General features: G+C 43.9%; 55 protein-coding genes and 8 tRNA genes. 33 read left to right on the top strand and 30 right to left on the bottom strand.

Annotated features, from left to right (window positions below; genetic code table 11):
• Positions 1 to 248 precede the first annotated feature (248 nt).
• Positions 249 to 1559, top strand: a complete 1311-nt coding sequence (gene hmgA, locus V7R39_RS04375) for a homogentisate 1,2-dioxygenase (RefSeq protein WP_334028545.1) — start codon at positions 249 to 251, stop codon at positions 1557 to 1559.
• Positions 1560 to 1861: 302 nt separating this feature from the next.
• Entirely contained in the window at positions 1862 to 2935 is a 1074-nt protein-coding gene (hppD, locus tag V7R39_RS04370; RefSeq protein ID WP_334028543.1) for a 4-hydroxyphenylpyruvate dioxygenase, read from the top strand.
• Between the two features lie 152 nt (positions 2936 to 3087).
• Here hppD and V7R39_RS04365 read toward each other — a convergent pair whose 3' ends face one another.
• Entirely contained in the window at positions 3088 to 3447 is a 360-nt protein-coding gene (locus V7R39_RS04365; RefSeq protein WP_334028541.1) for a VOC family protein, read from the bottom strand.
• Positions 3448 to 3931: 484 nt separating this feature from the next.
• On the opposite strand from V7R39_RS04365, the gene V7R39_RS04360 reads away from it, so the two are divergent.
• The 6 genes from V7R39_RS04360 to V7R39_RS04335 all read left to right on the top strand — a co-directional run bounded on the left by V7R39_RS04360 (position 3932) and on the right by V7R39_RS04335 (position 7494).
• Positions 3932 to 4321, top strand: coding sequence for an ACT domain-containing protein (locus V7R39_RS04360; protein ID WP_163105540.1), 390 nt, complete (start codon positions 3932 to 3934; stop codon positions 4319 to 4321).
• A 2-nt stretch (positions 4322 to 4323) separates the two neighbouring features.
• Positions 4324 to 4827, top strand: coding sequence for a PTS sugar transporter subunit IIA (locus tag V7R39_RS04355; RefSeq protein WP_334028539.1), 504 nt, complete (start codon positions 4324 to 4326; stop codon positions 4825 to 4827).
• A gap of 84 nt (positions 4828 to 4911) precedes the next feature.
• Positions 4912 to 5259, top strand: coding sequence for an ArsC family reductase (locus tag V7R39_RS04350; RefSeq protein ID WP_334028538.1), 348 nt, complete (start codon positions 4912 to 4914; stop codon positions 5257 to 5259).
• The gene (gene dapE / locus V7R39_RS04345; RefSeq protein WP_334028536.1) at positions 5253 to 6389 is read left to right on the top strand and encodes a succinyl-diaminopimelate desuccinylase; all 1137 of its coding nucleotides are present in this window, start codon (positions 5253 to 5255) and stop codon (positions 6387 to 6389) included. Before V7R39_RS04350 ends, dapE begins: the two co-directional genes overlap by 7 nt.
• Positions 6389 to 7072 (top strand): M15 family metallopeptidase, encoded by a 684-nt coding sequence (locus tag V7R39_RS04340; protein WP_334028534.1) that lies wholly within the window; start codon positions 6389 to 6391, stop codon positions 7070 to 7072. Before dapE ends, V7R39_RS04340 begins: the two co-directional genes overlap by 1 nt.
• A gap of 215 nt (positions 7073 to 7287) precedes the next feature.
• The gene (locus tag V7R39_RS04335; protein ID WP_334028532.1) at positions 7288 to 7494 is read left to right on the top strand and encodes a DUF2897 family protein; all 207 of its coding nucleotides are present in this window, start codon (positions 7288 to 7290) and stop codon (positions 7492 to 7494) included.
• A 55-nt stretch (positions 7495 to 7549) separates the two neighbouring features.
• Here V7R39_RS04335 and V7R39_RS04330 read toward each other — a convergent pair whose 3' ends face one another.
• From V7R39_RS04330 to V7R39_RS17790, 9 genes are all read right to left on the bottom strand, one after another.
• Positions 7550 to 7876 carry a heavy metal-binding domain-containing protein gene (locus V7R39_RS04330; RefSeq protein ID WP_032095025.1) on the bottom strand — a complete coding sequence of 109 codons (327 nt, stop codon included), beginning with the start codon at positions 7874 to 7876 and terminating at the stop codon, positions 7550 to 7552.
• Between the two features lie 52 nt (positions 7877 to 7928).
• A complete protein-coding gene (locus V7R39_RS04325; protein WP_334028530.1) occupies positions 7929 to 8333 on the bottom strand; it encodes an HIT family protein in 405 nt (134 codons plus the stop codon).
• Between the two features lie 10 nt (positions 8334 to 8343).
• The gene (gene astE / locus V7R39_RS04320) at positions 8344 to 9384 is read right to left on the bottom strand and encodes a succinylglutamate desuccinylase (protein WP_334028528.1); all 1041 of its coding nucleotides are present in this window, start codon (positions 9382 to 9384) and stop codon (positions 8344 to 8346) included.
• Positions 9385 to 9615: 231 nt separating this feature from the next.
• Positions 9616 to 10068 (bottom strand): NfeD family protein, encoded by a 453-nt coding sequence (locus V7R39_RS04315; protein WP_334028526.1) that lies wholly within the window; start codon positions 10066 to 10068, stop codon positions 9616 to 9618.
• A 1-nt stretch (position 10069) separates the two neighbouring features.
• Positions 10070 to 11011, bottom strand: a complete 942-nt coding sequence (locus tag V7R39_RS04310; protein WP_334028524.1) for a slipin family protein — start codon at positions 11009 to 11011, stop codon at positions 10070 to 10072.
• A gap of 286 nt (positions 11012 to 11297) precedes the next feature.
• Positions 11298 to 12635 (bottom strand): putative bifunctional diguanylate cyclase/phosphodiesterase, encoded by a 1338-nt coding sequence (locus V7R39_RS04305; RefSeq protein ID WP_334028522.1) that lies wholly within the window; start codon positions 12633 to 12635, stop codon positions 11298 to 11300.
• A 296-nt stretch (positions 12636 to 12931) separates the two neighbouring features.
• Positions 12932 to 15409 carry a glycogen/starch/alpha-glucan phosphorylase gene (locus V7R39_RS04300; RefSeq protein WP_334028520.1) on the bottom strand — a complete coding sequence of 826 codons (2478 nt, stop codon included), beginning with the start codon at positions 15407 to 15409 and terminating at the stop codon, positions 12932 to 12934.
• Between the two features lie 221 nt (positions 15410 to 15630).
• A complete protein-coding gene (gene pgm, locus V7R39_RS04295; protein ID WP_334028518.1) occupies positions 15631 to 17283 on the bottom strand; it encodes a phosphoglucomutase (alpha-D-glucose-1,6-bisphosphate-dependent) in 1653 nt (550 codons plus the stop codon).
• Between the two features lie 28 nt (positions 17284 to 17311).
• Positions 17312 to 18196, bottom strand: a complete 885-nt coding sequence (locus V7R39_RS17790; protein WP_438823510.1) for a SeqA protein — start codon at positions 18194 to 18196, stop codon at positions 17312 to 17314.
• A gap of 284 nt (positions 18197 to 18480) precedes the next feature.
• Here V7R39_RS17790 and V7R39_RS04280 point away from each other — a divergent pair, with 284 nt between their 5' ends.
• Genes V7R39_RS04280 through V7R39_RS04270 form a run of 3 tightly spaced genes read left to right on the top strand, consistent with a single transcriptional unit; the run spans position 18481 to position 22751 of the window.
• A complete protein-coding gene (locus tag V7R39_RS04280; protein ID WP_334028515.1) occupies positions 18481 to 19425 on the top strand; it encodes an AAA family ATPase in 945 nt (314 codons plus the stop codon).
• A 15-nt stretch (positions 19426 to 19440) separates the two neighbouring features.
• The gene (locus V7R39_RS04275; RefSeq protein WP_334028513.1) at positions 19441 to 20640 is read left to right on the top strand and encodes a DUF58 domain-containing protein; all 1200 of its coding nucleotides are present in this window, start codon (positions 19441 to 19443) and stop codon (positions 20638 to 20640) included.
• Complete coding sequence (locus V7R39_RS04270; RefSeq protein ID WP_334028511.1) at positions 20637 to 22751, top strand: transglutaminase family protein; 2115 nt, start codon at positions 20637 to 20639, stop codon at positions 22749 to 22751. The genes V7R39_RS04275 and V7R39_RS04270 overlap by 4 nt, the downstream gene beginning before the upstream one ends.
• Positions 22752 to 22877: 126 nt before the next feature.
• Here the strand turns inward: V7R39_RS04270 and fusA are convergent, their stop codons facing one another.
• The 5 genes from fusA to V7R39_RS04245 all read right to left on the bottom strand — a co-directional run bounded on the left by fusA (position 22878) and on the right by V7R39_RS04245 (position 28390).
• Positions 22878 to 24962, bottom strand: a complete 2085-nt coding sequence (fusA, locus tag V7R39_RS04265; RefSeq protein ID WP_163105555.1) for an elongation factor G — start codon at positions 24960 to 24962, stop codon at positions 22878 to 22880.
• Positions 24963 to 25143: 181 nt separating this feature from the next.
• Positions 25144 to 26241: a 23S rRNA (cytidine(2498)-2'-O)-methyltransferase RlmM gene (rlmM, locus tag V7R39_RS04260; protein WP_334028507.1), complete on the bottom strand. Its 1098-nt coding sequence runs from the start codon at positions 26239 to 26241 to the stop codon at positions 25144 to 25146.
• A 128-nt stretch (positions 26242 to 26369) separates the two neighbouring features.
• Positions 26370 to 26795 (bottom strand): DUF423 domain-containing protein, encoded by a 426-nt coding sequence (locus V7R39_RS04255; protein ID WP_334028505.1) that lies wholly within the window; start codon positions 26793 to 26795, stop codon positions 26370 to 26372.
• Positions 26788 to 27498: an alpha/beta family hydrolase gene (locus V7R39_RS04250; protein WP_334028503.1), complete on the bottom strand. Its 711-nt coding sequence runs from the start codon at positions 27496 to 27498 to the stop codon at positions 26788 to 26790. The genes V7R39_RS04255 and V7R39_RS04250 overlap by 8 nt, the downstream gene beginning before the upstream one ends.
• Positions 27491 to 28390: a transcriptional regulator GcvA gene (locus V7R39_RS04245; RefSeq protein ID WP_032095012.1), complete on the bottom strand. Its 900-nt coding sequence runs from the start codon at positions 28388 to 28390 to the stop codon at positions 27491 to 27493. The genes V7R39_RS04250 and V7R39_RS04245 overlap by 8 nt, the downstream gene beginning before the upstream one ends.
• 217 nt (positions 28391 to 28607) lie before the next feature.
• Here V7R39_RS04245 and V7R39_RS04240 point away from each other — a divergent pair, with 217 nt between their 5' ends.
• Positions 28608 to 28916, top strand: a complete 309-nt coding sequence (locus V7R39_RS04240; RefSeq protein ID WP_334028500.1) for a hypothetical protein — start codon at positions 28608 to 28610, stop codon at positions 28914 to 28916.
• Positions 28917 to 28995: 79 nt separating this feature from the next.
• On the opposite strand, the gene kdsA is transcribed toward V7R39_RS04240, so the two are convergent.
• The 6 genes from kdsA to hemA all read right to left on the bottom strand — a co-directional run bounded on the left by kdsA (position 28996) and on the right by hemA (position 35143).
• Entirely contained in the window at positions 28996 to 29850 is an 855-nt protein-coding gene (gene kdsA / locus V7R39_RS04235; protein WP_334028497.1) for a 3-deoxy-8-phosphooctulonate synthase, read from the bottom strand.
• 21 nt (positions 29851 to 29871) lie between these two features.
• On the bottom strand, positions 29872 to 30243 hold the full coding sequence (locus tag V7R39_RS04230) for a SirB2 family protein (protein ID WP_032095010.1): 372 nt from the start codon (positions 30241 to 30243) through the stop codon (positions 29872 to 29874).
• A 14-nt stretch (positions 30244 to 30257) separates the two neighbouring features.
• Entirely contained in the window at positions 30258 to 31826 is a 1569-nt protein-coding gene (locus tag V7R39_RS04225; protein ID WP_334028492.1) for a DUF3369 domain-containing protein, read from the bottom strand.
• A gap of 88 nt (positions 31827 to 31914) precedes the next feature.
• Positions 31915 to 32766, bottom strand: a complete 852-nt coding sequence (gene prmC / locus V7R39_RS04220) for a peptide chain release factor N(5)-glutamine methyltransferase (RefSeq protein ID WP_334028490.1) — start codon at positions 32764 to 32766, stop codon at positions 31915 to 31917.
• Position 32767: 1 nt separating this feature from the next.
• Positions 32768 to 33853 carry a peptide chain release factor 1 gene (gene prfA, locus V7R39_RS04215; RefSeq protein ID WP_287008451.1) on the bottom strand — a complete coding sequence of 362 codons (1086 nt, stop codon included), beginning with the start codon at positions 33851 to 33853 and terminating at the stop codon, positions 32768 to 32770.
• A gap of 15 nt (positions 33854 to 33868) precedes the next feature.
• Positions 33869 to 35143 carry a glutamyl-tRNA reductase gene (gene hemA / locus V7R39_RS04210; protein WP_287008450.1) on the bottom strand — a complete coding sequence of 425 codons (1275 nt, stop codon included), beginning with the start codon at positions 35141 to 35143 and terminating at the stop codon, positions 33869 to 33871.
• Positions 35144 to 35273: 130 nt separating this feature from the next.
• Between hemA and lolB the strand changes: the two genes are divergently transcribed.
• The 4 genes from lolB to V7R39_RS04190 all read left to right on the top strand — a co-directional run bounded on the left by lolB (position 35274) and on the right by V7R39_RS04190 (position 37985).
• Positions 35274 to 35933: a lipoprotein insertase outer membrane protein LolB gene (gene lolB / locus V7R39_RS04205; RefSeq protein WP_334028484.1), complete on the top strand. Its 660-nt coding sequence runs from the start codon at positions 35274 to 35276 to the stop codon at positions 35931 to 35933.
• A 14-nt stretch (positions 35934 to 35947) separates the two neighbouring features.
• Positions 35948 to 36889, top strand: coding sequence for a 4-(cytidine 5'-diphospho)-2-C-methyl-D-erythritol kinase (gene ispE / locus V7R39_RS04200; RefSeq protein WP_334028483.1), 942 nt, complete (start codon positions 35948 to 35950; stop codon positions 36887 to 36889).
• Between the two features lie 38 nt (positions 36890 to 36927).
• A tRNA-Gln gene (locus V7R39_RS04195) sits at positions 36928 to 37003 on the top strand.
• 43 nt (positions 37004 to 37046) lie between these two features.
• The gene (locus tag V7R39_RS04190) at positions 37047 to 37985 is read left to right on the top strand and encodes a ribose-phosphate pyrophosphokinase (protein ID WP_334029115.1); all 939 of its coding nucleotides are present in this window, start codon (positions 37047 to 37049) and stop codon (positions 37983 to 37985) included.
• Here V7R39_RS04190 and V7R39_RS17785 read toward each other — a convergent pair.
• Positions 37982 to 38374 carry a SulP family inorganic anion transporter gene (locus V7R39_RS17785; RefSeq protein ID WP_438823509.1) on the bottom strand — a complete coding sequence of 131 codons (393 nt, stop codon included), beginning with the start codon at positions 38372 to 38374 and terminating at the stop codon, positions 37982 to 37984. The genes V7R39_RS04190 and V7R39_RS17785 overlap by 4 nt on opposite strands.
• A gap of 187 nt (positions 38375 to 38561) precedes the next feature.
• On the opposite strand from V7R39_RS17785, the gene V7R39_RS04180 reads away from it, so the two are divergent.
• A complete protein-coding gene (locus V7R39_RS04180; RefSeq protein ID WP_334028481.1) occupies positions 38562 to 40238 on the top strand; it encodes a BamA/TamA family outer membrane protein in 1677 nt (558 codons plus the stop codon).
• Between the two features lie 16 nt (positions 40239 to 40254).
• Here V7R39_RS04180 and V7R39_RS04175 read toward each other — a convergent pair whose 3' ends face one another.
• From V7R39_RS04175 to V7R39_RS04160, 4 genes are all read right to left on the bottom strand, one after another.
• Positions 40255 to 40935 (bottom strand): hypothetical protein, encoded by a 681-nt coding sequence (locus V7R39_RS04175; RefSeq protein ID WP_334028479.1) that lies wholly within the window; start codon positions 40933 to 40935, stop codon positions 40255 to 40257.
• A gap of 395 nt (positions 40936 to 41330) precedes the next feature.
• Positions 41331 to 42485 (bottom strand): Na/Pi symporter, encoded by a 1155-nt coding sequence (locus tag V7R39_RS04170; protein ID WP_334028477.1) that lies wholly within the window; start codon positions 42483 to 42485, stop codon positions 41331 to 41333.
• A gap of 249 nt (positions 42486 to 42734) precedes the next feature.
• Positions 42735 to 43781 (bottom strand): NAD(P)-dependent alcohol dehydrogenase, encoded by a 1047-nt coding sequence (locus V7R39_RS04165; RefSeq protein WP_334028475.1) that lies wholly within the window; start codon positions 43779 to 43781, stop codon positions 42735 to 42737.
• A 41-nt stretch (positions 43782 to 43822) separates the two neighbouring features.
• Entirely contained in the window at positions 43823 to 44968 is a 1146-nt protein-coding gene (locus V7R39_RS04160) for a GGDEF domain-containing protein (RefSeq protein WP_334028473.1), read from the bottom strand.
• Positions 44969 to 45407: 439 nt separating this feature from the next.
• On the opposite strand from V7R39_RS04160, the gene V7R39_RS04155 reads away from it, so the two are divergent.
• The 14 genes from V7R39_RS04155 to V7R39_RS04090 all read left to right on the top strand — a co-directional run bounded on the left by V7R39_RS04155 (position 45408) and on the right by V7R39_RS04090 (position 53491).
• Positions 45408 to 45902, top strand: a complete 495-nt coding sequence (locus V7R39_RS04155) for a ribose-phosphate pyrophosphokinase (RefSeq protein ID WP_334028471.1) — start codon at positions 45408 to 45410, stop codon at positions 45900 to 45902.
• Between the two features lie 120 nt (positions 45903 to 46022).
• Complete coding sequence (gene ahr / locus V7R39_RS04150) at positions 46023 to 47024, top strand: NADPH-dependent aldehyde reductase Ahr (protein ID WP_334028469.1); 1002 nt, start codon at positions 46023 to 46025, stop codon at positions 47022 to 47024.
• Positions 47025 to 47415: 391 nt separating this feature from the next.
• The gene (locus V7R39_RS04145) at positions 47416 to 48048 is read left to right on the top strand and encodes a 50S ribosomal protein L25/general stress protein Ctc (protein ID WP_163105573.1); all 633 of its coding nucleotides are present in this window, start codon (positions 47416 to 47418) and stop codon (positions 48046 to 48048) included.
• A gap of 5 nt (positions 48049 to 48053) precedes the next feature.
• Positions 48054 to 48635, top strand: a complete 582-nt coding sequence (gene pth / locus V7R39_RS04140) for an aminoacyl-tRNA hydrolase (RefSeq protein WP_334028467.1) — start codon at positions 48054 to 48056, stop codon at positions 48633 to 48635.
• Positions 48636 to 48676: 41 nt separating this feature from the next.
• Entirely contained in the window at positions 48677 to 49768 is a 1092-nt protein-coding gene (ychF, locus tag V7R39_RS04135; RefSeq protein WP_287008443.1) for a redox-regulated ATPase YchF, read from the top strand.
• Between the two features lie 316 nt (positions 49769 to 50084).
• Positions 50085 to 50921, top strand: coding sequence for a peptidylprolyl isomerase (locus V7R39_RS04130; RefSeq protein WP_334028464.1), 837 nt, complete (start codon positions 50085 to 50087; stop codon positions 50919 to 50921).
• Positions 50922 to 51144: 223 nt separating this feature from the next.
• Positions 51145 to 51221 (top strand) — tRNA-Met (locus tag V7R39_RS04125).
• Between the two features lie 34 nt (positions 51222 to 51255).
• Positions 51256 to 51340 (top strand) — tRNA-Leu (locus V7R39_RS04120).
• A gap of 4 nt (positions 51341 to 51344) precedes the next feature.
• Positions 51345 to 51420, top strand: a tRNA-Gln gene (locus V7R39_RS04115).
• 23 nt (positions 51421 to 51443) lie between these two features.
• Positions 51444 to 51528: transfer RNA gene (locus V7R39_RS04110), tRNA-Leu, on the top strand.
• Between the two features lie 2 nt (positions 51529 to 51530).
• A tRNA-Gln gene (locus V7R39_RS04105) sits at positions 51531 to 51606 on the top strand.
• Between the two features lie 52 nt (positions 51607 to 51658).
• Positions 51659 to 51735: transfer RNA gene (locus V7R39_RS04100), tRNA-Met, on the top strand.
• 16 nt (positions 51736 to 51751) lie between these two features.
• Positions 51752 to 51827 (top strand) — tRNA-Gln (locus V7R39_RS04095).
• Between the two features lie 257 nt (positions 51828 to 52084).
• Positions 52085 to 53491: an alanine/glycine:cation symporter family protein gene (locus V7R39_RS04090; protein WP_163105577.1), complete on the top strand. Its 1407-nt coding sequence runs from the start codon at positions 52085 to 52087 to the stop codon at positions 53489 to 53491.
• Positions 53492 to 53599: 108 nt separating this feature from the next.
• On the opposite strand, the gene V7R39_RS04085 is transcribed toward V7R39_RS04090, so the two are convergent.
• Together V7R39_RS04085 and V7R39_RS04080 are read right to left on the bottom strand one after the other, a co-directional pair.
• Entirely contained in the window at positions 53600 to 54256 is a 657-nt protein-coding gene (locus tag V7R39_RS04085) for a cupin domain-containing protein (protein ID WP_334028460.1), read from the bottom strand.
• Positions 54257 to 54318: 62 nt separating this feature from the next.
• Complete coding sequence (locus V7R39_RS04080) at positions 54319 to 54942, bottom strand: flavin reductase family protein (RefSeq protein ID WP_334028458.1); 624 nt, start codon at positions 54940 to 54942, stop codon at positions 54319 to 54321.
• A 194-nt stretch (positions 54943 to 55136) separates the two neighbouring features.
• Between V7R39_RS04080 and V7R39_RS04075 the strand changes: the two genes are divergently transcribed.
• Positions 55137 to 55268: a hypothetical protein gene (locus tag V7R39_RS04075; protein WP_334028456.1), complete on the top strand. Its 132-nt coding sequence runs from the start codon at positions 55137 to 55139 to the stop codon at positions 55266 to 55268.
• A 640-nt stretch (positions 55269 to 55908) separates the two neighbouring features.
• Positions 55909 to 56088 carry a hypothetical protein gene (locus tag V7R39_RS04070; protein ID WP_334028454.1) on the top strand — a complete coding sequence of 60 codons (180 nt, stop codon included), beginning with the start codon at positions 55909 to 55911 and terminating at the stop codon, positions 56086 to 56088.
• On the opposite strand, the gene V7R39_RS04065 is transcribed toward V7R39_RS04070, so the two are convergent.
• On the bottom strand, positions 56085 to 56849 hold the full coding sequence (locus tag V7R39_RS04065; RefSeq protein WP_334028452.1) for a peptidase: 765 nt from the start codon (positions 56847 to 56849) through the stop codon (positions 56085 to 56087). The genes V7R39_RS04070 and V7R39_RS04065 overlap by 4 nt on opposite strands.
• 268 nt (positions 56850 to 57117) lie before the next feature.
• Positions 57118 to 57669 carry a carboxymuconolactone decarboxylase family protein gene (locus V7R39_RS04060; protein ID WP_334028450.1) on the bottom strand — a complete coding sequence of 184 codons (552 nt, stop codon included), beginning with the start codon at positions 57667 to 57669 and terminating at the stop codon, positions 57118 to 57120.
• Positions 57670 to 57671: the final 2 nt, after the last annotated feature.

The raw sequence follows: 57671 nt of genomic DNA, 5'->3' as shown, positions 1-57671 counted from the left end.
CTAAGCTGTATGAATAAATAGCAAATCAAACATGTAAACTAATCGGCACAATTTGCGGTTAAGTTCAGGCGCTAATCTGCATTCACATTTGATTTACATAGTTGTACGTTCTAGCCTAAACAAATTAGTTTCATTTGTAACTACTTTCGTCGACAGTTTTTTTAGTAAGCATTAAGCGCAATAAATTAATGACAAAGCCTTTTTTGAAAGCGCTTTTGATAAGAGATAAAGGGCAAGGATTAATATTGATGCAAGAATTAATACAAAATCTGGAATACATGAGTGGGTTTAATAACGAGCACGAAACCGAAGCGCTCGCTGGTGCGCTGCCAAAAGGTCAATTTAGCCCGCAAAAGGTTAATTATAATCTGTATACAGAGCAATTTAGCAGTACGGCTTTTACAGCGCCACGCCACTCAAATAGACGTAGTTGGACCTACAGAATTCGCCCCTCTATTGCGATGGGCGACTTCCTGCCCTACTCCCAGTCATTAATTAAAACCGGGCCCGAAACAGACATTCCCTGTCCGCCAAACGTATTGCGATGGGATCCACTTCCGCTACCAGAAACACAGACCGATTTTATCGACGGGCTTATTACCGTAGGCACTAATGGAGATGCAAAGGTGCAAACCGGCATGGGTATCCACTGCTATTGTGCCAACGCATCTATGGGTAATCGCGTCTTCTACTCTTCAGACGGCGAAATGTTGTTTGTTCCTCAACAGGGCACCCTGTATGTAAAGACTGAGTTTGGTCGATTAACGGCGGCTCCAGGAGAGATAATGGTTATCCCTCGCGGCGTACGTTTTTCGGTGGACGTTGCCGAAAACGACCCGGTTCGAGGCTACATTTGCGAAAACTACGGGCACCCGTTTGTATTGCCTGAGCGTGGACCGGTGGGCGCAAATGGATATTCAAATCAACGAGACTTCTTATATCCAACCGCTTGGTTTGAAGATAAAGACACACCGCATACTGTGATCAACAAGTTTTGCGGTAACTTATTTGCTGCCGAGCTCGACCACTCTCCCTTTGATGTGGTCGCTTGGGTTGGCAACTCTTCCCCCTATAAGTACGACCTTGCTAATTTCAACGTGATGAACACGGTAAGTTTCGATCATCCAGACCCGTCTATTTTTACCGTGCTTACCTCACCCTCTGAATTAGAGGGCACGGCAAATGTAGATTTCGTTATCTTTCCACCGCGCTGGATGGTAGCAGAGCACACGTTCAGACCCCCTTATTACCACAGAAATGTGATGAGTGAATTTATGGGGTTAATTGAGGGAACCTACGACGCCAAAGAACATGGTTTTGTGCCTGGAGGTATGAGCCTTCACAACTGTATGACGCCACATGGTCCTGAGGCAGAAGTCTTCGAAAAAGCCTCTAATGCCGAGTTGTCACCCCAACAATATAAAGACACCTTGGCATTTATGTTCGAATCTCGATTCCCCATAGCGCCTTCTGCTTATGCGATGCAAACTCCTCTACGTCAAAAAGACTACATAGGGTGTTGGAAAGGGCTAAAGAAATACTTTGATGGCACACGCTAGATGTGAGTGGGTAAGAGTGTGGTGTGATTTTTCTGCGGTGTTCATCTTCTGAATATACAGTGCTGTATCAGAAAATGAACACCACCCGCCTGTACCTAAAGTTTAATTTATAATTAAAAATCAATATCTTGATAGGTTCCAGCTAGTTGCCACACCTCTTTTCCAACTTAGTGAAAACTTATCGTTACAACCTTGCTTTCCAATAAGAATCGGTGTCTGTCGCCCCTCTATTGCTTGTCTTTTAACGTCGCGCTTACAATCGAGTCACAATTACAGTAACACTTTGCTAAAGGAAAACACCCATGGCAGATTTATTTGAAAACCCAGTTGGTTTAGACGGGTTCGAATTTTTAGAATTTACTGCACCAGAGAAAGGTGTTCTAGAGCCGATGTTCGAAGCAATGGGCTTTACCCTTGTCGCTCGTCACAAGTCGAAAGACGTAGAGTTATGGCGTCAGGGTGACATTAACCTTTTAAGTAACTACGAAAAAGATTGCCACGCAGCTTACTACGCTGAAGAGCATGGCCCGTCTGCATGCGGTATGGCCTTTAGAGTGAAAGACTCACAAGTAGCATACAACGAAGTGCTAGAGCGCGGTGCGCAGCCTATGGACACTTACACAGGTCCAATGGAGCTTAAGTTACCAGCCATTAAAGGTATTGGCGGCGCGATGCTGTATTTAATAGACCGCTATGAAGGCGAGAACACGATTTACGACATTGACTTCAATTGGATTGAAGGCGTAGATCGCCACCCAGTAGGTTGCGGTTTTCATACGCTAGATCACCTTACTCATAACGTGTATCGCGGTCGCATGGACTTTTGGGCAAACTTCTACGAGAAGTTATTTAACTTCCGTGAAATCCGTTATTTTGACATTAAAGGCGAATACACAGGGTTGTTATCTAAAGCCATGACGGCTCCAGACGGCAAAATTCGTATTCCGTTAAATGAAGAAGCGGTTGGCGGCGGTGGTCAAATTGAAGAATTCTTGATGAAGTACAACGGCGAAGGCATTCAGCATATCGCTTTTGCATGTGATGATCTTGAAGTGTGCCTTGATAGGCTAAAAGCACGAGGCATGAAATTTATGACGCCTCCACCAAACACCTATTATGAAATGTTAGAAGAGCGATTACCCGGCCATGGTGAGAACGTAGAAGAACTGCAAAAACGCGGGATCTTACTCGACGGCACCACAAAAGACGGCGAACCTCGCCTGCTGCTACAAATATTTTCTGAGACCGTATTTGGACCAGTGTTCTTTGAGTTTATTCAACGAAAAGAAGACGATGGCTTTGGCGAAGGTAACTTTAAAGCACTCTTTGAGTCTATTGAACGTGACCAAGTCAGCCGTGGTGCGCTTAGTAAATAAGAGCGGTTAAACAGCAAGAAAGAAGTGTAAAAGAACAACAATAAATAAGTGGGCGAGCGACACATATACAAATAAAGGCTCAATGCTCACATTAAAAAGCATGTGTTAAACACATGCCTTAGGTGACTTTTAAAGCGGCGACTGAAGAAATTTCATTCGCCGTTTTTTTCATAAAGTGCACAAGCCGCACCTGAAGGGTCTAGAATTGTGCAAAAACGATCCTCTCCGTGATGCTTTATCTCTCCTACTTGCTTGCCACCTTTTGTTTCAACGTTAGCTAAAGAATGTGTTATATCATCCACCGTGAAGTAGTTTATCCAGCCTCCTGGTAAGTCGCTATTCACCCCTTTCTTGTGGCAAATTCCGCCAATGGGCGTACCGTCAGAACTCATCATAACGTAGTCATTGTACCCGCCCATATCAATAGTCTCTTTTTTCCATCCCATTACTGATTCGTAAAAACTCACTAAATTCTCTGCGTGCTCCGTTGTAATATCACACCAACTAGACATAGATGTTCCTTATATATTAACGCCGCTTTTTTAGGGCACTGTTTTTGAGGACAGGGTTTTGAGGACAGGGTTTTTAAAAACAGAACCCTAGCGACGAGGTCTAAATACTTATCAATAAGTGTAGCTTAGTCATGCCGTTTTTAGCGCGTGTTTTCAACAATGATCATTAATGATGTACCTGATGAAAACCACACAAAATCATAAGAAAGAGAGACAATGTCAAGCTAAGAAATTGCAAAATATATAAACATTTTTGATTTTGCTTGTAGACATAGCCTGTGGAAAATGCTTATGAAACCTATAATGTTATCCACTGCACATTGTTTGTACAGTTTATTTTGTTATTTACAATCAATAAGTTAAGGCAAGACCCCAAACTACTCAACAAACTTATCCACAGATTAAGTGGATAACACGTGACACTTAATCACAGTTAATGGTTTAATGTGGATATGTTGGAAGCATTCACGTTTTTTGATTATTCATGCCTAAACAAACACTTTTAGTACACGATTCCTTATTCACTATTCACAGCTTAGATCCCGACACGAGCATTCCGTCTTCCGTGCTAAATAGCCCACTATTCTTTCTTGGAAAGACCGAAGATGAACTGTCTATTGTTGTTCCTGAATCGGTGGAAGTTGACTCCGTCGATAGCGATGAAAATTGGCGTGCACTAGAATTACTCGGCCCACTTCACCTTTCAATGGTAGGTATTATGGCTGAGTTGGGACACGTGTTGGCGGCTGTAAAAGTCGCTATTTTTGTTGTTTCTACCTTCGACACCGACTTCTTTTTAGTAAAAGACAACAAACTCAATGATGCGGTAAAAGCATTAAAGAAAGCAGGCTATACCGTAAACGGAATTCAATAACCGTGAAGAAAGGTCAGCTACTTTCTTCTCCCCCCGACACGTTTAGAAAAGCGTTCGACATTCCTTCTCCAGTGAGCGGGCAAGTACAACCACTCACCTCTATTGATGGTACGCTTTATACGCAGGGTTATTTTGGGCCCGGCGCCATAATCAATGCGCCATCATCCATTATAAAAGCGCCATTTGATGGCGTATGCTCTCGTGTTACTCCCCTAGACTACGCCATTGAAATTAAATCGAGCGTAGGGTTGAAGTGCCTGATAAAGTTCGGGGAAAGCACCCAGCATCTTCACGGCGCTCAATTTAACTGTCACGTAAAGCGCGGTTCAACATTTAAAGCAGGTGCGGTATTATTTACCGTAAATACGGGCTGGCTTAAGCAGCAGGGCGTTAGCAATGTTTGTATTATGACGTTGCTCAACGCGAATGCGTTGCTAGGTGTTATGCCCACCACAAGAAAATATGTAGAAGCTGTTGAAGACCCATTACTCACCTTATTTGTGTGATGAATTATTTTACTTTGCTCTTATCAATGAGCTTAGTGACGGTGACGGTTCATCCATTATATTCAGAAGTACGGAATTAATATTATGAGCACAGTTATGTATGGTATTCCTAACTGCGACACCATTAAAAAAGCGAAAAAATGGTTAGCTGAAAAGGACATCGACTTTACTTTTCACGATTACCGAAAAGGCGGTGTTGATGCAGAGTTCTTGGCTCTTGCTGAGTCCCACCTGGGTTGGGAAGCGATGGTCAACAAACGCGGCACAACTTACAGACAGCTAGGTGAGGCAGAAAAAGCGACTATCGACAAAGATAAGGCGCTGGCGCTTCTAGAACTTCATCCCGCAATGATTAAGCGCCCTATTTTAGTCACGAACAATACGTTTCACATTGGGTTTAAACCTGCTCAGTACGAGGAAATATTTTGCTAAACGACTCCGTTATTGATATTGCGAAAAACCTGATTAATCGTCGCTCGGTAACACCAGACGACGCTGGCTGTCAGGACGCAATGAAGGCATTCCTTGGCGAACTTGGTTTTGATAATGAAACTATGGTGTTCGACGATACCACTAATTTGTGGTCGAGACGCAACACAAAGGGGCCGCTATTTTGCTTCGCAGGACATACCGATGTTGTGCCAAGCGGTCCTGAAAGCGCCTGGAAAACATCGCCTTTTGTTGCCACTGAAATAGATGGCTATCTTCACGGGCGCGGCGCGGCAGATATGAAGGGAAGCCTTGCAGCCATGCTTGTTGCCACTCGGGAATTCGTTAATAAATACCCTGATCATAAGGGAAGTATTGCGTTTTTAATTACCAGTGATGAAGAAGGCCCTTTTATCAACGGTACAACCCGCGTGATTGATACCCTTGAAGCCCGCAATGAAAAAATTGACTGGTGTTTAGTCGGCGAGCCATCCTCTACGGATCATGTGGGTGATATCGTGAAAAACGGACGCCGTGGTTCTCTCACTGGCGATCTTATCGTAAAAGGTATTCAAGGCCACGTAGCCTACCCCCACCTTGCGAAAAACCCAGTGCATCTTGCAGCGGCGGCGCTTGATGAACTGGCTAAGTCCCATTGGGATAACGGCAATGCATTTTTTCCGCCCACTAGCTTTCAAATCTCAAATATCCACGGCGGTACAGGCGCCGGTAATGTGATACCCGGTGAGCTTCACGTTTGCTTTAACTTCCGTTTTTCTACAGAAGTGACAAACGACATACTCATTGAGCGTACGAAAGCCATATTGGACCACCACGAGTTAGACTATGACATTAAGTGGACCTTTAACGGACAGCCATTTCTTACCGACTCAGGTGCCCTGCTTGAAGCCACTGAAGGCGCTATCGAATCAGTAAAAGGTAGCCCCACGGTGTTATCAACCGCAGGCGGCACATCAGACGGTCGATTTATTGCGCCTACAGGCGCGCAAGTGATTGAGCTAGGCCCTGTTAACGCCACTATTCATAAGATAGATGAGTGCGTAAAAATGTCTGATCTTGAACAACTCGCTGATATGTATTTTGGCATTCTCGAACGCCTGCTTGCCAACTAATGACTCGCAGCATCACCGACCAACAGTGGCTAGGCCAGCAAAATCACCACTTGGTTGAAGCTGGCCGTGGTCATTTGCTTCATCCTACCGTGAGATTGGCTTTTACCGACATGCAGCAAAAAGCCCATAGCGACGGTATCGACCTACAAATAGTCAGCAGTTTTCGCAGCTTTGAGCGCCAGCTTGCTATATTTAATAAAAAATGGCGTGGTGAGGCAATATTGCGTGATGCAAACGGCGAAGTACTCGATAACACTGCGTTATCTAGTATCGATAAGCTGCACGCTATTTTGACATGGTCAGCATTACCCGGCGCCAGTCGCCATCATTGGGGTACCGATTTAGATGTATACGATAGAGAGTCGGTTCACCAATGGAACGGCTCCTTCGAGTTAGTAGAGCAAGAGTACCTGCCACAGGGGCCTTGTCATGCACTTGCGTGTTGGCTTGAGGATAATATGGCTGAGTTTGGCTTTTTTCGACCTTTTAGCGAAAATAAAGGCGGTGTTGCGCGAGAGCCTTGGCATTTAAGTCATAAAGCTGTTGCAACTGACTTTGAGCAGTCGCGAAGCATTGAAGCCTTCGCGAGTGCCCTAAAACAAAGCGACATGCTAGGTAAAGATACGGTTTTAGCTAATTTGCCTTATTTATATAACCGCTTTGTGCTTAATAACGGTTCATAAAGAAATGAAGCATATCATTGCTGATATAACTGCTTATATAAATGCTTATATAACTGTTTATATAACTGCTTATATAAGTTCAAATATGAGTGCTTACACAACTGCTTTTATAAATGCCAGTATAACTTCTATCAAGTCGATTATAGAACCACGCCAAGCCAGGTTAATTTAATGCACTTTTCAATTCCACATTCACTACGCAACTGAGAACTAGTATGGACACAATTTGGGTAATCGTTATCGTTGTATTGGTATTAGGGGTGGTGGTTGGCAACATTACGTTATTAAAGTACAGCGCTAAATTTAAATTTCCCACACCGCCTAAGCCTGTTGATGATAACAAAACCAGTAAAGGGCCAGCCGATAAATCGGAGAGTAAGAAAACGTCTATAGGATTTGATGATGAAGACGACGACTGGTAGCAAAAACGCTGCTTATCAAGCAGCGTTTTTTTCAAATTAACGCGTTGATTTCAGTTTAAAGCGGAGTTGTTTTTACCGCAGTACCGCTGATACTTACCATCAGCATACTGCCTTTATCGCCAATAACCTGATAATCTAGATCTATGCCCACTACCGCATTTGCGCCCATTGCGCGAGCCTCATGCTCAAGTTCACTAAACGCGAGCTTTCGCGCGGTAGTTAGCTCTTCTTCGTATGAACCAGAGCGCCCACCCACAATATCTCTGATAGAAGCAAATAGATCTTTAAAAACATTGGCTCCCATAACAGCTTCGCCAACAACGATGCCGTAGTAGCCTTCAATTTTGTGACCTTCAAGTGTCGGCGTAGTAGAGATGATCATAATAACTCCATTTAAGTCTGTTGTTTTTATAGATGGCGCATTTTGCTAATTGTTATTCGCTTAGCGCCTGTTTTAATGTTGATAATATCGCACTCGCCTCGGCATCGTCGTAGGCCACAGGCGCTTGATTACCCCAAACGGGTTTGGGCCAAGCTACGTCATTTTCAAAGCGTGCAACATGATGAACGTGAAGCTGCCTAACCACATTGCCTAACGCCCCTACATTGAGTTTATAAGGCGCAAAGACTTGCTGCAGCACGTTCGACACCTTGGCTGATTCTGCAAGCAGCGTCTGCTGCTCTTGCTCCGGCAAATCAATAATTTCAGCGATGTTATTGCGCATGGGCACTAAAATAAGCCACGGGAACTGCTTGTCATTCATTAACAGTACACGACAAAGCGTTAAATCACAGACAAAATATGTATCATTGTGTAAACGGCTGTCTAATTCAAACATCCTGATTTTCCTATGCATCAAGGCTTTCCAAGGAGGTTGGCACTACGGTCAGCAGCGCTCGTTGTCCAATAGCCACCTTTGCATTAGGAAATACAATGGCTTCACCATCTTCTTGTGCGATGTACTGCGTATTTGGCTCAGACGCTAACACCGTGCCTTTTGCATAATCAGTAAAATTTGGCGTGTCATCGTCGAAGTGCAGACTAAACTGCTCTTCCTGTCGATTGATAACTTGGTTAACGCGATAAATATCAAGCTCTTCAATCTCAACCGTTGGTGCAAAATCCTCTTCAGTAATAAGGCTTATTAACGCGGCTTTAGCGTCAGCAAAGCGAGCCATATCGTTATGCCCAAACGGCTGAACCTTTCCAAGTTCCACGGTGAAAGCGTGCGCATTATGGTAATACGAAGAGTAATAGCTAAATGTCGTCGTAGCACTTTCAGATAACAGTATGGTTTTCACCCCACAGGCGGCTAAAAAAGCAAGCTGACTTTTACTGTGCTTACGTTCGTGCAAAAACGGATATACCGCAAATTTTTCGTTTTTCGAGGCTCGAATCGCCGTATGCAGGTCGTAATGGAATCGCTCGCCGCTTGTCTTATTAAAGAAATCGGCAACGGCATCTTCTAGTGCTTTAGCTCGCTTGCGCTCACTATTGACTAAGCCTTCGCCTTTTGAATGTGCACCACTAAATAAGCGGTTCATGTTTTCTTCAACAAAGCGCTCTGCAATATCCATAGCAGGTAAGTTGCCGAACAAGAACAATACATTGTGCGACAGCGTGAGTTTGCCCATTAGAATATGCTGTACCAACTCATCGCAAATTTCGATAGGCGCGGTTTCGTTGCCGTGAACACCGCAGGATAAAACGACGTTTTTCTTATTAGGCGTATTCGTTTCAGGATAAAAGCTAATGATCCCTGGCGCTGTAATAACAACGCGTACAACACCGCTGCTGTTTTTCAGTTCAAACGTGATTGGCGTTGAAAATAACGAAGGAGAGCGTCTGGATAACGCGAGAAAATTTTCACTATCAATGAGTTGTTGCATAGTTCAACCGTACTTACCAAGAATGGATATAGTGTAACTATCCGTTGGTTTAAAAGCACGTTTTCAAGGATAAAACCCCGCATTTGGTTAATGGACAGCGTAAAGCACGCCAAGCGCTATCAATTGGCAATTCGCTTTTATGTAATAACCACTAATAAGCGCATGGTGTGCTGTGTATTGCTTTAGCTTACGTGCTGGATTTTACTGTATTCGGTTTTACTGTATTTGATTTTACCTATTTATTTTTACGATCAAGCTTCCCACTTCCACATCTTCAATGACTACCTGAGTACCAGCGGGTAGCGGCTCGCTACACTTTACCTTCCACGTTACCCCAGAATATTGCACGGTTGATGGGTGAGCTGGCCCGGTGTCTTGCGTGAGCTCAATGACATTACCCACCAGGTCGCTTTTTACAGATTGCGGGGCCTTATCTCGCTGAAGGTACTTCATTGGCTTCCATAGCAGCACCATCAACAGCGTATCTAACACAGACACCGCAATAAATAGATTCAATAAGCTCGGCTCAAAAACATCTAAATACACTAGCGCAGAGGTTATAAGTAGAGATAGCCCCAGCGTGAATAGCAATATAATTGAAAAGCCAAGGAGTAGTTCAGCAATCATTAAGACCAAGCCTAACGCAAGCAGATAACTTTCAATATTCTCTAAGCTCGCCATCATATTAATCGACCTTTTGCCCTATTTTATTTGCTATTGCCATGGCCTGAGCAACCACATTTCCAATTTCAGTGGCACCGTCTGGCAACAGTATGAGTGAGCTTTCTTTGGCAATTTGCTCTTTGGCTTTTATAGCGCCTTTTGCTAGGTCTAACTGTACGGCTTTTTGTCCATCTTCGGTCGCCGCCGCTTTACCCACAGTTTCGATGGCCTCGGCATCGGCTTTTGCCACTTGGATAATCGCTTCTGCTTCACCTTGGGCTTTTAAAATTTGTTCTTCTTTTTCAGCCTGAGCGGCCAATACTATTGACTGTTTTTCACCTTCAGCGCGGTTGATTGCAGCTTGTCTGTCACCTTCCGATTCTAGTATTTGCGCACGCTTCAATCGCTCAGCCTTCATCTGCTGCTCCATGGCATCTAGCACAGAGTTTGGCGGGTTGATGTCTTTAAGCTCGTAGCGCAGCACCTGAACGCCCCAAGGAGCTGCTGCATCGTTTAGCGCTGATACTATATTCGTATTTAACAAGTCACGCTCTTCGAAGGTTTTATCTAGCTCCATTTTACCAAGTTCAGAACGCATGGTGGTTTGCGCTAATTGCTTTACCGCAAAGGTATAATTCTCTACGCCATAAGTGGCTTTGTAAGGGTCTACAACACGAAAATATAATACGCCATCAACACTCAATGTAATGTTGTCTTTTGTAATTGCAGACTGCTCCGGTACGTCTTCAGCCTGCTCTTTTAAAGAGCGATCAGCTGCGACAGTATCGATAAAAGGAAAGATAAAATTGAGACCGGCTTCTAAGGTTGTATTGTATTTTCCGAAACGCGAAATAATGTATGCCCTGTTTTGAGGCACAAACTTAATAGACGTTTTCAGTAATACAACAACCAGTATTAACAAAAACGCTTGATACGAAAATAAGTAATTTAAAGCAATATCCATATTTTTATCCCTGTAGTCATTCAGATGCACAACACAATAATAATCGTTATACCACAGAATTTGCATGTGTTTTTGAGTTGCGGAAAAAGAGGTACTCAAAAAATGGTTACAAAAAGTGTATAGCAATTTGATTTGCCAGCACTTATCAATAGTTTCATTAATGGAGTAACTATCCATATGCTTATAGATACACGTATCAATACACTTGTTGATACTTTTGATTACGCATCAGTAAATGTGTTTGTGAGTGCTTGTGTAAGTGTATTTGTAAGCGCTTGAGTAAGTGCTATGCCTGTTTGCGGGTTGGAGAACTGCCAATAATAATTTCTTGTTGCGCCAGAGATACAAAGTCTTTAAAGGGCACGGCTTTAGAGAACAAGTATCCCTGCCCTTCACTAATGCCGATTTCTCTTAAGATATGCAGCTGCTGAACGGTTTCAACACCTTCTGCCACTACGCTACAGCCTTTTGCCACACCAATAATCTTAACCGCTTCGATAATGGCTCTGTTTACATCGCCGCTTCCTAGTTCCATCACAAACGCCTTGTCTATTTTAAGCGCATCGAGATGCAGGTCGCGAATGTAAGCAAGGTTGGAATAGCCTTTACCAAAATCATCCACCGATATTGAGATACCAAGGCCTCGCAGCTCGTCCAACTGCTTTTTCACCATCAGTGAATTTGACAGAGCAATATCTTCGGTCAGCTCTAACTCAAGACGCGTCATGGGAATTGAGTACGACTCACTAAGCATATGCAGCGTAGGAATAAGCTGGTTATCATAAAGCTGGGTGGGTGAAATGTTTACCGAAAGCGATAGTGAAAGGCGTTGAGCATCGAACTCAGCTAAGGTTCTAAATGCTTGCTCTAGTGTCCAGTAGCCTAATTCATTCATCATATTGTACGATTCAGCCGCTTCAATAAGCGGACCGGGGAAAAGTATGCCATCAAGAGGATGATTCCATCTCAGCAGGCATTCGGCTCCAACAACACTCAAATTATCCAAATTTACTTTAGGCTGGTAGTAAAGCTCTAACTCATTTTGCGCCAGCGCCCGCTTAAGATCGGCCTTTAACGCTAAACTTCTGCCTGTATCTGTTTTATCTTTTAGGGCAAGCGAGAAGTAATTTTCATATTTATTTTCTTTAGCTTGCTTTAACGCGGCCTCAGCGCGGGAGACGAAGGCGGTAATATCAAAGCTTGGCTTTTTCGTGACGTTACTTACCCAGTGAGTTTCGTTACTACACACCACGCCAACATTAAAGTCAGCCATAAAGGCATTGTCTTCATGGTACATCGGCACTTTAAAATGCTCTACCAAACGATCAAAGGAATAGCGAAGCTTAACTTCATTACTTACATTGGGAAACACAACGCCAAAAACATCGCCGCTAATGCGACCAAGCGCCACTTCGTTACCAAATAGCTTTTGTATTCTATTCGCAATCTCTAACAGAAACTGATCGCCTACATTTATTCCCAAGCTTGTGGTGACGTCAGAAAATCGTACTATGTCAACCAACATGAGGGACAACTCAGAACACTGAGTCGCAATTTTAGATACGCTGTCGATAAACGCAAATCGATTGGGAATGGTGGCCAGTGAAGTGTGGGGTTGACTCATGTTATTCCTTGCGCTATTCGGCTACGAGGTACTTAAACAACTACTAGGTCTATAAAAACACTCAGAACCCAACGTAGCAATGGAATAGGCGTATTAAAAAGCATACGCAGTTATACAAATAAATAGTATTCATACACGGTTTGCATTTTTTAATACCGTTAAAACCAACCTATTAATTGGCTAAACGGTACCCATGTAACTCAATTATAGTGTAGTTATCGAAATATCGAAAAACGCTAATAAAAAAAGCCCGAAAACGATAGCATTTTCGGGCTCTTTTGCGAGTGAGGTTGCGATTAGCTTTCGATCTTACACGGTGAAAGTTTCCATACGCGCTCAACGTAGTCTTTTATTGAGCGATCTGAAGTAAATTTACCCATTTTCGCCGTATTAGTAATTGCCATTTCAGCCCAGCGCTCTTTGTCTCTGTATGCTGCATCGACCTTAATTTGTGCATCAGAGTATGCTCTGAAGTCTGCTAGCACCATGTACGGGTCGCCAAGATCAAGCAAGCTTTGCTTAATGGAAACAAGGGCACCTGGTTTACCTGGTGTGAAGTAATCTGTTTCCAACCAGTCAAGTACCGCTTTAATCTCTGCATCTTTATAGTAGTAATCGTATGGGTTGTAACCCGCGGCTTTTCGCTCGTTAACTTCCTCAACGGTGAGGCCAAAGATAAAGATGTTGTCATCGCCCACTTCTTCAGCAATTTCCACGTTTGCGCCATCCAGCGTACCAATGGTTACTGCACCGTTAAGTGCTAGCTTCATATTACCTGTACCAGAAGCTTCCTTACCGGCGGTACTTATTTGCTCAGAGACATCTGCTGCAGGGATCATTTTCTCGGCTAGCGACACTCGGTAGTTTGGTAAAAACGCGATTTTAAGCTTTTCATTTACACGAGGATCGTTATTGATTTTATCTGCAACCTTATTGATGGCAAAGATAATATCTTTCGCAAGCTTATAACCCGGTGCTGCTTTAGCACCAAAAACAAACACACGTGGATGCATATCGTAATCTGGGTTTTCAAGCATTCTGCGATACAGCGCCATGATATAAATAAGGGCAAGATGCTGACGCTTATATTCGTGTAGACGTTTAATTTGCACATCGAAAATGGCGTTGACATCGACTTCAATATCCAACGATTTACGAATTTCTTCTGCTAATAACTCTTTGTTTTCCAATTTCACTTTCATGAATTGCTTTTGAAAGGTTTTGTTTTTAGCAAACTTTGTTAAGCCCTGTAATTTATCGAGATCTTTAGGCCAATCTTCACCAATTTTCTTATCAATAAGTTTAGACAGACCAGGATTACACGCTTTTAGCCAACGGCGTGGAGTAATTCCGTTGGTTACGTTAGTCAGCTTGCCAGGGTAAAGCTCATCAAACTCTGGGAACAATGTAGTTTTAACAAGACGAGAATGCATTTCAGCCACGCCATTTACAGCGAATGAACCGATAACAGATAGGTTACCCATTCTCACCATTTTCTCGCTACCTTCTTCGATGATAGAAAGCTTCGCCTTCATTTCATTGTCGCCAGGCCATTTTTTATCAACTTCAGCCATAAAGCGGTGGTTGATTTCATAAATGATTTCTAAGTGACGAGGAAGGATCTTTTCAATCATTCGTGCAGGCCACTTTTCTAAGGCTTCAGGTAATAGGGTATGATTTGTGTAGGCAAATACCTTCGTACAGATCGCCCATGCGTCATCCCAATTGAGCTCAGCGCGATCAACTAAAATCCGCATCAATTCTGGAATAGAGATAGCGGGGTGGGTATCGTTTAACTGAATAACTACTTGGTCTGCAAAACGGCTCCAATCATCGCCATGAGCACGCTTATATCGACGAATAATGTCTTTTAACGAGCACGACGAAAAGAAGTACTGCTGAATAAGGCGAAGTTCTTTGCCCGCTTCAGTTTCATCGTTTGGATACAGTACCTTAGAAATGGTTTCAGCCTGTACGTTTTCACGTTGAGCATCCACATAGCCACCGGCATTAAATACATCCCAGTTGAAATAACCTGATGCTTCAGACTGCCACAAACGCAGTACGTTTACGGTTTTACCTTCGTAACCGACTACCGGGATATCCCACGGCACACCTTTAACGATTGAGCCAGGGTGCCATTCTTTCACAACGCGACCGTTTTCACCGTATTTGGTTTCTACGTATCCGTAAAGTGATATTTCCTGCGTCGATTCTGGGCGACAAATTTCCCAAGGATTGCCGTAATCGCGCCAGCTGTCTGGACGCTCAATTTGCGCACCGCTTTTTATTTCCTGACGGAAAAGGCCGTGTTCGTAATGAATACCATAGCCAATTGCAGGCATTTCCATAGTGGCTAAAGAGTCGATGAAACAGGCGGCAAGGCGACCTAAACCACCATTGCCTAGCGCCATGTCAGGCTCTTCCTCAAGCACATCTGAAATTTCTACACCAAGCTCTTTCAGTGCGTCACTAGCCACTTCAAATAAACCAAAATTTTGAAGATTATTTGATAGTAGGCGACCCATGAGGAATTCCGCCGAGAAATAGTGCACTGCACGAGTATCGTTCAAATAGTGGGTCTTTTGCGTCTTGCGCAGCCCTTCTAGTACTTGTTGCTGCATAGCCGCACACGTGGCTTTCCACCATGCGTGGCTATTTGCTTTGTTTTCGTCGGTACCTAGCGAACAATGAAGATGGTTGATAACAGCAGCCTTGAATTCGGCCTTGTCGATCTTTGGAGAGGTTGGCGTTTTTGCCGCTTTTGCGTTCATGTAGCGTCTCGCTCTTAGGTTAAACGGTGCGGATGCACCCTCTAAAACGTAATTTAATTACAACATACGTCAACAATATTGCATTAATATAACAACCCTTAAACGATTATGTTGTTATTGTTTTGTTAAAATAACGAAAAATCGCATGAATTCGTATGCATTCATGCGATTTTTAACATTATCGTTACAAAATGAGCGATGTGCTGTTTGCTTTTTAAGCTTTAGCCGATAATTTTACCGACTAGCGCCTCTGCCTCTTGAATTAAATCTTGTAAGTGAGTTTCACCTTTGAAGCTTTCAGCATAAATTTTATAAATTTGCTCTGTGCCAGAAGGACGCGCTGCAAACCATCCATTTTCAGTTGATACCTTTACGCCGCCTATCGCCGCATTATTACCGGGCGCATGAGTTTGTATGGCTGTGATCGGCTCACCGGCCAATGTGTCACTAGTCACCACAGAGGCATCCATTGCTGAGAGCTTCTGTTTTTGCTCTAGCGTAGCGGCCACGTCCACGCGGTTATAAACAGGAGAGGCAAATTTTTCAGTCAGTGCAATATAATGCTCCCCCGGATCTTTGCCGGTTACCGCTAAAATTTCGGCGGCAAGTAGACACAAAATAAAGCCGTCTTTGTCGGTAGCCCATGTATCGCCATTTCTTTCTAGGAAAATACCACCAGCGCTCTCTTCACCCGCAAAGCCTATTTCGCTATTTGCCAGTCCGTCTACAAACCATTTAAAACCAACAGGCATCTCTGCTAGAGGCTTCTCAAGACTTTTGGCTACGCGGTCTATCATGCTGCTTGAGACCAGCGTTTTACCAATTTTTAGCGTGTTTGGCCACTCGGTGCGATAGGTGTACAGATAGTTGATGGCCACTGCTAGGTAGTGGTTAGGATTCATCAGCCCAACGCTTTTGCACACAATGCCGTGTCTGTCGAAATCTGGATCGTTGCCCCATGCAAGGTCAAAGTTATCTTTAAGCTCTATAAGCCCCGCCATTGCATAGGCCGACGAACAATCCATTCGCAGCTTGCCGTCTTTGTCTCTGCGCATAAATCCAAACTGAGGGTCTACGTTGTCATTGACGACCTGAATGGTAATACCGTATTTCTCACTGATACGCGACCAATAGCCTACCCCGGCGCCGCCAAGTGGATCGGTGCCCAGTGTTAAATTCGCTTTTGCTATCGCCTCCATATCGATAACCTTGGCTAGGTCGTCGATATAGGGTTCCATAAAATCTTCTTCACGCACGAGTTTACGCTCGCGAGCTTGAAGAATATCAATTCGTTTGACGTCTTTATTACCGTCAGCAATAAAGGTATTCGCTCTGTCTTGAATTTGCTTTGTTACATCGCTATCTGCCGGCCCGCCGTGTGGAGGGTTATACTTAAATCCACCGTCTGATGGTGGATTATGAGAGGGAGTAATAACAATACCGTCTGCTTTTTGCTCCACATTCTCTCTGTTGTAACGAATGATGGTTCGTGAAATAACCGGTGTTGGCGTGTAGCCTAAGCTTTCGTTATCGCTGCGCTGAATAACAACGTCTACCCCATTTGCACAAAGCACTTCTATTGCGGTAACCATGGCGGGTTCCGATAGCGCATGGGTATCTTTGCCTATATACAACGGCCCTGTTATACCCTCTTGCTGCCTGTACTCCACCAATGCTTGGCAAATTGCACTTATATGAGTGTCTGTGAACGTGCAGTTAGAAGCTGTACCTCTGTGGCCAGACGTACCGAACGACACAGCGTGCCCCTCATCGCGAATATCGGGTTTGTAGCTGTAGTACTGACTAACAAGTTCCGCAACGTTTATGAGCTGCTCTTTCGCCGCAGGTTGTCCAGCATGAGGATGTAGTGCCATGAATTAGTCCTTTATGAAATAGAGTCGATTATTTGCCTTCAGAAGAAAAACGCGCAACTACGCTAGCAATAACTTCTGGGGTATAACCCAGTTGACGCAAAACCTGTTCCAACATACTGACTTTCTTTGCAGTATTGTTGTTAGTCACCACCCAATAAGCGCTATCGGGTATAGCCTTGGGGTTGGTGCTGCTTCCGTTTTCAAGCAATGCCTCTTTACTGGTTGCAAAATACGTTCGATTTTTGCCTTTAATTGATTCAACGCGCTCGAAGCTGTCTGCATTAAGTTTGTGCGCTGCACTTAAAATGAACAAAAACTGATCTACCCGTTTGGTAAATGTCGATAATTCACTTGTAGACACTAAGTCTAAAATATCGTTTTTATCGTGAGATAAGGCATCCGCATTCGCCCCAGCAGCACTTTGAGTCTGACTAGTGGAACTCGCTTGCTTATTTTCAGCCGTTTTTACGGCCGTCACTTTGGAAGCTGGTGCTTTAGAAACAGCAGGCTTGGCTGCGGCTTTTACCGAAGTCTTTGCTTTTGCTTCGTTATTGCTTTGTGCTTCGCTAGTACTTTTTGTTGCGCTACGCGATGCAGCTTTTGGAGACGTTTTTTCTCCTGAGTGATTAGCGTTGGTCTGCTTCGACTCGTCTTCTTTAGACGCTAAGCTATTAGAAGAGGCTGGGCCATTAGTAGAGACTGTGCTCGTGGAAACAACGCCCCCGGCTGGTTTATCGCTTGTAGACACAACGGTTAAATCAGGAGCGTCAGAAGCGGTTTTTACGGCATGTATTACCTCGCCGTCTTCTGGCAACAGTAACCGTCTTAAAATTTGTGATGCACTTTCACCAATATGCTTTGTTTGACTGGCGATGAAGGCATATAAATCATCATCTATTTCAATGCTTTTCATAACTACTTCCTTTTTTAGATGCACCATTATAGACAACCCAGATTGACTACGCAGCACAAAATGACACTTGATTTGCGCTAATTGATAAGCATTTGGGTAATCAGAGAATATACCTTGTTATTAAAGCACAGCAGAAAGCAAATACACGACATTGCTACTATGCTCATGAAAGAAATTTTCAATGCGCCTAAATAAAGAGAAAGCCGTAACAACATACTAATGTCTGCGCGTTTATATCGTACAGGCGCTTATTACCCACAATAACCAACAAATAGTGACACGTTATGCGTTCAGAAATTGAAAAGAGTTTACATGCTTTAGGAGAGAAGATTCTCGGCAAAGAGCACCAGCTAAAACTGGCGCTGACCTGCTTGCTTTCAAACGGACATTTGCTAATAGAAGATTTGCCTGGCATGGGGAAAACCACGCTATCACATGCGCTTTCTCAAGTTTTTGGTTTGCAGTATTCGCGTATACAATTCACCTCCGACCTACTGCCCTCAGATATGCTCGGGGTTAACATTTTTCACAGCGGTGAAACCAACACCGATAAACAGTTTTCGTTTCGTCACGGCCCCATTTTTAGTCAAGTTGTTCTTGCCGATGAACTCAATAGAGCTAGCCCTAAAACACAAAGTGCGCTGCTAGAGGCAATGGAAGAACGTCAGGTGAGTATCGATGGGACGACTCACGCGCTGCCATCGCCGTTTTTTGTGATTGCTACGCAGAATCCCAGCTCACAGTCTGGCACCTATCCACTGCCAGAATCGCAGCTCGATAGATTTTTTATGCGTATATCCCTTGGCTACCCTCAATGGGACGCAGAAAAGGCAATGCTGAAACAAAAAAACTCATCAACTCCGCTTGAGCAAATCATTGATGAAACACGCTTAAAATCCATGCAGCAGGAAGTAAATAACATACACGCCAGTGATGCACTTATTCATTATATCCTTATGCTGGTTAATGAAAGTCGCAACAATGGGGCTTATCCTAACCCGCTATCACCTAGAGCTAGCCGCGCGTTATTACAGGGTGCCAAAGCATGGGCGTTTATTTCAAACAAAACCTTTGCCACGCCAGAGGATGTACAGGCTGTGTTCACAGCAATAACAGCCCATCGTCTTTCATCATCACAACACAATGAGGGTGCAACCTTTGGCGACAATGCTTCATCACTTGTATTGAGTAAGCAGTTACTCGAGAGTGTTGATCCTCTTGCTGCCTAATAGAGCATTGTCGTCGTGATATCGATATTTAAACGAGCTGTAAAACAGCGTTTTTCCCACCGTTGGCTGTCTTTAGTCACGCGATGGTTAGATAAGCGTATTCCGCCCGCTTCTCAGCACCGTTTAACGATGAATAATATTTTCGTACTGCCCACCGGCTTTGGATGGGCATTTATTATAATGTCTTTGTGTTTATTCTTACTTGGTACGAATTACCAAAACAATTTAATGGTTATTCTTAGCTATATACTCTTGAGTGTCATGCTGCTCACTGTGTTCTACACACATCAAAATTTTGCGCGATTAGCGGTAAAATCGATGCCGTTAGCGCCTTTTCATTGTCATCAGTCAGGCATTTTTTACCTAGCGGTTGTTCAACATGATATGCCGGGTGGCAAAGGCAACCTGAGAAATGATAGCAGGAGCAAAGATACTCAAAGCAAGCAGTGCAGAGGAAATATTGTGGCCAGCTGGTTTGGTCACAAAACTCAGTATCCGTTCATTCTTGGTGCGAAAGACAACGGCAACGCTCAACATACAACGCAGCGACTTCCCATTCCTGTTACACACAGAACCCGTGGCGTGTATACGCTGCCTCGGCTCACACTGGCCTGCGACTTTCCCCTTGGCCTATACAAGTGCTGGACTCACCTCGATTTTAGCGCCGAGGTTGTTGTGTATGCCAAGCCCCTAAAAGGTGAGGTGATCAAGGTTACCGCTTCTAACGATGACTCAGAGCAAAACACAAACAATGCAGCAACGTCTGCTCAAAGTAGTTCAGACTTTCACAGTTTAACCGACTACAAAGAAGGCCAACCGCTTAATCGAGTAGTATGGAAACAGGTTGCAAAAAGTGGCGACTGGGTAGTAAAAGAATTTGCGGATTCAGTGAACTTTAAGCAGTTGCTGTCTGTTGATGCAAACGTGGAAACAGAAACCGCCATCAGTCTGCTGACCTTCCAAGTATTGGAACAAAGTCAACAAGGCAACCATTTCGGGTTGAAATACCAGTCTATCGATATTGAACCTTCAAACGGTGAGACGCACACCCACCAATGCTTAACAGCGCTGGCTTGTCTGCGCAATACAAGCTCCCCCTTTGAAAACCATGCTTATATCAACAGAACTGGAAATAATGCCCAAGAGGCTAGCCGCGCTAATAAGACTAGCCCGGCTAAAAAGACTAAAAAGATGAGCACGGCTGCACGGTCATGATAGCTTTTCTTAAACGCCAAAGCGCATTCTTCAATCCGTCGCATTCAACTAGCAGACCTCTGTCATCTCATAGCCTCTTGTCATCTCACAAGTCTACCTCGTATCTGATGCTCGCCATTGCCTATGGCGTATTGCTGTTCACGCTCACTGATGAACTCATGGCGTGGGTGATAGTGTTAGGCATGTGCGCCCTTGTTGTGCGAGTGCTTGTATTTTTGAGAAGCAGTCAGCTGCCCCACCCTCGAACCATAAACCTTTTAGCGGTGCTATCGCTTTTTGCGCTAACCTGGTTTGGCTTCTCCATTGGGTTACTTAATAGCATGATAAATTTGCTGGCAGTGGCCTTTGCACTCAAACTTATATTGCTAGACAGTAAGCGAGATTTTCACCTACTTTTTTGTACCAGCCTTTTCCTTATTGGCTGCGGATTTATTTCTGCGCTTAGCATGGTTGCATGGGTGGGCTATCTTGGTGTGCTTATATTTTTACTGCTTGCCCTAGCCTACTACCATGGCCCAGTTACGCCATTTAGCAGTAGTGCAAAGTTTGTCGCTACTTTGGTCGTTCAATCCATCCCCATCGCTGCACTACTTTTTTTGGTGATGCCACAATTGCCTCCCCTTTGGCAAATGCCCACGTCTAAATCTCAGCAAACAGGTCTTTCTGATACTGTCACGCCAGGCGACATTGCATCTTTAGCTAAATCATCAGACCTTGCCTTTACAGCCACGTTTCAGTCGAATGATGATATCCCATTACCTCAACAGCGCTATTGGCGAGCGCTAGTTATGGAAGACTTTAATGGCAAAACATGGTCGATAAGCGACAGACGCAAGCAGGCAGAGCGCCAGCTGTCTTTGTTGCAAAAAACGCCACCTTTAACTCAGCTTTTAACCGCTGACACCGCCAGCACCACCGCATATGAAATGATTGTTGAGCCAACCAAGCAAAATTGGTTATTTTCATTAGCGTTGTCTGAGCCAGATAACGCAAAAAACACGATTTTTGTGAACACGCAGTTTGACTACACACTGCGCTCATCAACCCCCTTGATGAGTAAAAAATCGTTTTACTTTACCTATGTGCCGAGTGCCACGGTTGAAAATGCGGCTGGAGATTTCGAGCGTCAATTAAACAGCCTGCTACCCGCAACAACGAACGAGAAAACTCAAGCGTGGGCATTGGCATTAAAGCAGCAGCATACAACGCCAACAGAATTAGCAAATGCCATAATGAGCTATTTCAGACAGCAGGGGTTTACTTATACCCTTGAACCAAACGCTATGCCCGTTGACACCATAGACACATTCTTATTTGAAGAAAAAGCAGGCTTTTGCGCGCACTATGCCAGTGCCATGACCTTTGCGCTTCGCGCTGCAGGCGTCCCCGCTCGCATGGTTACTGGCTATCAAGGTGGCGAGCAACTCGATGACAACGTACTACAAGTGAGACAATACGATGCTCACGCTTGGGTTGAGGCACTCATTGATAACAAGTGGCAACGTTACGACCCCACAAGCATGGTTGCGCCGTCGCGCTTAAGCTTTGGGTTAGAGCAAGCGCTAGCAGATTTTGGCGAGAAAAGAACTAGCGGCTTATTGGGCGACCTCAGTGAAGGTGCGCTATTTATGACCCTGCAAAACTGGATGAGACAAATGGATTACCAGTGGAGCAAATGGATTTTAGGCTTTGATGCCAATAAACAAAAAGACTTACTGGAAGACCTGTTAGGCCAGATTACCACGAGAAAGATGACTGCCGTTTTTCTTAGTAGTTTGAGTATTGTAGGTGTTATTTTGTTGGTGTACTTTTTTCCAATAAAACGTCGACCCAACCTACCTAAACACCAACGAATTTATAGAAATGCGCTCGCCTTAGTTGAAAAGCACACAGGCGTTAATCGCCACCACTTATCCCCTCAGCAATACCTTGAGCAAGTAGGCAGCTATTTAACACACGATACAAAAGCGTCGCTCCACTCTATGACAGCACTTTTTAATGAAAGCGTATACAGTGCTGAAAGTGACAACCTTGATAAATCACGCTTAACATCAATGATGAAACAGCACTTTGATACCGTGAAAAAATCCCTTCGCCAGCAAAATGCCTAAACTGGGACCAAAATTTGTAAAGCGAAGATTAACACGTACTAAAATTAAGGCACGAAAAAGCCAGTCATAAAGACTGGCTTTTGAAGTTATTGAAGCCACCGTTAACCGGTGGCGGTAAAGCACTAATTACTTAGCGGCTTTACGTGCTTTCGCTTCTTCAATAACTTTGTCAGATACGTTACCTGGACATGGGGCGTAATGGCTGAATTCCATAGAGAATTGACCACGACCTGACGTCATTGTACGTAGTGAACCGATGTAACCAAACATTTCTGATAACGGTACGTCTGCTTTAATGCGAACGCCAGTTAAACCAGCTTCTTGGTCACTTAGCATACCACGACGACGGTTAAGGTCACCGATTACGTCACCAACGTGATCTTCCGGAGTAAATACATCAACTTTCATGATTGGCTCAAGAAGTTGTGCACCTGCTTTTGGAATAGACTGACGGAATGCGCCTTTTGCTGCAATTTCAAATGCGATAGCAGATGAATCTACTGCGTGGAATCCACCGTCGTAAAGTTCAACTTCAACGTCTAGTACTGGGAAGCCGGCAAGAACACCTTCACCCATCATTGACTTAAAGCCCTTCTCTACTGCAGGCCAGAATTCTTTAGGTACGTTACCACCAACAACTGTTGAGTTGAACGTAAAGCCAGAACCTTGCTCACCAGGCTTGATGCGGTAATCAATTTTACCGAACTGACCAGAACCACCAGACTGTTTCTTGTGCGTGTAGCTATCTTCAACTGCTTGCGTGATAGTTTCACGGTAAGCAACCTGTGGCTGACCAACAATAAGGTCAACGCCGTAAGTACGCTTAAGAATGTCTACTTTGATGTCTAAGTGAAGCTCACCCATACCTTTAAGGATGGTTTCGCCTGAATCTTCATCGGTTTCAACTTGGAAAGACGGATCTTCTGCAATCATCTTACCGATAGCAATACCCATCTTCTCATTTCCGCCTTTATCTTTAGGCTGAACAGCAATCGAGATTACTGGAGTTGGGAAAACCATTGGCTCAAGAGTTACTTTGTCTTTCGGGTCGCACAGTGTGTGACCAGTTTGAACGTTCTTCATACCAACGATAGCGATGATGTCACCCGCTTGTGCGCTAGATAGTTCGATACGCTCGTCAGCTTGCATTTCAACCATACGTCCAACACGCTCAGTTTTACCTGTGAACGAGTTAAGGATGGTGTCACCCTTGTTCAGTTTACCAGAGTAAATACGTACGAATGTTAGTGCACCGAAACGGTCATCCATAATTTTGAATGCTAACGCTTTGAATGTTTCATCAGCAGAAACAATCGCGTGCTTACCGTTTTCATTACCTTCTTCGTCCATTAGAGGCTGAGGGTCAACTTCTGTAGGAGATGGTAGGTAATCAACAACAGCGTCAAGTACTAGTTGAACACCTTTGTTTTTGAATGCTGAACCACAGTATGTCGGGAAGAAAGCAAGGTCGCGAGTACCTTTACGGATACAACGCTTGATATCTTCTACAGAAGGAGTTTCACCTTCCATGTACGCTTCCATTAGGTCATCGTCTTGCTCTACAGCAGTTTCGATAAGCTGCTCATGGTACTCTTCTAAAAGGTCTACCATGTCTTCTGGAACGTCTTTAATTTCGTAGTTTTCTGGAAGACCAGTGTCATCCCAAACGTATGCTTTCTTCTCAAGAACGTCTACAACACCAACGAAGTCATCTTCGATACCAATAGGTAACGTCATAACGAGTGGAACCGCACCAAGTACTTTACGCACTTGCTCTTTTACGCGGTAAAAGTCAGCGCCCATACGGTCAAGTTTGTTAACGAAAATGATACGTGCAACTTCCGATTCGTTAGCATAACGCCAGTTAGTTTCTGATTGTGGCTCAACACCACCAGAACCACAGAATACACCGATACCGCCGTCGAGTACTTTAAGTGAACGGTAAACTTCAACTGTGAAGTCAACGTGTCCAGGAGTATCAATAACGTTGAAACGGTGATCCTTCCAGAAACAGCTTACTGCTGCAGACTGGATAGTAATACCACGCTCGGCTTCTTGTTCCATGAAGTCGGTAGTTGATTCACCATCGTGAACCTCACCGGTTTTATGGATTTTACCAGTTAGCTTCAAAATACGTTCTGTTGTGGTAGTTTTACCCGCGTCTACGTGGGCGAAAATACCAATGTTTCTGTAATGAGATAAGTCTGACATTAGTTCACTTTCAATTGGTTCAGAGTAAAAAATCGGCTGGATTATAAGGATTTCTGTACCAAATTTATACCTTTTTTAGTACAAACCGATAAATCGGCCGCACGAAATCAAGCCACCATTAATTCTTCTTCTTTAAAATCAACAATTTAAAAACTGCTGACATTTTTTAAAAATAACAAAATCACACCTCATCTTTTGAAGTGCGCACTATTGTTACTGTAACCTCATCTCTATCGTGGTAGAGATGCCTCACCTTGACCGAGAACCCATCTTCCAATGCGTTCAATCGCGTCTTAATCAACGCTACAGCCTCTTCGACTGTCTCAAAGCGCCGTTTCATCGGAAGCTTTAAATTAAAAATTGCGTGTGTTGCCCAGTGCTTAACTAGCCAATCGCCCATTAACTTTGCTACCCGATCGGGTTGCTCTATCATATCACACACTAGTAAATCGACGCGACCAAATTGTGGTTTATATGTAAAGCCGTCAACCGCATGGTGCTCAACCAGACCAGTTTGCATTAATGTGTCGGCCACTAAACCGTTATCAATGGCCTCCACATACATGCCCCGCTTAACAAGCTGATAAGTCCAGCCACCGGGACACGCGCCAAGGTCCACTGCCCGCCCGCCGGTACGCAGTACTTTTTGTTGTTGCTCAGCACTCAACATATTAACCAGCGCATCTTCAAGTTTCAGCGTAGAGCGACTTGGCGCATCGATTGGAAACTTTAGGCGACATATACCCAAGTGATCTTTACTTGCATGCGTTGGCAATGAATACCCGATATAACAGGTTTCAAAAGACTCAAAGAATATATGCAGCTTCGCTTTACCTGTGTTTTCTTTAGCGGTAAGCCAACCCGCCTTGCGCAAGGCCTGACGCAGCGGCACAGTAAACTTCTTACAAAACTTAGCGAGGGTTTTACCGTCTTCTGTATCAGGGTATTCCACATCGATAGCGCCAAAAAGAGAAAATGGCTTTTCGATATCTTTTAGGCATTCTAATACTTGACCTACACGGTCTTCTTTTTCTATGTCTTCAAGTGAAGCAAGAACGGCGATAAGCTGACGTGGAAATACTGTTTCTTTTACCGCGAATTGGCTAGCTGCTTGACTTAACTGCCCCTCGTCGTATATGTGATACAACACAAAGCCGCTGTTTTTCTTTGATACCGGATAGCCGTAAAGGCCCACTTCACCGTAGCGAGTGGTCATTTCATTAGCGGTATCGTTTTCATACCCGGGCCGACAATACGCCAGTACGCTTTTATTACTCATTGCTCGTTTTTACCCATTGCTGATTTTCGCCTATTAATAGTGCTTAGCCATTAATAGTATTTATCTGTTGCTCGTTTCTTATATTTATTAGATTCGCGTGTGTTCTGACGAAGCAGGTCCAGCTTGTGTTAATTTTTACCTTTGACTAACGCGACAATAAGCAAAATCCAGCCAACGATAAAAAACACACCGCCTAGTGGTGTAATTGGCCCAAACCATTTAATGCCTGTTGTTGCTAACACATAAAGGCTACCGCTAAACAAAACACATCCGGTGACAAAACACCTGGCAACGCGGTTTGCCCATTTAGCAGATAACAGTGCAGCAAGGCCTGGTAAGCACAACAGTGCAATGCCATGATACATCTGATAGCGAACACCGGTTTCAAAGGTGATTAGCTCACTTGGAGACAATAGCGCTTTAAGCCCATGTGCAGCAAAGGCGCCTAGCACTACCGCCAAACCGGCAGCTGCAGCGCCAATAATCACATACACCTTAGCCACGGTAGTGTCCGCTTTTAACTGAGGTGTTATAACCGGCTCTGGGTTAGTCATCCACATGTCCTTTTACAGTCTTAATGATAAAATCACATGCCATATCCACAGCTGCTTTTATATGAGCCTCTTGGGTAAATCCACTGGCTTTTCGCGGTTTAAAACTGTGATCGCCATCGGCGAGAAAAGAGATTTCGATAGATGGACACAAGGCATACCCCGCCACTTCGCTTTTAGTACCAAAGGTGTCCCTCTCTCCCTGCACAATGAGTAGCGGCTTGTTCACTGCTTGTAGATGGTCAGTGCGGGTTTTCTCCGGTTTTCCCGGTGGATGAAAAGGATAACCAAAGGCAATGGCCCCCTTTACGGATGGTATGTCTTCTATGCTCATAGTTGCCATGCGCCCTCCCATAGACTTGCCTCCTATGAAAGTAGGGAGAGAAGCTTGCTTATTCTCTCCATCGGTTTGTTTTAGCGTGCTAGTTTCAACAGAACTAGTTTTAACGGAGCTAGTTTCAATATACGTCACTACGTCATGAAAATGCTGAAGCAACTTTTCAGCTTTATCTGGAGGCCGGCGTTTACCTGTTTCTTTGATGGTTTGCATATAGGGAAAGTTAAATAACACCACATCTATATTTCGCTCAACAAAAAGCGCTGACATAGTCTGCATAAACTCGTGCTCTTTACCCGACCCAGCACCATGACCTAATATCAATTGGGCTATTGGAAAGTCTGAGCGTTTTATTTCAATATCAAACATTGTCCATCTCTTCTTCTACCAGAGCGAGGATCCACTCTCTAAAGGCAGCAATTTTGCCAAGTTCTGCCTGCGTCTCTTCACATACCAGATAAAACGCATCTTTACTCTCAACGCGCTCTTCAAAAGGCATAACTAATCGCCCTGCCTCAATTTCTGGGCGCGCGAGTATAGTATTACCTAGCGCAATTCCCTGTCCTAGCGCAGCTGCTTGCAGCACTAACATTGAGTGGCTAAACACCGGCCCTTGATTTACATTCACCCCAAGCACATCTACGTGCTTCAACCAGTTTTTCCATGCGGCTCTGCTCATATCATGAAGCAGTACATGGTGTCGCAAGTCGGATAAAGTAGAAAGCGGCTTTGGCCCCTGAAATAACATGGGTGAACAAAGTGGCGTTAAAAACTCACGATGAAGCTGGTCGGCCTGCAATCCAGTCCAGCGCCCTTTGCCATAGTAGATAGCTACATCAACATCATCAGCCAAAAAGCCCTCGTCAAAATCAACGGCTTTAATACGCACATCAATATCAGGATGTGCCAAGCTAAATTTACTTATACGGGGCACCAACCACTGACTGGCAAAACTCGGTGGCATTGCCACCGTAATTGCGCCTTTGCTGCCTTTGGCAAGCAATCGCTCTGTAGCGTCTTGTAGGTGCTTAAAAATGTCTTTCAACTCAAGAAAATAGGCCTGGCCCTCTTCGGTAAGCAGCAAGGTTCTATTACGCCTTAGAAACAATTTCATTGATAAGTATTCTTCAAGGGCTTTTATTTGATGGCTTACTGCTGCCTGCGTGACAAATAGTTCATCTGCAGCATTGGTAAAACTCAGGTGACGAGCTGCAGCCTCGAAGGCTTTTAGTGCATTTAGCGGGGGGAGACGTCGATGCATACCGTATTTTTGATCCAATGTTACCTGTAAATGACAATAGCATTAGATAAACTAATGGCAACCCATACTTTTAATCGCTTTCGCTCTTTACTAAAACTGACTACAATTTACTCGAAATTTAAAAAGAACTTTTAATTTCAGTGTTTTATGATGTTTATTTGTTAATCTTTTTAACAAATAAACGCATTTTATTAAATTATTTTTATTAGGTGTGAAAATGAAAAAACTACTTCTTGCAAGTGTATCAGTTATGGCGTTTGTAAGCGCTGCTGCGAATGCTAACGTACAACCAGAAAAGATCAATCTTTCCTCTCTTATTAATACTGCTATGACCAATGTGAAAATGGCAGACGTATTGCCAGCGAATGACGCGCACATTGTTGTTAAAAAACAGTCTAAGGCAATACTATTAGAAGAAACTCAAATCTCGCTGCACAACAGCTTGCTCGCTTTTTATAACAGCGAAGAATCTAAAGTTGAAAGGTCCAAAGGTGAAAAGACAACTGACGTCGCTAGCGGCGAATAAAATCTCTTCACACCTGATCCGGATGCCGGTGTCATTCACCGGCATACGTCATCAGCCTTCCTTAAAATTATTTACCCAATTAAGAATTACTTGTGTCTAAGGTATCAAAGCCCTTCACGAGTTCGTCTAATGCTTGCATTTGCTGCAAGTAAGGCTCAAGTTTAGACAGTGGCAACGCACACGGGCCATCGCATTTTGCTTCATCAGGATTAGGATGGGCTTCAATGAACAAACCGCCCAAACCTAACGCCATTCCACTTCTTGCCAACTGTGCCGCTTGCGCACGACGACCGTCCGCCGATGTTGCTCTGCCGCCTGGCATTTGAAGCGCATGGGTCGCATCAAATATTACCGGTGCATAGGCTTTCATTGCATCCATACCCAGCATATCAACCACCAAGTTGTTATAGCCAAAGCTGCTGCCTCGTTCGCACAGAATAACCTTGTCGTTACCTGCTTCACTGAGTTTACCTATGATATGACGCATTTCATGGGGTGCTAAAAACTGAGGCTTTTTAACGTTGATCACGTTACCGGTTTTCGCCATAGCGACCACCAAATCGGTCTGCCGAGCTAGAAAGGCCGGTAGCTGGATTACATCAACCACTTCTGCCACTGGCGCAGCTTGATGAGGTTCATGTACGTCGGTGATAAGCGGCACATTGAAAGTAGATTTAATCTCTTCAAAAATACGCAGGCCCTCTTCCATACCCGGGCCGCGGTATGAGGTAACCGAAGAGCGATTTGCCTTATCAAACGACGCCTTGAACACGTAGGGAATATTGAGTTTTTGCGTTACTTCAACATAGTGTTCAGCTATACGCATTGCTAAGTCTCTCGACTCCAATACATTCATTCCGCCAAAAAGCACGAAGGGAAGATGGTTGGCAACGTCAACATTACCAACGCGAATTACTTGTTTAGATTCAGACATTATGACTTCCGATAACGAATTCTAGAAAAGTGGTTGCTTGGTGACCGCAACCATTGCCGTTGCCATAAGCACAGCCAATGCTGCTATGAAAAAGCCCCAGCGGCCTGCAGCCGTTTTTGCTTTTTTAAGCGCAAACAAACCAAACACGATGTACAGAACAACGCCAAATAGTTTGAAGGTAAGCCATGCATTAACAAATGGATATTGAGATAAAATGACACAGAGCCAAAGCGCACTGCCAAGCAATATAGTATCAATAATATGAGGTAAGATTTTTATCCATTTTTTGGCCAATACGGTGGCATCAAATTGCGCCCACACAAACCGAAAGATAAAGAAGAGAATACTGAGCACTACTGCGGTCAAGTGAAGGTGTTTCGCCATCATGTACATATTGAATATTCCTGTTATCGATTTTTATTGGGGTACTGCGCCTGAATAGCCAGAAACGCAGGTAAATTATTAAGTAAGCGAGTAACCAATGTTGGCTCAAAGTGCCGTCCACTTTCTTCTTTTAATGTATTAACTACCTTTTCAACGCTCCAAGCTGGCTTGTAAGGTCGTTCATTAAGCAAAGCGTCGAACACATCAATCAGCGTTGCAATGCGACTTTTTTGATCAATTTCTTCGCCCTTTAAGCCTTCTGGATACCCTTCCCCATCCCATCGCTCATGATGCTGACGCGCTAGGGTAGCCGCGAGCTGAATGGTAGGGCGAGAAGAATCCTTTAGAATTTGGTAGCCAAACTCAGCATGCTGGCGGATAGCAAAAATATCATCGTCTGTTAACTCTGTCGTTTTATGCAATATCGCTCTAGGTACGTGTGAAGTGCCTACATCGTGTAGCGATACTGCAAGTTTGAACGTATCAATTTCTTGCTCTGGCATTGACAGTTTACTAGCCATCAGCCCAGCCATTTCAGCCATGCGCTTAATGTGGTTTGCATCACTAGACTCATGCTCTAGTGCGTGCCCTAAGCGCTCAATGATTTCTCTTTGCGTGCCTTCTAAGTCTACGGTTTTTAGTACGTTATCGAAGGCCAACTGAACGCTGTTAGAAAAACGCTTGATAAGGTGCTTATCGCTTTCACATAACCGTCTAGGCAACCCAGAAAGATAAAGTAACGCCCCCTTATGTGACTTACTATTGCAATACGCCACAACGTGATCGTCTGCGTATACTATTTGCTTGTCCTGCATCGCCTGCACGCACAATGCATATTCTTTATCGCTAACTGCGTTTTTGAGCGCCACCCCCTCTTTAGCAGAGTATTCACCATTGCCGGCAAAAACATACAGTTCGTCGTCATCCCGTTTATTATTGCTGACATCAAGAGTGCGTGATGTCGTCGCCACAGCCGTTGTAATGTAGGCCGCATCTTTTGAACAACCAAGGATAGACGCTAGCTGTTGGATTATACCCTGCATAAATTTTTCTAAAGACTGGGAAGAAAATAAATCCACAGACGCATCGATAATTTTCTCAAGGCCAGCTCTATTTTCTTCGATCACCATTATATCGCGGTACGAGCGTAGGGCCGCAATAATGACAGTGAAGAGCTTTTGCGCTGTTAGTTCTGTTTTCGATTTATAATCGTTAATGTCGTAATTAATGATGACGTCTTTCTCTGGCGCTTGACCAGGCTGTCCGGTGCGCAAAATGATGCGAGTGAAATGATTATCCAATTCATTGCGAACGTAATTTGCTACTTGCAGACCAGCGTCGTCGGTTTCCATAACCACGTCAAGTAACACCACAGCAATGTCGTTGTGCTCGCGGAACATGGCTTTTGCTTCTTCGCCGCTATTTGCACTAATAAACTCTATGGTTTTTCCGTTTAAGATGAAGTCATTGAGTACAAGCTTTGTGACGGTATGAACCTCAGGTTCGTCGTCGACAATCAGTATTTTCCAACTGCCAAAATTTTCAGTACTGGTATCTTTTTCATCCTCTGCAAAAAGAAAGTCGTCATTCATCGGGCATATTTCCTTTATATTTTTATTATCGCTACCGAAAGAGAATAGTCCTTAATGTACATTCTTTCACCGGGCCGTGTAAAAACTTTTAGTAGCAGCGGCCAAGGGTTACCCTGTCGTTCCCACCGTAGTCTTTAATTGTTTCGATATTACTGAAGCCAGCCTTACTGAGTAATTCACCCACCGCAGCGCCCTGATTGAAACCGTGTTCAAATGCAAGTAACCCACCTGTTAACAAATGCGCTTGAGAGACACTAATAATGTGTCGAATATCACGAAGGCCATCTTCGCCCGATGTTAGCGCCGATTTAGGCTCAAACGTTACATCGCCTTGTAATAGATAAGCACTGGTGTCTTCAATATAAGGCGGGTTAGAGACAATAATATTAAACTGCTTGGCTTTGAGTTCACTAAACCAATCACTTTGTAAAAATGTGACGTTCTCTATGCCATTGTTTACGGCATTTTGTTGGGCTAGCGCTACAGCCTGCGCCTTAAAATCTACCCCAGTCACCTGTATATGAGGCAGCTCCGATGCCAGCGCTAGCGCTATAGCCCCCGTACCCGTTCCCAAATCACATATAGAAAAAGAACAGGTCGATTGTTCATTAACGTCGCTGGGTATGCGCTTGAGCACTTGCTCTACCAGTACTTCTGTATCGGGTCTAGGTATAAGAGTATGAGGAGATGTGGCTAACTTGAGCGTCCAAAAATCCCGCTCGCCAATAATATACGCCACGGGTTCGCCAAGACGCCTGCGTTCCACCGCTGTTTGAAAAGTGCACAGCGATTGGCTATCCAGTACGTTATCGGGCCAAGTAAACAAATAGGTTTGATTTACGTTAAGGGCATTGGCTAGCAGTACTTTAGCATCGACAGAGGGCGATTCCCCGCCCTCTAACAACGCAACAGCCCATTTCAGGGCTTCATCAATACGCATGCTATTCGTCAGATAAAGACGCAAGTAAGTCTGCTTGGTGTTCCTGCAAAATAGGATTGATAAGTTGACTTAAATCACCAGCAATAACCTCATCTAAACGATAGATAGTCAGGTTGATTCTATGATCTGTTACTCGTCCCTGTGGGAAATTGTAGGTTCTGATGCGCTCTGAACGATCGCCACTTCCCACCAAACTCTTACGCGTAGACGCTTCATCCGCCGCACGCTTCTCTTCTTCAATTTGGTTCAATCTAGCCTGCAATACTGACATGGCCTTCGCACGGTTTTTATGCTGAGAACGCTCGTCTTGACACTCTACAACAAGTCCCGAGGGCAAGTGAGTAATTCGAATAGCAGAATCGGTTTTGTTAACGTGCTGACCACCCGCTCCCGAGGCGCGGAAAGTGTCTATTCGAAGTTCAGCAGGGTTAATTTCAATGGCTTCAGATTCAGGAATTTCAGGTAATATCGCTACCGTACACGCTGATGTATGAATACGGCCTTGAGACTCAGTTTCCGGTACGCGCTGAACACGGTGTCCGCCAGACTCAAATTTTAAATTACCGTAAACGCCTTCACCGCTAATATTAGCAACCACTTCTTTGTATCCGCCGTGCTCACCTTCATTGGCGTTAATTAATTCTACACGCCAACCTTTGGCTTCTGCATAACGGCTGTACATGCGGAACAGATCGCCGGCAAAAATACCCGCTTCATCACCACCCGCACCTGCTCGCACTTCTAAAAAGCAGTTATTGTCGTCGTTAGGGTCTTTTGGCAGCAGAAGCAACTGAAGATCGGTTTCAAGGCGCTCTATTTCAGCTTTTGCGTCTTTGTATTCTTCCTGCGCCATTTCACGCATTTCGGCATCATCTTCGTTCATCATCTCTTGTGCTGAGGCAAGGTCTTCCTGTGCCTTTTGATAAGCATTAAAGCCATCAACAACACCTTCAAGCTGACTGAACTCTTTTGACAAATTGCGAAACTTGTCCTGATTGCCGATAACGTCAGGATCTCCAAGTAAAGCCTGAACTTCTTCGAAACGCTCAACGAGGTGTTCGAGTTTTCTAACGACCGACTCTTTCATATTTTTCTTATTACCTTATTTATTTTCATCTGATGAGTTATCAGATAAATCTAATGCCTGTCCCATCCAACGACTCAACGACGGGTCGTCATGCTTAGCTGCTTCACGCAGTGCCAATGTTGTTGGATGCAGCAATGTATTGGTTAGCTTATACGCCATTTCCTCTAATACAAGGTCTGCGCTTTTGCCTTCTTCAAGCTGTGCTTTTGCTTTTTCAACAATATCGTCTCGGTGCAGTAGCCCTTTTTGACGGTATTGCTTAACTAAATCTATAGACTGCTGAGACTGTTTCCAGGCCATGTAGTCGCTAGCTTGTTTATCGATGAGCTTTTGTGCTTCTTGCGCGGCTTGTTCTCTGTTTTCTAAATTTTTCTGAACAATATGCTGAAGATCATCAACGGTATAAAGGTATGCATCGCCTAACTCATTCACTTCAGACTCAATATCTCTTGGTACAGCGAGGTCAACGAGAAACATAGGCATATTTTTACGCTGTTTGAGCGCTTTTTCCACCATGCCCTTCCCTATTAACGGAAGCTGACTGGCAGTTGAACTAATAACAATATCAAATTCTTTTAAGTGTTCGGGCACTTGAGATAGCGTATACACGGTGGCATCGAGCTTTTGTGCCAGTGCCTCTGCTCTTGCCACTGTGCGATTGGCCACGGCCAAATGCTTCACACCTTGCTCTTTTAAGTGCTGAGCTACCAACTCGATGGTTTCACCTGCTCCCACCAAAAGTACAGAGCGTTTGGGCAATTCAGCAAAAATGTGTTTCGCTAACTGCACTGCGGCGTAGGCAACGCTCACAGCGTTTGCACCAATATCGGTTTCACTTCGAACGCGTTTAGCCACGTTAAAGGTATGCTGGAATAGCTTATCGAACTCGCTGCTAACCATCCCTGAATGCCTAGCATCACCAAATGCTTGCTTAATTTGCCCTAGAATTTGCGGTTCACCAAGAATAAGCGAGTCTAAGCCACTTGCCACGCGCATAATATGCTTAACGGCCTCATCTTTTGTGAGCAGGTAACTGTTATTCTCAATCTCTTTTACATCTAGATGATGAAAGTCGCTGAGCCACTGCAAGATTTTTTCGCCGCTCTCATCCTGCGTATTGACGTAAAGTTCGGTTCGGTTGCATGTTGACACAATGACACTTTCATCAACCCCGTCCACAGCTTTTAAGCTCGCAAGCGCCTCCACCAGAGAATCTGGTGTAAAAGCCACTTTTTCGCGAAGTGCTACTGGTGCTGTCTTGTGGTTTATGCCAAGGGCAAGTAAAGTCATAAAATCTATGCTGGCAACGTCGGACGCGCATTGTACGAAAAAGCCAAAATGATTGAAAGTGCTCGTGAAACTGTGTTCACATAATATATGCGATGTTTTCGCTTAAACTCTCAGGGAAATTTTTCACACCATGTGGCGTGCAATTACTTTAATAATTTTAACGGGCGTGTTTTTAAGTGCCTGTACAACTGCTCCAAAGGGCCCAGAGCACGCAGTAAACCTCACTTCTCAATTAGAAAAAGTGGCAGAAATTCGCCACTGGCAAATGCGTGGAAAAATCGCATTTAGGCAAGGCAACGAGGCTGCGAGTTTAAATTTAGTCTGGAAAAACGATTCAGGTGATTTTGATTTTAGATTAAGTAATTTTCTTGGCGTAAGCATGGTTGACTTAAATGTAACCAGTAAACAGTCCTCTTTAACTGCCGATGGCGAAACTTACTACGATGCAGATCCTGAATTACTCATCTACAAAACAACCGGCATTGTCATACCCGTTGCGCCGTTGCTCTCTTGGGTAAAAGGGCTTCCTCTTAAAGATGATACTTTTACCCTTACCGACAAGGGTCTTGTTAATACCCTTGAAAGTGGCTGTATGGGCTGTAGCAATTGGTCTGTAAAATATGGCCAATACGGCAAAGTATATACCGATGAGGCCAGTAAGGGTGCCGATAAAGGTAACGAAGAAAACGGAGCATGGCTTCCACACAGCATAACGCTTACCCAAGCAGAAACGCCACTAGCACCGCAGACCCAACTTAAAATAAAAATTTATGAATGGCTGATTCTTTAATGAAAAGTTCGCAAATGAAAGACTCTTTAGCACCTGATTCTTCCATAACTCGCTCTGTAAAGGGTAATGCTACTACAGAAAACATTAACGCTAATGGCGCATCTCAGACCAGCGAACAAAAGCTACAGTGGTGGCCCTCACCGGCAAAACTGAATATCTTTTTACATATACTTGGCCGTTTTGATAATGGGTATCATCAGCTGCAAAGCCTGTTTCAAATGCTCGATTATGGTGATGAACTTGCTTTTGACGTTACTAATGATGGAAAAATAACCATGGCAACGCCCCTTGAAGGCGTACCTGACGATGAAAATCTCATTATTCGAGCGGCCAAATTACTCGCTAATAAAACGAAAACACCGCTCGGTGTTAGCATCTCTTTGAATAAGCGTTTGCCTATGGGTGGCGGTATTGGCGGGGGCTCATCAAATGCAGCTACCGCGTTAGTAGCCCTTAACTATCTATGGAAAACCAAGCTAAGTGAAGACGAACTGGCGCAATTAGGCTTAGCCCTTGGGGCAGATGTACCCATCTTTGTACGAGGCAAAACAGCATTTGCTGGCGGTGTTGGCGAAGACATCATGCCAGCTCCTCAAGACGAAAAGTGGTATTTGGTGGCAAACCCTAATGTACACGTGAGCACTGGCGCGGTGTTTACCCACCCTGACCTGCCTAGAAATACGCCGCCAATTCAGTGGAAAGACTATAAATTTGAAGAAACTCGAAATGATTGTCAGCAATTAGTCGCGAATTGCCATCCGGAAGTTGCAAATTTATTACAGTGGTTGTTACACTACGCACCGTCGAGAATGACGGGCACAGGTGCATGCGTATTTGCTACTTTTTCCGACAAAACTTCAGCAGAGCAGGTTATGGCAAAATTGCCTAACGCTTGGCAAGGGTTTGTTGCAAAGGGCGTAAATAGCTCACCACTATTGAATAAAATAGAACAATAATAATAGCGTGAACGCCACATCGGACAGAACTTAAAAATTGGGGTATAGCCAAGTTGGTAAGGCAGCGGGTTTTGATCCCGCCATTCGTAGGTTCGAGTCCTGCTATCCCAGCCAAATCTCTTTTATCAACGCACTGAGGAAACCACTTGTGCCAGATATGAAGCTCTTTGCAGGTAATGCCGTACCAGAACTTGCCCAGAAAGTCGCCGACCGTCTCTACACCAAGCTAGGAAATGCCAAAGTTGGCCGTTTCAGCGACGGTGAGATTAGCGTAGAAATTCATGAAAACGTCCGTGGCTCGGACGTTTTTATTATCCAGTCTACGTGTGCCCCTACCAACGATAACCTGATGGAACTTATTGTGATGATCGACGCACTGCGCCGCGCATCTGCAGGCCGTATTACTGCGGTAATTCCTTACTTTGGTTATGCTCGTCAAGACCGTCGAGTTCGTTCAGCAAGAGTACCAATCACTGCAAAAGTTGTGGCAGATTTCTTGTCAAACGTGGGTGTTGACCGTGTTCTTACTATCGATCTTCACGCCGAGCAAATTCAAGGGTTCTTTGATGTTCCAGTAGACAATGCGTTTGGTACACCTATCTTACTTGCAGACATGGTAAGACGTGATTTTGCTGACCCTGTTGTAGTATCTCCGGATATTGGTGGTGTAGTAAGAGCTCGTGCAACAGCAAAGCTGCTCAACGACACTGACTTAGCCATTATTGATAAACGCCGCCCTAAAGCGAACGTTGCTCAGGTAATGAATATTATTGGTGATGTTAAAGACCGCGACTGTATTATTGTGGATGACATGATTGATACCGGCGGTACGCTTGCAAAAGCGGCTGAGGCACTTAAGGCCCACGGCGCTCGCAGAGTGTATGCTTACGCGACTCACGCTATTTTCTCAGGAAATGCGGTAACGAATTTACGCGAATCTGTCATTGATGAGATTATAGTTACTGACTCTATCCCGTTAAGCACTGAAATGCGCAAAATGGGTAAAGTAAAGCAGCTTACATTATCTGAAATGCTGGCCGAAACCATTCGTCGTATCAGCAATGAAGAGTCAATCTCAGCGATGTTCGAGTACTAACCTACTCTCAGCCTTAGCGTCCTTGAGTACCTCAGTAGTACAGCAGAAAAAGCGAGCGTAAGCTCGCTTTGTTTGAGTAGACGAATGAGCTGCTGTTTCCCTGTTTGTGGCGTAATAATCAATATGGCTTCGTTGCTCATCTTGCGAGCGACAACCGGCAATGCCATTTCTGCCCCCGCTTGAATATTAACCACAGTTTCCGTGGTTGCGCAGGCCCCAAGTAAGTCGCCAAACATAATTGAAAATACATTGCCCACTCCCTGCCTTATTAACTCTTTATCAGATTTGTGTTCTGTTCGGGTTAGGTTATCTGCAATAACCGATGTAAGCATTGAATCGATACACCCCAACATTCCTAATACTTCCACATTAACCAACATAAGTTGCATTTGTTCCACCGTAAATGAGGAAAACATTGACGTGAGAAATAATTAAACACAGTGAAGGCCAACACACTCTTAGTGTAAAAAGTTTAAAATTTTCTCACTCGCGCAAATCATCTATATTATTCTTATGATTACACGGCATAAACAAAGTGGCCACCAATGCTACTTCTGAATTGATTGCAGCGCTAAAATGATAAGAACACCTCCGCTTTTTCCTAGCATCCATGTTCGTCGACTTTGGCAAGTACGCTACAGTGCGTTCATGCTGTGCTTTTTGTGCTTGCCTGCTGTCGGGCAAAATGAAATAGATATTCAAAAAGAATGCACAGATAGTAGGCCACATAAGCGCGTGGTAAATACAATTAGTCTCAAACGCAACTCCATCTTTGATGAAGATGCAAAAGACAGTATTGCTTTACATACTTGGGCGAATGCACTGCACACTGTTACCAAACCAATGATTATTCGCGACAGGTTAACCTTTGACGAAGGCGACGAAGTCACCAAAGAAGATATTGTAGAAGCTGAAGCCATATTAAGGGCGCAACGTTTTTTGGCAAATGCGGAAATTCGCACGTTCAATCACTGCTACGACAACACAGTTGATGTTAGTGTAGAAACTTACGACAACTGGTCGTTGATCCCTACCTTCTCCTTTAGCCGCAGCGGCGGAGACAATAATGTACTCATTGGAGTTAGAGAAGATAACTTATTGGGATTAGGCATACGCACAACAGCGCGTTACACAAAAGATGAGCAGCGCAGTGGATATCAAGTTGCTTTTTCCTCAATTGTTCCTTGGGTTCGTCATGCTAACGTATCACTTCGTTTAGAAGATAATGAGGACGGTGAAGTATACGGTGTAGTATTTGATAAACCGTTTTATCATTTGAACACGCAATACAGTTATTTTGTTAGAGCGAACCATATTTTACGCGAGGATGATATTTTTCAAAATAACGCAACTCGCAATAGCTATCGCCTTGACGCGCAAGAGCTTACGGCGGCTTACGGTTGGAGTCTTACGTCGGGGAATGTGCTGACTAAGCGACTCACAGTGGGAATGACCTATGACAAGTCGGCGTTTACACTGACGCCACAAAGCCCGTCTCAAAATCCCTCATTGGTGCCTGAGTCTCGTGACTTTCTCTACCCTTGGATAAGTTTTGAATATGCCGAACGTGATATCACGGTCATGAAGGACGTTTATCTTATTAATCAACCCGAAGATATTAACTTGGGTATTCGCTTTATCTCTCGTCTGGGCGTAGAAATTGATAACGAAAATGATGGTCTAGGTTTACATTCCCATATTGATACAAGAAAAGGCATAGCGCTAAACAATAACCAATTGCTTATGCTGCAGGCTTCTTTTGATGCTATTACCAACGCGGGAGTCAAGGATTTTATCCGTTTCGACAGCAGTGCAGAATATTTTTACAGACGCTCAACGCTCATTGGGTTCTATGCTCGCGCAAATGCAACGTTTTCTTCTGGACAGTTTCTCGACAGGCCTATTGTTATTGATGACTCCAGTGGTGTTCGTGGCTTCCCCAATCAATATCAACACGGCGATCATCGCATTTCTGCGAGTGCTGAAGTTCGTTTCTATACTAACTATAGTATTTATCAACTATTCGAGGTTGGCTTTGCAGTCTTTGCTGATGCAGGCAGAGCGTTTGATGGCGAGCAAGCTAGGTTAAATGAAGACACTTCACTGCTAAGCAGCATAGGTGTTGGAGCAAGGTTTTTTTCAAACAAAGCAAGTAACGCGGGGGTCATTCATGTCGACATTGCTAAGCCTATTGCAAGTAGCGAAAACATCAACGCGTGGGAATGGAGCGTACAGCTAAAACGCTCTTTTTAATAGGTATTATCGCAAGCTAGATATGGGGTGAAATAGACAGTGAAAGTGAAAACTGTGTTTTTTTCCACATACTACCCACCTGATAAAACATGCTAATCATCAATAACGAAAACCACCATTCGTATGCATTCTCCCATTCATCCCAAAACTCAGGAAAGACGTAGCCGACTATCGCACTAAAAATTGCAGTAACGATCAATATGGTTGCGCTAATGCTAAGTCTATTTTGTTCAGTGACAATGTTTAAATGATGCGTATCGACTTTGTCTACGTAGCCTAGAAGCAATAAATGCGCGAAGGCACTAAAGGCAAAGTAAAAAATGACGCCAATCCGCCTTGCCAGTCCGTATGCGTTTCCTTCGGCTCCCAACGTAACGGTATAGATAACCAAAGCGATACTGGCGATAATACCCATTAGAACAAGTGGTTTAGCTTTGTAAGCCCCCTCTGTTACTTGTTGAACCCACTGATATAACAAAAGCCAATATGCGCTCATTAGCACCGCAGTGGGAATAAGTAACGCCTTGAAAACGAAGAACTCAGGGTATTGCCTACCTGTGGCACTGATAGAATGGCAACTTGACCAGTAAGGGTTACAGGGCTCAAGGTTACCCACGAATATGCCGATTAAGAGCGTAGTATGCACTGCAATAAAAGGAAGGAAAACGCATATCATTGCTATTGCGCGAGGTATCATTGTAAAGCTATCCCCCTAAACAAGTAACGAAAGTATTCGTGGTTGACTTGGTGGTTGACTTCGTTGTTGATTTGGCTGTTGACTTAATGATTAACAATATAGCGTAACTAACCCGCTTTCCCTAAAAGCGCCAAATTGTAACGACTGTAAACAAAAGCAGTGCAATAGTGGCAAGAATAGTGAGTAATTTAATGTTTATATCAATTTTTTTAGGTAGCTTGTCATCTTTGGGCACGATAATTCCCCTGACGTTTGTAGCAACGAATCCCATGAACAAATAATAAACACCTAAATTCCGCTACGCAATATATCAGCGTCACGACGCAAACCCCCTTTAACGGTAAAGTGCCTTCGTAACAAAATGACACTTAGTTCGTTCATTAAATATTCGTTCATTACATGGTAGTGAATATGGCACCTAACGGCAATACAAAGAACAACCCACCAATATAAGCGGCACCATAGAGCTTTTGCTCAGCCGCGATTACAGATAGCCGGTAGGACAGGTTAAGAGGTATTTCCCTCAGTAGCGGAATACCATAAATGAGTGTTACCCCGAGCACGTTATATATTAAGTGCACAAGCGCAATTTGAAGTGCAAACCCGCTATTCGCCCCCACTACGCCCAACGCAGCAATGAGCGCGGTGATACAAGTGCCGATGTTAGCGCCGAGGGTAAATGGGTAAATATCTCTAGCTTTTAAAATACCACTACCCACCAATGGCACCATTAAAGAGGTAGTGGTAGACGATGATTGCACTAGCACTGTCATAATCGCACCGGAAGTGATGCCTGATATAGGGCCCTTTCCGATGCTTTTATGCAGAAGGTCTTTCGCTTTGCCTACCATGAGCGACTTCATTATTTTGCCCATATAGGTTATTGACAACATAATAAGGCCGATCCCAATTATTATTTTGGCTACACCTGGATAAATTGAAGGTAAAAATTGAAGTAGACTAGTTACTAAATCCGTCACGGGCTGAGTAGCGGCTTTGATAGGGTTCACTCCTGCAATGGCCAGCGCCTGTGATGTATTAAACAGCGATACGATTTCGCCGCTAAGATATTCTAAAATACCGAAGGCCATTTCTAACGGTAAGAATATAAGCACAGACATAACGTTAAAGAAATCATGAATGGTAGCGGCATTGAACGCACGTTGAAATTCTTCTTTGCGAGCTACATGGCCCAAGCTCACCAATGTATTAGTAATACTAGTACCGATATTTGCCCCCATCATCATAGGTATGGCTATTGTAATGGGAAGGCCACCGGCCACCATACCAACAATGATCGACGTTACTGTGCTTGATGATTGAATTAGCGCAGTAGCCACCATACCTATAATAAGCCCCATCACAGGGTTTGACGCAAAGCTAAACAATTCTCTAGCATGGTCGCCCGTAGCATATTTGAAACCACTGCCTATCATGCTGACCGCAAGTAACATGACATACACTAAGAACGCCAGTAGTAACCAATGCCGCCAGTTGCTTTGTTTTAAAAATGTGCTGCGACCTACTGCTTGAGGGTCATTAATTGACATAATTCATACAGATAAAAAAATGATAATTAATAATATGACGCGCGTATTACACAAAAATGACGGATTACTCACCTACTCACCTACTCACTTACTAGCGCAATACACAGTATGAAAAGGTATTCAAAGTAAGAAGAGTGAGTGGCCTAATGAGGGAAACAGAATTGATACAAAAACACCGGCGCTAGCGGCCGGTGTTTTTACGTAGAGGTTTTTTTACAAAAAGATAAAGAAACCGTTATAGCGAAAAAGCTATACAGATAAGCTTGCCATATCAATAACAAAGCGATGCGCTACATCACCGGCTCTCAAATGATCGAAGGCGTCATTGACTTGCTCTGCTTTTATCACTTTACATTCAGGGTGAATACCATGTTCAGCGCAAAAATCTAATACTTCTTGGGTCTCTTTGATACCACCAATCAGCGAGCCGGCAACGCGGCGGCGACCCATTACTAGTGGCGCTGTCATAGATTCTTCCATAGGCCCTATTTGACCCACGATGACGAGCGTACCGTCAATATCAAGCAGCGGCGTGTATTGATCTAAAGAATGTTTTACTGGAACGGTATCAATGATTAAATCGAACGTTGACGCAGCTTCTTTCATCGCCTTTTTGTCTGTTGATACTAAAATGTCGTTTGCGCCACTTGATTTCGCATCTTTCGCTTTAGAATCTGAACGAGAGATAACAGTCACTTGGGCGCCCATGGCTACAGCTAATTTTACCGCCATGTGGCCTAAACCGCCCATGCCGATAACAGCTACTCGGCTGCCCGCTTTTACATTCCACGTTTTAAGCGGTGAATAGGTAGTAATACCCGCACAAAGAATAGGTGCTGTTTTAGCAATATCCAAAGCCTCAGGTATGCGTAAAACAAATTCTTTACGAACAACAATGTGCTTAGAATACCCACCTTGTGTGGTTTCACCTGAAATTCTGTCTGGCGCACCATAAGTAGGCGTCATGCCGTTACGACAATATTGTTCTTCACTGTGCTCACATTGGTCACAGGTTTGACAACTATCAACCATACAACCTACGGCAACGTGATCGCCAATGCTGTAGTCATGCACGTCACAGCCGATATCAATCACTTTACCCACTATTTCGTGCCCTGGAACTAATGGGTAGGGCTGAGGCCCCCAATCGCCATTCACCGTGTGCAAGTCAGAGTGGCACACTCCGCTGTATAAAATCTCAATGGCCACATCATTGTCGCGCAGTGCTCTGCGTTCGAAATGATAAGGTTCCATATGAGCATCTGAAGAATGCGCTGCGTAGCCAATTGTTTTCATATAAACTCCGGTTGTGTGCAAAGTGAAATACTGTACTGACTTTAGGACGTATTTTTACCGTAAACACGCCACTGATTTTTGCCGTTCTGTTTTGCAATGTACATCGCCTTATCGGCTTGTTTAAGCAATGTATCTATACCGTCTTCATCAGGCCAGCCGAAAGCCCCACCAACACTAATATTTATCGAAAAATTACCAATACTAGTAAGCAGCCCACTTTCAAAGCTTTCACATAACGTGCGACAAAGCAACTCAATGAGACTTTTGTCGGTCGTCCTCACAATAACAACAAACTCGTCTCCCGACACTCTTACTAGCTTAGAAACCGAATCAGGAGGCAAGCATGAATTAATGAACTGCTTACAATGCGCGCCGAATGTCATTAAAATTTCATCACCAAAGTCATGACCGTAAGTGTCATTAACCTTTTTAAAGTCATCTATATCAATGAATATTACGCCGAACGTATTTCGCTTTCTTTTTCGTCGCAACTGGCGTTTTAAAAACGAGTTCATCCCACTTCGATTTAATACGCCGGTTAACACATCAAGTTCTATTTGACTTTTGAGCATGTAGCGATGCCGCGCTATCAATAACACAACGATAATAAACGTAAAAATGAGCAACACACATATAGCCGTTATAACGGAAAGATAGCGCCCCTCCAACATTAACTCATTAACTGAAATACGGTATTCTCCAGGTGCACTAAATCCATTATGCACAATGACAAATCCAGTAACTTTGTCTAGTTCAGCAAGAGAGTCTCTCATTCCAATGTTGTAGCGGTACAGCCACCAACTTTCCACTTCAAAATTAACTAGTGGAATATTATAAGCGAAAGGGGTTACAGAATTATCCAACGTAACGCCTTGATACTTTTGTGTATCTACGTTTTCTTTTGACGCATAACTATCGTTAAAGCTCGTTAATTGAAGACGAACACTACCATTGTTGTTAGGACCGGTAACACTGAGGTTTATGGTTAAAGACGAATAGTCTGTAAAGTCTATCGATTCAGTAACATCGTTTGCAAAGTGGTAACGGAAACCGCAAACATACATTTTATCTAATTTGTTAATAGTGCACGTAGATTTTAGATGTTGACCATTGTGTACTTCGACCTTTGCTCCGATATCGCCAATGGCTATCGGGCTAATTCTGCTGTCCACAGGTTCGTTCAACAAAGCCAACTCTTTGTTGAGCAATCCCATTGCAAGAAACAGGAGCGGAGATACCCCCAACACAAATAAAGAAATGTGAAAAGAGTTTCGAAAATACCATTTTTGTAAAAATTTATTTCGAGCTATCTCGTGCATATTGCGATATTTAATTGATTTTACTTATAAATAAAATGAGCTTTCCTGACAAAATGGTGGCACTGTTTTTCGTTTTTCGTTTTTTGTCACTTCTATTGCGATTAGTCTCAGTTTTACACCCTAACACAGTACCTTCGACAAAAAAATAAGCGACACAGCGCGAGGTCCCCTGGTATTAAGTCGATGAATAAGTACACCACTGATAATAGAGAGCAATCGCTACAGTAAATACTCTGTGTTTACCGCATATTCTATGTACACCCCACATAATTGTGGTAGATTTTTGAATCTAAGGGCAAAAAACAGTATGGAATTTAAGACAATGAATACGAAGGCAATAAAGTCAACATTGCTAAATACGCTTTTTTTTATAGCAATTGCACTTACGGTTTCTGCATGTAAAGAAAACCATGAGGGGGAAGAAGCTATAATGAATAACAGCAACGAAACGAAAACAGACAAAATGAAGGCGCAGGAGAATGCCCCCACTGAATTAAAAACCGAGCCAGTGACACAAGCTGAAGCTAAAGAAGTGAGCGTTAACGACAGTGTTACGTTGAAAGGCAGCATTATTTATAAAGAATTAGAAGGCGGCTTTTTTGCGTTTATTACTGAAAGCGGCGACCGATTTACGCTACACAATTTAGATGAGCAATATCATCAAAATGGCCTTATCGTTGAGATTGAAGGCGTGACCAAACCTAGAATGATGACCATCACGCAATATGGTACGGTTTTAGAAGTACTTGACGTTAAAGTGCTCGACACCAGCAAAGTTATTAACCGAGTAGAAACACAGTAATAATACCGACCGAGTGAGTGAGCACGTAATAATGAATGCGTGCTGATCGTATCTTCAATTTAAGCGTAACCATCTTTAATCAACAGAAATATTAAACAAATGTAATTAAGGATGAACGCAATGATAAGCGCCTACGCAGCAAAAGAACCCGGTGGCAAGCTTGAGAAATTTGAGTACGATCCTGGGGAATTAGCCAGTCATGATGTTGAAATTGATGTAGAAAGCTGCGGCATCTGCCATAGCGATTTAAGCATGCTTGACAACGAATGGGGGTTTACCGAATACCCGTTTGTGCCAGGTCACGAAGTGGTCGGTACCATCAGTAAAGTAGGTGCCCACGTTACCTCTTTGCAGATTGGACAACGCGTTGGTCTTGGTTGGCATGCAGGATACTGCAACAGCTGTCGTACCTGCGAAGAAGGCGATCATAACTTGTGTCAGCAAGCGACCATGACCATTGGCGGTCGACACGGTGGGTTCGCTGAAAAAGTGCGTGCACAAGCCCGCGCAGTGGTGCCATTGCCTGAAAAGCTAGACGGCACGAAAGCCGGCCCGCTATTTTGTGGTGGTATCACTGTATTTAATCCCCTTGTACAATTTGATATTAAACCTACCTCTGAAGTCGGCGTTGTGGGGATTGGTGGTTTAGGCCACTTGGCATTGCAATTCTTGAATGCCTGGGGCTGTAAAGTAGTAGCATTCACCTCAAGTGAGTCTAAGAAGAAAGAAGCCCATGAATTAGGCGCTCACGACACCATTAATAGTCGCGATGAAGATGAGATACAAAGAGCCGAAGGCCGTTTCGACCTCATTATTTCTACGGTCAATGTAAAACTTGATTGGAACTTGTACTTATCAACGCTTGCGCCAAAAGGTCGTTTACATTTTGTAGGCGCAACCCTAGAGCCACTTGATATTGGCGCATTCAACCTTATCGGCGGTCAAAAAAGCGTTTCCGGCTCTCCTGTGGGCAGCCCGGCGACGATCAAAACTATGCTAGATTTTGCTGAGCAGCATGGCATTGAACCGGTAACTGAAACCTTCAAGTTCGACCAAATCAATGAAGCGGTTGAACGCTTGCGTGAAGGCAAAGCGCACTATCGTGTAGTGTTAACAAGATAGAGTAATGACGCGATAGAGTACTAACTTGATAGAGTACTAACTTGATAAAGTACTAGCTCGATAAAGAATTAGCGCGATACAGAAGTAGTCCGATAGCAGCACTTGGGATAGATTTTAGAGCCTGAGCGCTGCATTTACATGATCGACATTTACATAATCGGCAATTATATCAGCGAAAACAAAAGCGCCCTACAAGGCGCTTTTTTGCTGCCTCTACAATTGTAAGTTAGGGTGTGCGGTGGTAGAATTCGCCGCCCTTGAAAATCGGGGTCGTGAACTATTGGCTAATTATGAGTAATGTTCTTAGGATATTTACTCAGGCCAACAGCGCGTTAACAGTGGGTTTTGGTCGCAAAAACCCACATCATTAACTTATTATTGGAGACATACAATGTCTGATTCAATTTTTAACCTAGACGCTTCTGTTCGTACAGACCTAGGGAAAGGTGCGAGCCGCCGCCTACGTCGCGAAGATAAGCTTCCTGGTATCATTTACGGTGGTGAAGAAGCACCTGTATCTATTACTCTTGATCACAACAAAGTGAATAACTCTGCTGACTTTGAAGCATTCTACTCTCACGTTCTTACATTGAACGTAGACGGTAAAGCGACTGAAGTACTAGTAAAAGATATGCAACGTCACCCGTACAAGCCAAAAATTACACACATCGATTTCCAACGTGTAATTGCTGGTCAAGACGTTCACACTAACGTTCCAATTCACTTCACAAACGAAGACAAGTCTGCTGCTATTAAAGCAGGCGGTATTGCTGAGCACCACGTAAACGAAATCGAAGTTACGTGTCAGCCTAAAGATCTTCCAGAGTTCATCGAAGTAGACATTGCTAACGTTGAAATGGACCAAACTCTTCATTTGTCTGACGTTACTTTACCAGCAGGTGTTAAATCTGTTGAGCTTGGTAAAGACGACGAAGCACACGACCTTGCTGTTGTGACTGTTAAGCCAGCTCCTAAAGCTGCTGAAACAGATGAAGACGGTGAAGAAGAAGCTACAGAGGAATAATCCTCTTGGCTGATATTCGCCTTATCGTGGGTCTGGGTAATCCAGGCCCCGAATATGAAAATACCCGACACAATGCCGGCGAATGGTTTCTTAACCAGCTTGCTGACACCTACAATACCCCGCTAAAACCCGAATCCAAGTTCTTTGGAAAAACCGCTCGAATTACTATTGCTGGTAAAGACATTAGGTTGCTCTACCCTACAACTTTTATGAATAAAAGTGGTCAAGCAGTAGCAGCACTTGCGAATTTTTACCGAATTGAGCCAGAACAAATTTTAGTGGCGTTTGACGAGTTAGACCTTCCTCCGGGAGTAGCCAAGTATAAAGTTGGCGGTAGCTCTAGTCAGAATGGTGTTCGAGATATTGTGGCAAGAATGGGTAACAATAATGATTTTCTTCGCTTGCGAATTGGTATCGGTCACCCAGGCCATAAAAGCCGAGTGACAGGACATGTTCTTGGAAAGCCTTCAGCAGAAGAAAAAACGGCCATAAAAAGCGCCGTTGATGAAGCGGTACGCTGTACCGAAATCTTACTGAAAGACGACCTAAAACAAGCGCAAAATCGACTTCATGCTCACAAAGCGTGAGTTCGAGCCAGATATAACTTTTCCAGACAAGGATCCATACCATGGGTTTTAAATGCGGTATTGTTGGCCTACCCAACGTAGGTAAATCAACACTTTTTAATGCATTAACAAAAGCAGGTATTGAAGCGGCAAACTTTCCGTTTTGTACTATCGAGCCAAACACTGGCGTTGTTCCTGTGCCAGACCTTCGCTTGGATAAGTTGGCTAAAATTGTAAATCCTCAGCGTGTTATTCCAACAACAATGGAATTCGTTGATATCGCTGGGTTAGTTGAAGGTGCTTCCAAAGGTGAAGGCCTTGGTAACAAATTCCTAGCAAATATTCGCGAAACCGACGCTATTGGTCATGTTGTTCGCTGTTTCGACGATGAAAATATTGTTCATGTTGCTGGTCGCGTAAGCCCGCAAGACGATATTGACGTTATCAACACAGAGCTTGCGCTTTCTGACTTAGAAACAACAGAAAAAGCCCTGCATCGTGTAGCTAAACGCGCTAAAGGCGGCGATGCTGACGCGAAATTTGAAATGAAGGTGCTTGAAAAAATTAAGCCACATTTAGACGAAGGTTTATTACTGCGTTCTTTAGAACTGACTAAAGAAGAGCATGCAGCGATTAGCTACATGAATATGCTTACCCTTAAACCAACCATGTACATTGCTAATGTGAATGAAGAGGGATTTGAGAACAATCCATATCTTGATAAAGTACGTGAAATTGCAGAAGGCGAAAACGCGACAGTTGTTGCGGTTTGTGCTGCAATAGAATCAGACATTGCTGAACTTGAAGACGACGAGCGCGAAGAATTTATGCAAGACATGGGGCTAGAAGAGCCTGGTCTAAATCGCGTTATTCGCTCTGGTTATGAGCTACTTACGCTGCAAACCTATTTCACTGCCGGTGTAAAAGAGGTTCGCGCATGGACATTCCCAGAAGGGTCAACTGCACCGCAAGCTGCCGGTAAAATTCATACCGACTTTGAAAAAGGCTTTATTCGGGCCGAAATAGTCAGCTACGATCATTTTGTGGAGTATAACGGTGAGCAAGGCGCTAAAGACGCAGGTAAATGGCGTTTAGAAGGTAAAGAGTACATTGTTAAAGATGGCGACGTTATTCACTTCAGATTTAACGTGTAAGCCTTTTCATCTACATCTTGTAAAAGCTTAATGACAAGCCACTCGTAAGAGTGGCTTTTTTATATGGGATTTTTATTGTTGACGCTTTGCGCTACTGATATAACAAGTATATTAAACACAAATAGGTATTCCGATGTACTCTAGCACCCTATCAAGCTGCTCCAGTAGAAAGCAGCATACAACACCTCCTTTGACTCACTCATGGCAACACTCTTTAATTAGCCCCATAAAAAATAGCCCCATAAATTCTCCTCAATCAAAGCCCTTTAGCTCAATTGTATTTATGGTCGCCGCGTTATTCGCATTAGCATTAACAATGAGTGCCAAAGCCCACAGTGCGGACAACCCAGTAGCGCTCATGAGTGGCAGTAGTAACCATTGGTATAAAGTGCCATCAGAAGATACGGTGACGTTTACCACAGAGTATGGCGATGTTGTTATTGCTCTTAACCCTAGTCTTGCGCCAAAACACGTTGAGCGCTTTAAAGCCCTTATTAAGTCGGGCTTTTACGATAAACAGTATTTTTATCGGGTGGTAGATGGCTTTGTGGCGCAGGCCGGCAGTAACGATACCCACGATAAAGAGCAGATTGCACCAGCACTTTTGGCCGATATTCCTGCTGAATTTACACGTCCTTTATCGCAAGGCGTGAGCGTTGTTGAATCCCGTGATATGTTTGCCCCGAAAACCGGATTTTTAGATGGCTTTGCGGTTGGCATAGATGAAGGGCGCGGTGAAATGTGGGGGCTACACTGCCCCGGCACAGTGGCGTTTGCTCGCAACAGTGAAAAAGACACGGCTTCCACTGAGTTTTATATTGTGATTGGCCAAGCACCTCGTCATTTAGACAGAAATATGTCAGTGGTGGGAAGAGTGGTAAGCGGAATGCCAGCATTGCAAAAGCTACCAAGGGGCGATGCCCAGTACGGTAGTGTCATACAAGAGGTAACCGATAACAGTAAAATAGGACGAGCCCTCGTTCACAGCGATAATCACCCTAATTATTATATTCAACAGCCCAAGCACGAAGAATACCTATCGCGAACTAACACTGGCAAAACGTTAGATAATCCGTTTTTTCACGACAAGGTATACGCACCACGACCTGTTGATGTTTGCTATTACAAAACTAAAGCAACGATTACCCCTTAATCAATGATCTTTACTTTTTAGAGGCAATATCGAGGGGAAATATAAAAGATATTGCTCACTTTTAACGGTTAGGTTGGTCAAATTCGCCGCGTTTTGCATGTTATTCGAACGGCTCCGCGCACATATTAACCATTTAAAAAAAGTTAGCAAAAAAGGGGTTGACGGGTGCGAGTCATATACGCATAATACGCGCCACTTCCTGAGAGGGAAGAGAAGTATGAAAGGCTACGTAGCTCAGTTGGTTAGAGCACATCACTCATAATGATGGGGTCGCAAGTTCGAATCTCGCCGTAGCCACCACTTCTCATTATCTCTTTTAGGAATGTCTAGCTGCGCGGGAGTGGTGGAATTGGTAGACACGCTGGATTTAGGTTCCAGTGCTTCACGGCGTGAGAGTTCAAGTCTCTCCTTCCGCACCAAAGTTGGGGTATAGCCAAGTTGGTAAGGCAACGGGTTTTGATCCCGTCATTCGTAGGTTCGAGTCCTGCTACCCCAGCCAACTTTGTAACAGCTAGTGTCTATGCGGGAGTGGTGGAATTGGTAGACACGCTGGATTTAGGTTCCAGTGCTTCACGGCGTGAGAGTTCAAGTCTCTCCTTCCGCACCATTTGGGGTATAGCCAAGTTGGTAAGGCAACGGGTTTTGATCCCGTCATTCGTAGGTTCGAGTCCTGCTACCCCAGCCAAATTCTAGAGAGCCGCTCACACGAGCGGCTTTTTAATGATTTGCAAAAGAAAGGCTAAGTAGCTCAGTTGGTTAGAGCACATCACTCATAATGATGGGGTCGCAAGTTCGAATCTCGCCTTAGCCACCATCTTTTACCTGTCTTTTGGGATATAGCCAAGCTGGTAAGGCAACGGGTTTTGATCCCGTCATTCGCAGGTTCGAGTCCTGCTATCCCAGCCATATTGTGAAAAACCGCTCTACTGAGCGGTTTTTTATTGCCTAAAACAAATGCCCCCTACTCTATTTGCATACTTTTTCTTAAGTTATGCATAATTCATCATAATAACCGCCACTTTTATGGCTTTATTTGTGTTTAGGTCATGCTAGTATTACCGGCTTCTTTGAATTAGACACTGTAGTTACTCCAGCTTTTGTGGGCAGTTAAAAGCCATGTCTTTTCTAAAACACCTAAATAAAATAATAACGAAGGAAAGTGCGTGATAAACGAATTCGTTTCATTTGTGAATAATATTTTGTGGGGCGACGGCCAAGTTCTTATCGTTATGCTGTTAGTGTGCGGTATCTGGTTTACAGTAAAACTAGGCGGTGTGCAGTTACGGCATTTTGGCCACATGTTTGCGCTACTTAAAAACAGTAAAACGTCCAACGAAGAGGGGATCAGTTCCTTTCAGGCGCTATGTACCAGTTTATCGGCCCGCGTAGGCACAGGTAACCTAGCAGGCGTTGCCGTGGCTATTTCTCTTGGCGGGTCTGGCGCCATATTCTGGATGTGGATGATAGCGCTGCTAGGCATGGCTACCGGCTTCGCTGAAAGCGTACTCGGCCAGCTATACAAAGTAAAAGACGAGAACGGCGAATTTCGTGGTGGACCGGCTTACTACATAAAACAAGGATTAAACAAAACTTGGCTAGCCGTTGCCTTTTCTTTGTGCTTGTTTTTTGGCTACGGATTTGTATTTAGTGCGGTACAGGCAAACACCATTACCGATGCGCTCAACAATGCCTATGCGTTTAAAAGCGAATATGTAGGCATAGCTATCATTTTGCTTGCCGCGCTCATTGTTGTGGGCGGTTTACGCGGTATAGCGCGATTTGCAGAGTTCGTTGTGCCGTTTATGGGAATTGGTTATGTGCTTGTTGCCCTTACCATCACCTTTATCAACATCACCGAATTACCCGCCATGCTGCTAGACATCATAAAATCGGCCTTTGGTCTTCAAGAAGCAGGAGCTGGTGCGCTAGGAGCTGCGATAAAAAACGGAATACAGCGAGGGTTATACTCAAACGAGGCAGGCAGCGGCTCGGTACCTCACGCAGCGGCAAGCGCGGCGCCAAACCCTAATCACCCAGTGTCTCAGGGCTACATACAAATGCTGGGCGTATTTTTAGATACTATGATTTTATGTACGTCTACCGCCTTTATCATTTTACTTGCAGGCGGCTCTAGCTCAGAACAAATGGAAGGCATACGACTAACCCAAGATGCCATGAGCAGTCACTTGGGAGAAGGCGGTACAGACTTTGTTGCTGCGGCAATAAGCTTGTTTGCTTTCACCTCGGTAGTAGCAAACTATGCCTACGGCGAGAGTAATCTGCACATGTTTAAACTAGATAACCGCGCAGGACGCGCAGCTTACACCATTGGTTATTTAGGCATGATTTACTGGGGTGCACAAGCGGCACTACCGCAAGTATGGGCCATGGCCGATATGGCGTTAGGGCTTATGACAGTCATCAACATTATTGCCATTGTTTGGATGACGCCTACTATTGTTTCTATCAGTAAAGATTACTTTAAAAAGAAAGACAGCGGAGAAACGGTGGAATACAAAGCCGGTGACTGCGAAATACAGGGTAAATCTGAAGACGGTATTTGGAAATAGGCCTTACTTGGAAATAGACCGTTTTGTTTATCCAATAATATAAAAACAAAGAAAGGCCTATGTGGTAACAACATAGGCCTTTCTTATTTGTGTGCCAAAGCTACTTAACTACAACGCTACAGGCAGATGCCCTGTCTTTACCCAAATAACGGTCTCTTCATCTACAAACGGATGATGTTGACTCATGTGCGGGTTTCGCATCCAGGTACCTGTGGGGTATTCACCCGCCTCATCCTTAAACGTGCCTGACAGCACAAATATCTCTTCACCACCAAAGTGCCTATGGGGTTTAAACACCTCTTTGACTGGCCATTTAACCAGTGCAACATGCTCGTGTTCGAAGTTGTGCAGAGGCATTACCTGCAGACCCCCCTGCCCCTGTAGCCAGGGCGTATTCTGTGTATCTACCCTAACTTCTTGAAGATCCCGCTGGTCGAACTGGTTTAACTTTACCAGTATTACACACCCTTCTTTACTAAACGGGCTGTGCTTACTGCCTGGTGGGTTGCGTAAATACGTACCCGCAGGATAATCGCCATTCTCATCAGAAAACACGCCTTCTAAAACGAAAATTTCCTCGCCAAGGGGGTGACCGTGTTCACTAAAGCTAGCGCCAGCTTCATACTTAACCACACTGGTAGTATGCCCCGACTCTTTCGCTTCTCGCTCTAGCGGTTTACGCCATACTGTACTCGATGGCGATGCTTGCCATGGCATTGGCGTTGTATCAATCACCATGCGCTCATCAAAATTCATATTTAACATGCTACTTACCCTAGCTAACGTTTTAATTAGCCGCTTATAGTTGGCACTGCTACGTTACACATTTATTTTGCGTCTGGTCGGCGCAATTCAAAGTAGTTATTTTCACTAATAGAGAAATAATCCCCCGCACCGCCGCCGCGCATCACGGGTTTTCCCTTCAACGTTTTGTAAACGCCATCTTCAATCAGTGAGGTATCGATATGTACACCAACCACTTCTCCCATAATAAACCAGCTGTTCACGCGTTCTCCTTCAGCGGTTTTAAGCTGGGTGATGTCAGTAACCTTGCACTCCATCGACACTAGGCTTTCTTTCACCCGTGGAACCGCAACAACCTGACTGCTGGCGGTGCCTAACCCTGATGCTGAAAACTCGCTTATCTCAGCAGACAAAGGCCTACTCGTTTCGTTCATAGCATCAACTAGATGCTTAGATACCAAGTTCCAACAAAACTCTCCCGTCTCTCTGGCGTTATTGAGTGAATCTTTATCGCCCACACTGGAAAAGCCAATAATAGGAGGCGTGTAATTCAATGCGTTAAAAAAGCTATAGGGTGCTAAGTTAAGAACGCCTTGGGCAGATTGCGTGGAAATCCAACCAATAGGTCGTGGCGCAATAATGGCATTAAACGGGTCGTGAGCTAAGCCATGCCCGTCTTTCGGCTGATAAAAATGTGTTGCAGACAAAACCATTCCTTCACAAATATTGTTAGATTATTTATTGTAAACACAGGGGCTTACCCTAAACAAAAAATCGTGACCAGTAAATCGACCAAACTTCGCTAGCGTTATAATCACATTTGCTACCAGTGATAATACGCGCGTTTTACTTACCCGATCGTTTTGGTCGTTTGTTTCACTCACTGACAATAAGGTAGTACATGAATCCTCGCAATGTTGCATTTTCTCGAACTCGATTAACCGAACTCATGGTGCCCTCCTACGCTAATTTTGGCGGTAAAGTGCATGCAATGGAGAAGAAACGGCAAGCCCTGCCATCGCACTTGCAATGATCGATAGCTTGAAAACCATAGCGCTATGTTTTGCCTGTTGCATTGTGAAATTCCTGAGATTGAGTGTGTGTTGATATTGTGTACAGCTATACGAACCTTCAACGTCAACGCTGAAATAGTAGGCAGAGATACCTCTGCACCTACTATGCGGTGACATTATCGAGGCGAACGAAATTGAGGGTGTTCACTTTCTCTAAACGAAGATAAATTGAATTTGTCAGAAAAAACGCTGTAGTTATTAGTATTGATACTGAGCTTTATATAAAGCCAAGGACACCAGCTTTTAATGTCAGATTTTTTATTAGAAGAATTTTTATAAACCACGTTCTGGATATAGCCGCGCCGCTGACACCGCGAAGTAAAACACAGAGGTGGCGAGACATTCAATACTAAAGTAGTAATAACATATGATAAAAATGAGGATGTAATTTCAACGGCTTAGCCTTTGTGAACCACTTTCAGTCCTTGTTCATACAAAGACCATAATCATAAGATAGTTACCTTATTTGAACCTATTTCAGATATGAAGTTACTTTTCGTGCAAAGTTTCGCAGTAACAGAAAAGTAATATAACTGTCACGCTGCTGTCTTACGAGAAAGACACAGTGAACATATATTCAGAAGTTAAAGAGTAAACGCCATGACAGAGACACAATCTTCAGTACATCTTTCGTGCTTTATTGAAGCCATTGCCCTTGCTAAACATGAACAATGTGCAACACGCGACGAGCTTAAAGCGCTTTTAGAAAAAAAGGGCTATCAAGATGAGGTGACTTCCCAAACCGTCGAAGAGATTAATCCTCAGCTGTTTTTGAATTAGCTCTTTTTTAGGCGTAGTAAGAAAGCGCCAAACATCAAAAAAAGTGAGAAAGTCGCAGGTGCGCTCACCCCTATAATTCTCCCGTCGTTAAGTTTTACTATGTAACCAATGTCCGCAAATGCCGCCAACGTGGTATTGCTTACTTTAGTAGAGCCTTCAAGAAATCCAGTCATTATATCAGACCTTCCACCAGCCCAGTTTTCATCCCAATGACTATTTTTTGTTCCGACCCTACTGACAATATCAACTGGCACAAAGGTAGCGTCAGCATCAAACTCTTCTCGATACATTGCCAACGCATATTTACCTAAATACTCTCCAGAATCTTGAACGTATAAATTATCAAAAAGGCCCCAAATAGTTCCAAAGCCAATAACATGAGCCATTTCGTGTACAATTACGTCGAACAATGTTCCATTTGTTTCGAGAACGCCTAAGTCGGCTGTATCGAACTCCATGATACCTTGGGTAACGTAAACGCCCCCATCGTAGAACATGCCTCTTGTCGGGCCAGCTTGACCTAAAGTATTGCCAGGCCCATCGATGTCTGGTGCAGTAGCCTTAATTTGCATATCTACGTTTATGTTTTTTTGGGTGCCAATTAACGTAGACTCCCAGAAATTCACGGCTTTATCAAAAAAATCGGCTTGTGTAGAAGAAAGGCCGCTTTTATCAAAAACATTAATATTTATGAGGCCTGCGTGTGACTCTACAGAGGGTAATAATAGTAAACAAATCGCTAAAACTTGTAGGCTTTTCATAGCGTTACTCGGATATTTGGGTATTCTGTGAGGAAGCAAGGTATTGCTTACACACTTAGTTTATTAATCGTAGTCAACAACAGAGAATTAAGCAAAAAGAAGAACACAAAGCAAGCTGACATTTTTGCTATTTTTAAATACAGCGGCATCGGTTTCGGCATGTGGATAATCGAATGAAGAACAAAAAAGGCAGCTTAAAAAAATTTAAGCTGCCTTCCAAAAAACATACGGGGCAAAATTTTAAGACAAGCTCCGATTAGCAAACAATCTACTTAGGTGACCACTCAAACTTTTTGAATGGTTCATCAACTGGCGTATCTGCAAGGTGATTGGTGTAATTACTCATTACCTTTTGCGCTAATATCAACACAATTTCAAGCAACTGCTTGTGCTCGTAGCCTGCTTTATAGAATGCGTCGAGCTGAGACTTCTCTGCATTTCCTCGACCTCGTGTTAGCGCAAGCACAGTTTCTTTAAGCGTATTTAGCTTGCTATCAGACAGCGTCTCATCGTTGCGAAGCTCTTCAATTAAATCATCACGCACTTGCATGCTTTTTGCGATGCCGGTATGAGCTGGCACACAATAATGACATGCGTGTTCAACATTTACCGTTTGCCATACAACGGTTAGCTCTTCAGCATTAAACGAGGTGTCTTGTGCGAGCTTGTGCAGCACTTGGTACCCTTCAAGTAGCGTTGGCGCTTGGGCCATTACTGCATGTAGGTTCGGTACCATGCCAAATGCTTTTTCTGAATTATCTAAAAGTGATTTAGACGCTTCTGGCGCTGACTCTTTTGTATGTAAAGTAAAATCTGTCATTT

The sequence above is a fragment of the Alteromonas sp. P256 genome, from assembly GCF_036864455.1.
In the GTDB taxonomy this organism is placed as follows: Bacteria; Pseudomonadota; Gammaproteobacteria; order Enterobacterales; family Alteromonadaceae; genus Alteromonas.
Note: the sequence above shows the minus strand (reverse complement) of the source record. Positions and strands in the feature narration are given on the sequence as shown.

What these genes read in the sequence shown, in the direction of transcription:
- prfA (WP_287008451.1), bottom strand. Translation starts at nt 33,853, where the DNA reads ATGAAAGAGTCGGTCGTTAGAAAACTCGAACACCTCGTTGAGCGTTTC.
- astE (WP_334028528.1), bottom strand. Translation starts at nt 9,384, where the DNA reads ATGCAACAACTCATTGATAGTGAAAATTTTCTCGCGTTATCCAGACGC.
- V7R39_RS04170 (WP_334028477.1), bottom strand. Translation starts at nt 42,485, where the DNA reads ATGTCAATTAATGACCCTCAAGCAGTAGGTCGCAGCACATTTTTAAAA.
- V7R39_RS04225 (WP_334028492.1), bottom strand. Translation starts at nt 31,826, where the DNA reads ATGAATGACGACTTTCTTTTTGCAGAGGATGAAAAAGATACCAGTACT.
- V7R39_RS04360 (WP_163105540.1), top strand. Translation starts at nt 3,932, where the DNA reads ATGCCTAAACAAACACTTTTAGTACACGATTCCTTATTCACTATTCAC.
- V7R39_RS17785 (WP_438823509.1), bottom strand. Translation starts at nt 38,374, where the DNA reads ATGCAACTTATGTTGGTTAATGTGGAAGTATTAGGAATGTTGGGGTGT.
- hemA (WP_287008450.1), bottom strand. Translation starts at nt 35,143, where the DNA reads ATGACTTTACTTGCCCTTGGCATAAACCACAAGACAGCACCAGTAGCA.
- V7R39_RS04340 (WP_334028534.1), top strand. Translation starts at nt 6,389, where the DNA reads ATGACTCGCAGCATCACCGACCAACAGTGGCTAGGCCAGCAAAATCAC.
- pgm (WP_334028518.1), bottom strand. Translation starts at nt 17,283, where the DNA reads ATGGCACTACATCCTCATGCTGGACAACCTGCGGCGAAAGAGCAGCTC.
- rlmM (WP_334028507.1), bottom strand. Translation starts at nt 26,241, where the DNA reads ATGAGTAATAAAAGCGTACTGGCGTATTGTCGGCCCGGGTATGAAAAC.
- V7R39_RS04230 (WP_032095010.1), bottom strand. Translation starts at nt 30,243, where the DNA reads ATGTACATGATGGCGAAACACCTTCACTTGACCGCAGTAGTGCTCAGT.
- V7R39_RS04245 (WP_032095012.1), bottom strand. Translation starts at nt 28,390, where the DNA reads ATGCATCGACGTCTCCCCCCGCTAAATGCACTAAAAGCCTTCGAGGCT.
- fusA (WP_163105555.1), bottom strand. Translation starts at nt 24,962, where the DNA reads ATGTCAGACTTATCTCATTACAGAAACATTGGTATTTTCGCCCACGTA.
- V7R39_RS04070 (WP_334028454.1), top strand. Translation starts at nt 55,909, where the DNA reads ATGACAGAGACACAATCTTCAGTACATCTTTCGTGCTTTATTGAAGCC.
- V7R39_RS04335 (WP_334028532.1), top strand. Translation starts at nt 7,288, where the DNA reads ATGGACACAATTTGGGTAATCGTTATCGTTGTATTGGTATTAGGGGTG.
- V7R39_RS04280 (WP_334028515.1), top strand. Translation starts at nt 18,481, where the DNA reads ATGCGTTCAGAAATTGAAAAGAGTTTACATGCTTTAGGAGAGAAGATT.
- lolB (WP_334028484.1), top strand. Translation starts at nt 35,274, where the DNA reads ATGTGGCGTGCAATTACTTTAATAATTTTAACGGGCGTGTTTTTAAGT.
- V7R39_RS04065 (WP_334028452.1), bottom strand. Translation starts at nt 56,849, where the DNA reads ATGAAAAGCCTACAAGTTTTAGCGATTTGTTTACTATTATTACCCTCT.
- ahr (WP_334028469.1), top strand. Translation starts at nt 46,023, where the DNA reads ATGATAAGCGCCTACGCAGCAAAAGAACCCGGTGGCAAGCTTGAGAAA.
- V7R39_RS04350 (WP_334028538.1), top strand. Translation starts at nt 4,912, where the DNA reads ATGAGCACAGTTATGTATGGTATTCCTAACTGCGACACCATTAAAAAA.
- V7R39_RS04300 (WP_334028520.1), bottom strand. Translation starts at nt 15,409, where the DNA reads ATGAACGCAAAAGCGGCAAAAACGCCAACCTCTCCAAAGATCGACAAG.
- V7R39_RS04085 (WP_334028460.1), bottom strand. Translation starts at nt 54,256, where the DNA reads ATGTTAAATATGAATTTTGATGAGCGCATGGTGATTGATACAACGCCA.
- V7R39_RS04325 (WP_334028530.1), bottom strand. Translation starts at nt 8,333, where the DNA reads ATGTTTGAATTAGACAGCCGTTTACACAATGATACATATTTTGTCTGT.
- ychF (WP_287008443.1), top strand. Translation starts at nt 48,677, where the DNA reads ATGGGTTTTAAATGCGGTATTGTTGGCCTACCCAACGTAGGTAAATCA.
- V7R39_RS04075 (WP_334028456.1), top strand. Translation starts at nt 55,137, where the DNA reads ATGAATCCTCGCAATGTTGCATTTTCTCGAACTCGATTAACCGAACTC.
- V7R39_RS04330 (WP_032095025.1), bottom strand. Translation starts at nt 7,876, where the DNA reads ATGATCATCTCTACTACGCCGACACTTGAAGGTCACAAAATTGAAGGC.
- V7R39_RS17790 (WP_438823510.1), bottom strand. Translation starts at nt 18,196, where the DNA reads ATGAAAAGCATTGAAATAGATGATGATTTATATGCCTTCATCGCCAGT.
- V7R39_RS04190 (WP_334029115.1), top strand. Translation starts at nt 37,047, where the DNA reads ATGAAGCTCTTTGCAGGTAATGCCGTACCAGAACTTGCCCAGAAAGTC.
- V7R39_RS04250 (WP_334028503.1), bottom strand. Translation starts at nt 27,498, where the DNA reads ATGTTTGATATTGAAATAAAACGCTCAGACTTTCCAATAGCCCAATTG.
- kdsA (WP_334028497.1), bottom strand. Translation starts at nt 29,850, where the DNA reads ATGTCTGAATCTAAACAAGTAATTCGCGTTGGTAATGTTGACGTTGCC.
- V7R39_RS04270 (WP_334028511.1), top strand. Translation starts at nt 20,637, where the DNA reads ATGATAGCTTTTCTTAAACGCCAAAGCGCATTCTTCAATCCGTCGCAT.
- ispE (WP_334028483.1), top strand. Translation starts at nt 35,948, where the DNA reads ATGAAAGACTCTTTAGCACCTGATTCTTCCATAACTCGCTCTGTAAAG.
- prmC (WP_334028490.1), bottom strand. Translation starts at nt 32,766, where the DNA reads ATGCGTATTGATGAAGCCCTGAAATGGGCTGTTGCGTTGTTAGAGGGC.
- V7R39_RS04315 (WP_334028526.1), bottom strand. Translation starts at nt 10,068, where the DNA reads ATGATGGCGAGCTTAGAGAATATTGAAAGTTATCTGCTTGCGTTAGGC.
- V7R39_RS04305 (WP_334028522.1), bottom strand. Translation starts at nt 12,635, where the DNA reads ATGAGTCAACCCCACACTTCACTGGCCACCATTCCCAATCGATTTGCG.
- V7R39_RS04165 (WP_334028475.1), bottom strand. Translation starts at nt 43,781, where the DNA reads ATGAAAACAATTGGCTACGCAGCGCATTCTTCAGATGCTCATATGGAA.
- V7R39_RS04365 (WP_334028541.1), bottom strand. Translation starts at nt 3,447, where the DNA reads ATGTCTAGTTGGTGTGATATTACAACGGAGCACGCAGAGAATTTAGTG.
- V7R39_RS04130 (WP_334028464.1), top strand. Translation starts at nt 50,085, where the DNA reads ATGAGTGCCAAAGCCCACAGTGCGGACAACCCAGTAGCGCTCATGAGT.
- V7R39_RS04255 (WP_334028505.1), bottom strand. Translation starts at nt 26,795, where the DNA reads ATGACTAACCCAGAGCCGGTTATAACACCTCAGTTAAAAGCGGACACT.
- V7R39_RS04240 (WP_334028500.1), top strand. Translation starts at nt 28,608, where the DNA reads ATGAAAAAACTACTTCTTGCAAGTGTATCAGTTATGGCGTTTGTAAGC.
- hmgA (WP_334028545.1), top strand. Translation starts at nt 249, where the DNA reads ATGCAAGAATTAATACAAAATCTGGAATACATGAGTGGGTTTAATAAC.
- V7R39_RS04175 (WP_334028479.1), bottom strand. Translation starts at nt 40,935, where the DNA reads ATGATACCTCGCGCAATAGCAATGATATGCGTTTTCCTTCCTTTTATT.
- V7R39_RS04145 (WP_163105573.1), top strand. Translation starts at nt 47,416, where the DNA reads ATGTCTGATTCAATTTTTAACCTAGACGCTTCTGTTCGTACAGACCTA.
- hppD (WP_334028543.1), top strand. Translation starts at nt 1,862, where the DNA reads ATGGCAGATTTATTTGAAAACCCAGTTGGTTTAGACGGGTTCGAATTT.
- V7R39_RS04155 (WP_334028471.1), top strand. Translation starts at nt 45,408, where the DNA reads ATGGAATTTAAGACAATGAATACGAAGGCAATAAAGTCAACATTGCTA.
- V7R39_RS04310 (WP_334028524.1), bottom strand. Translation starts at nt 11,011, where the DNA reads ATGGATATTGCTTTAAATTACTTATTTTCGTATCAAGCGTTTTTGTTA.
- V7R39_RS04060 (WP_334028450.1), bottom strand. Translation starts at nt 57,669, where the DNA reads ATGACAGATTTTACTTTACATACAAAAGAGTCAGCGCCAGAAGCGTCT.
- V7R39_RS04180 (WP_334028481.1), top strand. Translation starts at nt 38,562, where the DNA reads ATGATAAGAACACCTCCGCTTTTTCCTAGCATCCATGTTCGTCGACTT.